This window comes from Pseudomonas sp. E1BtOHC1 (genome assembly GCF_058744285.1).
This window is the reverse complement of the sequence record NZ_CP196023.1, coordinates 674,031-730,226: the sequence shown is the minus strand read 5'-3', so window position 1 is coordinate 730,226 and position 56,196 is coordinate 674,031. Positions and strand designations below refer to the sequence as shown.

The following is a 56,196-nucleotide window of genomic DNA, read 5'->3' as shown; positions in this document are numbered from 1 at the left end:
GTCGCCCTGGGCGCGTTCCATGTTCCAGCTTTCGCTGAACACTTCGCCCTGGTCGAAGCGCGAGGTCTTCGATACACCGCTGAAGGTCAGGGTGGCGATGGTCTTGTCGGCACGGTCATCCACGCCTTCAAGCTGCACTTGCAGGTTGTCGATGTAGGTGGACTGGAAGCCGTCGCCCAGATCGGCACGTTCCTGTTTCAGGAACTGCAGCATCTGCGGGGTGACGAATTCGGCGATCTTGTCCATTTCGTTGGCGTCCCAGTGTTGCTGCAGGGACTGGAAGTGGCTGCGCGCCGCTTCAATGAAGCGCTCTTCGTTGAACCAGGCCGGAGCGTTGATCACAGGACGCGCGGCAGGTGCTGCCGAGCCACCGAAGATCGAACCGCCAGCCGGTTGCTGAGGCTCGAAAGCCTCACGCTGCATTGGCGCGTGGCCCGCTGGAGCGAACTGCTCCTGCTGCTTGCGACGGCGCGCGGCGATGAAGCGGAAGATCACAAAGGCGATGACTGCCATGATCAGGATGTCGAAGATCTGCATGCCCTGGAAGCCGCCGCCCATGAACATGGAGGCCAGCAGGCCACCGGCTGCGATGCCGGCCAGAGGGCCGAGCCAGCGCGAAGCACCACCGGCCTTGGCCGCGGCACCTGCAGCACCGGCTGCACCAGCGGTGGCCGCAGCGGCAGGAGCGCCCGGAGCGGTTGGCGCCGCCTGGCGAGTTTGGTGGGTCGGGGCAGCGCCGGCGCTTTTGCCGCCACCGAAGCGCTTGGCGTTGGCGTCGAGGCTCATCGTCAGGCCGATGCACAGCGCCATGGCGATGCTAAGAAAACGTTTCATAAAGGGGGTTCCCATTTGTGGATGGCACGCGCGCCATATTGCACAGGTGAAGTGTCAGTGGCGAGCGGCATAATGTTTCGGGCTTTTGCCTGACAGGCTTGATTCAGCTCTGCCCGCAATCATGCTCGCCGATAGGGTTTTTGTCTGTAAGGACGCGGCTTTGGTTCAATCCCCAAACCGTTCAGCGACGCAGTGCCAGCAGCACCACGCCAGCGGTGATCAGACCGATTCCGCCCCATTGGCGCAGATCGAGTTTCTCCCCCAGCAATGCCACGCCGATGAGGGCGACGAACACCACGCTGAGCTTGTCCACCGGCGCCACCAGCGAGGCGGGGCCGAGTTTCAGGGCGCGGAAATAGCACAGCCAGGAAGCCCCGGTGGCCAGCCCGGACAGCAGCAGGAACAGGTAGCTCTTGGGGGAAATTGATCCCAGGGACTGATATTGGCCCGTTGCGTACAAAATCAAGGCCAGACTGACCAGGACCACCACGGTGCGCAGCAGGGTGGCGAAGTCTGAATTGAGGTTTTCTATCCCCACTTTGGCGAAGATCGCCGTTAAAGCAGCGAAAACTGCCGACAACAGGGCCCAGAATGTCCACGAGGAAAAAAAGCCTGTGCCCATGTTCGCCCTGCCTTCTCTGCACTGGCCTGTAGGAGCCGGCTGGCCGGCGAAGAGGCCCTTGAGCCGGTCTTCGCCAGTGAGATTCGCTGGCAAGCCAGCTCCTACACACGCCAAGCGTGGGTGGTTAGATGGCTTCCAGCTTGGCGTAGCCGAGCATCAGCCATTTGCTGCCTTCACTGAAGTTGACCTGGACCCGCGCCTGGGCGCCGGCACCTTCGAAGTTGAGGATCACCCCATCGCCGAAGACCGAGTGGCGCACGGCCTGACCCAGGCTCAGGCCGGTGTCCGGAATCTCGCTGCCGCCGAACAGGCTGCTGGTGCTTTGCGACTGGCCGCCACCGAAAGGCCGGCTGACGCTGTTGGACAGGCGCACTTCCTGAATCAGTCCCTTGGGCACTTCACGTACGAAGCGCGACACCTTGTTGTAGGTTTCGCTGCCATATAGACGACGGGTCTCTGCATAGGTCATCACCAGGTTCTGCATGGCCCGGGTAATGCCCACGTACGCCAGGCGGCGTTCTTCCTCAAGCCGACCGGGTTCTTCCAGGCTCATCTTGTGGGGGAACAGGCCTTCTTCCATGCCCACCAGGAACACGTAGGGGAACTCCAGGCCCTTGGCGCTGTGCAGGGTCATCAGTTGCACACTGTCTTCATGTTCGTCGGCCTGGGTATCGCCGGCTTCCAGGGATGCGTGGCCGAGGAAGGCCGCCAGGGGCGTCAGGTCCTCGTCTTCTTCGCTGTTCTCGAAGTTGCGCGCGGCGCTCACCAGTTCCTCAAGGTTTTCCACCCGGGCCTGGCCCTTCTCGCCTTTTTCCGCTTCGTGGTAGGCAATCAGCCCCGACTGCTCGATCACCGTCTGGGTCATCAGGTGCAGGGGCATTTCCAGGGTCTTGGCCGCCAGGTTCTCGATCAGCTCGATGAAGGCGCCGAGGGCGCTGGCCGCACGACCGGTCAGGCCTTTATTGGCCACCAGTTGGCGCATGGCTTCCCACATCGATACATCGCTGTGGCGCGCGTGCTCGCGGATGGCTTCGACGGTCTTTTCGCCGATGCCCCGGGCCGGAACGTTGATCACCCGTTCCAGGGCCGCGTCGTTGCCACGGCCTTCCAGCAAGCGCAGGTAAGCCATGGCGTTCTTGATCTCGGCCCGCTCGAAGAAGCGCTGGCCGCCATAGATGCGGTATGGAATGCGCTCGCGCAGCAGGGCTTCTTCCAGCACCCGGGACTGGGCGTTGGAGCGGTAGAGAATGGCGATGTCGCTGCGGGCCATGCCGGTCTTCAGCGCGCTCTCGATGGTTTCCACGACATAGCGGGCTTCATCGTGCTCGTTGAAGGCGGCGTACAGGTTGATGGCTTCGCCTTCGCCGCCATCGGTCCACAGCTCCTTGCCCAGGCGCCCGGTGTTGTTGGCGATCAGGGCGTTGGCAGCCTTGAGGATACCGGCGGTGGAGCGATAATTCTGCTCCAGGCGGATCACTTCGGTGTCCGGGAAGTCGGCGGAATACTGATGGATGTTCTCGATTTTCGCCCCGCGCCAGCCGTAGATCGACTGGTCGTCGTCGCCTACCACCATCAGGCTGTCACCGCCCTGGGCCAGCAGCCGCAGCCAGGCGTATTGCACGGCGTTGGTGTCCTGGAACTCGTCCACCAGCACGTGGCGGAAACGCTTCTGGTAGTGCGCCAGCAGGCCCGGGTGGTCGCGCCACAGGTCCAGGGCGCGCAGCAGCAGTTCGGAGAAGTCGATGACTCCGGCGCGCTGGCAAGCGGCCTCGTAGGCCTCATAGATGCCGCGCATGGTGGCCAGGAAAAGATCGCCGCTGGCCTGGATATGTTGCGGCCGCAGGCCTTCGTCTTTCTGACCGTTGATGAACCACTGGGCCTGGCGGGCCGGCCAGCGTTGTTCGTCCAGGCCCAACTCGCGGATCACCCGCTTGACCAGGCGTTGCTGGTCGTCGCTGTCGAGAATCTGGAAGGTCTGGCTCAGGCCGGCTTCCTGCCAGTGGGCCCGCAGCAGGCGGTGTGCCAGGCCGTGGAAGGTGCCGACCCACATGCCCGCCGGGTTGATACCCAGCAATTGCTCGATGCGGTGACGCATCTCGGCGGCAGCCTTGTTGGTGAAGGTCACCGACAGGATCGAGTGGGGCGAGGCGTTCTCGACCTGGATCAACCAGGCGATACGGTGCACCAGCACACGGGTTTTGCCGGAGCCAGCACCGGCCAGGACCAACTGACGACCCACGGAGGCAGCTACGGCCTGGCGTTGGGCATCGTTGAGGGAGTTCAACAGGAGGGAGAGATCATCGCGCATCGGGGCATTCTAGGGGGCCGCGTCACCCCGGGCAAACCCGGCATTGCATTAGCCGATAAAACAACGGCCGGGGACGACCGGTTGGTCACAGGCCGCAGCCATTGACGTCTCTCGCCCGCACACTTTCACGGCGGAATACGGCGGGATTTGTTTTATCGATTTTATGATCTGGAGCAGTTTGGCTCGGGCTTGCGCTTGTGTATGCTCCGCCGACGTTTCGGGCTCAACCATTATAAGAATACTGCCTATGACACTTAACCCCGACCCGTCCGGGCCCTTCATGGCGCCGCGGGTCATCCGCCAGCATTACGCCGTCGAGATGGCAGTGGAGCGCACGCGCCTGCTGTATCAGGGCTCGCTGCTGCCGACCCTTTTCATGCTGCTCAACGGCCTGGTGTGCACCTGGTTGCTCTGGAGTCCGGCGCGCTATCTGTTGCTCAGCGTGTGGATGGTCTGGCTACTGGCCCTGGTGGCCTTGCGGGTGATCCAGGTGGCGGCGTTCGACTCGGCGATTCCCAGTCGTCAGGCGCAGCCCATCTGGCAGCGCATGTTTCTTCTGGGGTCGGCAGTCAGTGGCCTGACCCTGGCCTGTGCCGGCATCGCCCTGGTGCCCACCGACAGTTTTTTGCAGCAGGCCTGGGTTTTCGGCCTGATCGGCGCGGCGATTCTTTCCGCTAGCGTGGCTTACGCGGTCAGCCTGCAGGCCTTTCTCTCCTTCACCTTGCCCTGCCTGTTGCCGGCCATCGCCTATCTGTTCTGGGGCGGAGACGATCAGCAGCGAGGCTGGGGCTGGCTCGGGCTGATTCTCCTGGTATCTCTGAGCGTGGTGGCCTGGCAGGTCAACCGCCTGATTCAGCGCGGACTGTTGCGGCGCTTTCAGAATCAGGCGCTGATCGAGCATCTGCAGGACGCCCAGAGCCGCAGCAGTCAGCTCAACCGCGAGCTGGCCCGTGAGATCGAACAGCGCCGACGGGCCGAAGACCAATTGCGTGAAGCCCAGGCCGGGCTGGAGCTCCGGGTGGCCCAGCGCAGCCTGGAGCTGGACGAGGCCAACCAGGCCCTGAGCAAGAGCGAGGCGCGTCTGGCCCTGGCCCTGAACGCCAGCGAGCTGGGGCTCTGGGACTGGAACCTGCAGACCGACGAAATCCATCACACCCAGATCAAGGAGCTGTTCGGCCTGGAGCCCGAAGATGTCACCGCGATGCTCAGTCATCTCAAGCCGCGTCTGCACCCCGAGGATTTGCCGCTGCTCAAACGTGCCCTGGTGGAGCACCTCAAGGGCCGCAGCGAGGATTATCAGGTGGAGTACCGGGTGCGCCATGGCGATGGCCACTGGGTGTGGATCGAGGACCGGGGCAGGGCGGTGGAGCGCAGTCCTGCTGGGAGGGTGTTGCGCATGGTGGGCACGCGGCGGGATATCAGTGCCGACAAGGAAGTGGAAGTGCAGCGCAATCTGGCGGCGACGGTGTTCGAGGCGGCCAGTGAAGGCATCGTCATCCTCGACCCCGAGTACGCCCTGATCGCCGCCAATCAGGCCTTCAGCCAGGTCACGGGCTACCAGATCGAGGACATGCTCGGACGCAATGTGGTGGAGCTGTCCTGCAGCCGCGATGCCCGCCGGCATTACCCATTGATTCATCAGGCTCTGGAGCAGTACGGCAGTTGGCAGGGCGAGTTGGTGGAAACCCGCAAGAACGGCGAACTCTATCCGCAGTGGCTGCAATTGAACGTCGTGCGGGATAAGCGGGGGAAAATCCGGCATATCGTAGGCTTTTTCGCCGATCTATCGGCTCGGCGCGAATCCGAGGAGCGCATGCGCTACCTCACTCACTACGACGAGCTCACCGGGCTGGCCAACCGCTCTCTGTTTCGCGAGCGCCTGGCCGAGGCCCATCAACGGGTGCGCCAGGGCGGCCGCAGCCTGGCCTTGCTGCACATCAATCTGGATCGCTTCAAGTTGCTCAACGACAGCCTCGGCCATGAAGTGGCCGACCAGTTGCTGCAGAAGATGGCCAGACGACTGGTCAATGCCCTGCCGGAAGCCGACACCATCGCCCGGTTGTCCGGGGATGAGTTCGCCGTGCTGTTCGACGCCTACGGCAGCCTGTCGAGCCTGACCCGGGTGGCGACCCGGCTGCTGAGCAAGCTGCGCCTGCCGATCACCGTCGATGGCCATGAACTGGTGGTCAGCGCCTCCATGGGCATCAGCATGCTGCCGGACAGCGCCCGGGAGATTGCCGCCCTGGTCAGTCAGGCGAACATGGCCATGGCCCATGCCAAGCACCTGGGAGGCAACAACTTCCAGTTCTATACCGAGAGCCTGCAGGCCAGCACCCTGGAGCGTCTGCAACTGGAGAACCAACTGCGCAAGGCCATCGAAGAAGGCCAGTTGATGGTGTTCTACCAACCCAAGCTGTGCCTGGCCACGGGCCGGCTGAACGCCGCCGAAGCCCTGGTGCGCTGGGATCACCCGACCATGGGGCGGGTGCCGCCGGGAGACTTTATTGGTCTGGCGGAAGAGACCGGGCTCATCGGCCCCATCGGCGAGTTTGTGTTGCGCCAGGCCTGCCGCCAAGCCTGCGAATGGCAGCGCCAGGGGCTGGAGCCGATTCGGGTGTCGGTCAATCTGTCGGTGTATCAGTTGCGCCAGGGCAAGCTGGTGAGCCTGGTGCGCCAGGTATTGGAAGAAACTGGTCTGGAGCCGCACTTCCTCGAGCTGGAACTGACTGAAAGCCAGCTCCTGGACAGCGTCGAGCACATCATCGCGACCTTCCAGCAACTGCGTGATCTGGGGGTGAAGCTGGCCATCGACGACTTCGGCACGGGGTACTCGTCCCTGAGCTACCTCAAGCGCATCCCGGTGGACTACGTGAAGATCGACCAGGCCTTTATTCGTGGTCTTGCCGACGGTGGCGAGGATGCGGCGATTACCCGGGCAATCATTGCCATGGCTCACGGGCTGTCGCTGAAAGTGGTGGCCGAGGGGGTCGAGGATCCTGCCCAGCTGACCTTCCTGCGGGCCGAACACTGCGATGAAGTTCAGGGCTACCTGATCAGTCGCCCGGTGAATGCCGAGGCGCTCGCGCAGCTGTTGCAAGCCCAGACTCGCTAATGGGCGGCGGCGCCTGCCACAACGGCTACATAAGTCGTACCCGGCTGAAAATGGGGGGCAGGCCGGCAACTTCATGATGCATTGAACAGGCAAAAAGACGATTCCTGTAGTATAACTACAAGCTTGCTACATCCCCGGCGTCAGCCAATAACAATGAGTCCAGCCCTTTGAACCTGTTGCAGCACATCGCCCAGTCACGTCATTTGTTACGCAAATCGGAACTCAAGGTCGCCGATCACGTGCTCCTTGATCCTGCGGCCGTGATGCACAGTTCCATGGCGGACCTGGCCCACAGCGTGGGCATCAGCGAACCGACCATCGTGCGCTTCTGCCGTGCCATCGGTTGCTCCGGCTTTCAGGATCTGAAGCTCAAGTTGGCCCAGAGCCTTGCTGCCGGTGCCAGCTTTGGCCAGTTCGCGATCCATGAAGACGATTCTGTCGCTGACTACAGCCTGAAGATCTTCGACACCACCCTGCACACCCTGATGGAAGTTCGCGAGAAGCTCGATCCGGTGGCCCTGCAGCAGGCGGTGACGGCCATGTCCCAGGCCCAGCGCGTGGAGTTCTACGGCTTTGGCGCGTCGGGCGCGGTGGCGGCGGATGCCCAGCACAAGTTCTTTCGCTTGCTGCTGACCGCGGCGGCCTATTCCGACCCGCACATGCAGGCGATGTCGGCGGTGACCTTGAAGCCTACCGACGTGGCCATCTGCATTTCCCAGTCCGGCCGTTCCAAGGACCTGCTGATCACCGCCAATCTGGTGCGTGAAAGCGGCGCCTCGCTGATCACCCTGTGCCCGAGCCAGACGCCGTTGGCCGAGCTGTCCACGGTCAACCTGGCCATCGACGTGCACGAAGACACCGAAATCTACACCCCGTTGACCTCGCGTATCGCCCACCTGGTGGTGATCGACGTGCTGGCGATGGGCGTGGCCATGGCCCGCGGCCCGAGCCTGGTGAATCACCTCAAGAGCGTCAAGCGCAGCCTTCGCAGCCTGCGTCTGTCGCCCAAGTCGGTGAAAGCTCTGGACGACTGAGTCTTCCTGCTAGGGGCGTTCGGGCGGGGTTGTGCTTGCTGGCGAGGGGGCCTGGGTTGTGCGTTGCCTTGACGGACGCTTTCGCCGGCAAGCCCACCAGCGCCCAGGGCGGTGTTTGCCAGGTGAATGTTCATCGTCCTGTAACCGACCCGCCGCCAAACCGTAACCGCCGACGTCCATCGTGAAGCTCCCGTACTCGCATTGGGAGACTCGAAATGGCCCGGCCTTACGAAGAGAGCAACAGCGCAGTCAAGACCCGTCGTCAGCAGGAAGACCAGCGCCGCATGGAATTTCGTCGTGCGATCGAACACCGCTTCGAGCTGCGTCAGTTGCAACAGCAAATCAACGATTACCCCGAGCTTGAGGCCGTCAATTACTGGCAGGCGGCACCCGTGGCTTCCCGTCGAAGCGTTCAACCAGCCCGCTGATCTGCACGCGTTCGCTGCGGATAAATCCCAGGAACGCATGCGCTACCGGTGACAGGCGTTTGGCTTTGGCTTGCACCAGGCACCAGCTGCGAAGCAATGGCAGCTCTTCGACCGGCAACTCGATCAAGCCGCCGGTCGCCAACTCAAGGTTCAGGGCGTGGCGCGTCAGCAAGGCCACGCCCAGACCCGCCCGCACGCACTCACGCTGAGCTTCCGCCGACGACACTTCGAGGATCTGGGTGAAGTGCACACGCTTCTCCTTGAAGTACTCCTCGCAGGCCAGGCGCGTGCCCGAACCCTGTTCCCGCAGCACCAGGGTGTAGGGCTCCAGATCCTGCAGGCGCAGCGCCCCCATATGGCTCAGTGGGTGGTCCGGCGGCGCCACGGCGACGATGGGGTTGTTGAGGAAGGGCAGGAACTCCAGCTCCATGTCTTGGGGCACCATGGACATGATCACCAGGTCGTCGCGGTTGTCCGAGAGGCGGCGGATCACCTGGGAGCGGTTGACCACGGTCAATTGCAGGTGGACTTCCGGATGCTGGCGCTTGAAGGCGGCGAACAGGTGCGGGACGAAGTACTTGGCGCTGGATTCCACCGCCAGCTTGAGCTGGCCCTGCAGCGAGCCCTGCATGTCGGAGAGCTGCATGTCGAGGTTTTCCAGGCGCCCGAAAATGTCGCGGCTGGCCCGCTGCAGGGCTTCGGCGGCTTCGGTCATGTAGAGCTTCTTGCCCACGTAATCGAACAGTGGCTGGCCGATCAGCTCCTCCAGCTGGCGAATCTGCAGGCTGACGGCGGGCTGGGTGAGATTCATTTCATCGGCAGCGCGGCTGTAGGAGCGTAGATCGCAGACTTCATTGAAAATCTGCAACTGACGTAATGTCAGTCTCATCAAGGACTTACGCATTGTTCGAGTGCTCGCGCCAAGGGCTGGTGGCACGACTATAAGTCTTTACTTATGCCCAACCCAATAATTATTGATTTTTGTTAATCCCTCTGCAGAGCTAGTGTGACGCGGCGACTGACTTGAAACATTTGGTCACGCGCCGACTCGGTCTAGCGGGTCGTTTGTTCCAACGGCTCAAGGGAACCTCCAAGTGATAAAAAAGATCCTGATCGCCAACCGTGGTGAGATTGCCGTACGAATCGTGCGTGCCTGCGCCGAGATGGGCATCCGTTCGGTAGCGATCTTCTCCGACGCCGATCGCCATGCCCTGCATGTAAAGCGCGCGGATGAGGCCCACAGCATTGGCGCCGAGCCGCTGGCCGGCTACCTGAACCCCCGCAAGCTGGTGAACCTGGCGGTGGAAACCGGCTGCGATGCCCTGCATCCCGGCTATGGCTTCCTTTCGGAAAACGCCGAACTGGCAGACATCTGCGCCGAACGTGGAATCAAGTTCATTGGCCCGTCGGCGGAAGTCATCCGTCGTATGGGCGACAAGACCGAAGCCCGTCGCAGCATGATCAAGGCCGGCGTGCCGGTGACCCCGGGCACCGAAGGCAACGTTGCGGATATCCATGAAGCCCTGACTGAAGGCGACCGCATCGGCTACCCGGTGATGCTCAAGGCCACCTCCGGTGGCGGCGGCCGCGGTATCCGTCGCTGCAACAGCCGTGAAGAGCTGGAGCAGGCGTTCCCCCGAGTGATTTCCGAAGCCACCAAGGCCTTCGGTTCGGCGGAAGTGTTCCTGGAAAAATGCATCGTCAATCCCAAGCACATCGAAGCGCAGATCCTCGGTGACAGCTTTGGCAATGTGGTGCACCTGTTCGAGCGCGACTGCTCGATCCAGCGCCGCAACCAGAAACTCATCGAGATCGCCCCGAGCCCGCAGCTGACCCCGGAACAGCGCGCCTACATCGGCGACCTGTCGGTGCGCGCGGCCAAGGCCGTGGGCTACGAGAACGCCGGCACCGTGGAGTTCCTGCTCGCCGAGGGCGAGGTGTACTTCATGGAGATGAACACCCGGGTGCAGGTGGAACACACCATCACCGAGGAAATCACCGGCATCGACATCGTTCGCGAGCAGATCCGCATCGCCTCGGGCCTGCCCCTGTCGGTGAAGCAGGAAGACATCCATCACCGTGGTTTTGCCCTGCAGTTCCGGATCAACGCCGAGGACCCGAAGAACAACTTCCTCCCCAGCTTCGGCAAGATCACCCGTTACTACGCGCCCGGCGGTCCCGGCGTGCGCACCGACACGGCGATCTACACCGGCTACACCATTCCGCCGTTCTACGACTCCATGTGCCTGAAACTGGTGGTCTGGGCGCTGACCTGGGAAGAGGCGATGGACCGTGGCCTGCGCGCCCTGGACGACATGCGTCTGCAAGGGGTCAAGACCACCGCCGCCTACTACCAGGAAATCCTGCGCAACCCGGAATTCCGTAGCGGTCAGTTCAACACCAGCTTCGTTGAGAGCCATCCGGAACTGACCAACTACTCGATCAAGCGCAAACCCGAAGAGCTGGCCCTGGCCATCGCCGCCGCCATCGCCGCCCACGCAGGCCTGTGAGGAATAAAACAATGTCCAAGAAGATTCATGTAACCGACACCATCCTGCGCGACGCCCACCAATCGCTGCTGGCGACCCGCATGCGCACCGAAGACATGCTGCCGATCTGCGACAAGCTCGACAAAGTCGGCTACTGGTCCCTGGAAGTCTGGGGCGGCGCGACCTTCGACGCCTGCGTGCGCTTTCTCAAGGAAGACCCCTGGGAGCGCCTGCGCAAACTGCGCGCCGCGCTGCCCAACACCCGTCTGCAGATGCTCCTGCGTGGCCAGAACCTGCTGGGCTACCGCCACTACAGCGACGACGTGGTCCGGGCGTTCGTGGCCAAGGCGGCGGTCAACGGCATCGACGTGTTCCGCATCTTCGACGCCATGAACGACGTGCGTAACCTGCGGGTGGCCATCGAAGCGGTGAAGGCCGCCGGCAAGCACGCCCAGGGCACCATCGCCTACACCACCAGCCCGGTGCACACCATCGAGGCCTTCGTCGCCCAGGGCAAGCAGATGGAAGCCATGGGTTGCGACTCCATCGCGATCAAGGACATGGCCGGCCTGTTGACCCCTTATGCCACTGGCGAGCTGGTCAAGGCGCTGAAGGCCGAGCTGTCGTTGCCGGTGTTCATCCACTCCCACGACACCGCCGGCCTGGCTGCGATGTGCCAGCTCAAGGCCATCGAGAACGGCGCCGACCATATCGACACCGCCATCTCCAGCTTCGCCTGGGGCACCAGCCACCCGGGCACCGAGTCCATGGTCGCAGCCCTTAAAGGCAGCGAGTTCGACACCGGCCTGGACCTGGAGCTGCTGCAAGAAATCGGCCTGTACTTCTATGCCGTGCGCAAGAAGTACCACCAGTTCGAAAGCGAATTCACCGCGGTCGACACCCGGGTGCAGGTCAACCAGGTGCCGGGCGGGATGATTTCCAACCTGGCCAACCAGTTGAAAGAGCAGGGCGCCCTGAACCGCATGGGCGAAGTGCTGGCGGAGATCCCGCGGGTGCGTCACGACCTCGGTTACCCGCCGCTGGTGACCCCGACCTCGCAGATCGTTGGCACCCAGGCGTTTTTCAACGTCCTGGCCGGCGAGCGCTACAAGACCATCACCAACGAAGTGAAGCTCTATCTGCAAGGCGGCTACGGCAAGGCCCCGGGTCAGGTGGACGAAAACCTGCGGCGCCAGGCCATCGGCAGCGAGGACGTGATCGATGTGCGTCCGGCCGACTTGCTGAAACCGGAAATGACCAAGCTGCGCGGCGAAATCGGTGCCCTGGCGCATTCCGAAGAAGACGTGCTGACCTACGCCATGTTCCCGGACATCGGGCGCAAGTTCCTCGAAGAGCGTGAGGCCGGCACCCTGGTTCCAGAAGTGCTGCTGCCGATCCCCGAAGCCGGTGGCGTCAGCAAGCCGGGCGGCGAAGGCGTGCCCACCGAGTTCGTCATCGACGTGCACGGCGAGACCTACCGCGTCGACATCACTGGCGTCGGGGTCAAGGCCGAAGGCAAGCGTCACTTCTACCTGTCCATCGACGGCATGCCGGAAGAAGTGGTGTTCGAGCCACTCAACGAGTTCGTTGGCGGCGGCACCAGCAAGCGCAAGCAGGCCAGTGCCCCGGGCCATGTCAGCACCACCATGCCGGGCAACATCGTCGATGTGCTGGTCAAGGAAGGCGACGTGGTCAAGGCCGGCCAGGCGGTGCTGATCACCGAAGCCATGAAAATGGAAACCGAAGTCCAGGCCGCGGTGGCCGGCAAGGTGGTGGCGATTCACGTGGCCAAGGGCGACCGGGTCAACCCGGGCGAAATCCTGATCGAGATCGAGGGCTGAGTTCAGGCCCTCATCTGCAACTGTTTACCTCGGGGGAGCTACGGCTCCCCTTTTTTTTTGCTTTTTTGAAGTGTCATTTAATGCATTTTTTGGGTCTGATAGTTTATTGAAATGCATTTAGATGCACTTATTGGTTCAGTGGCTTGGGATAGCTGCAATATAATGCGTGGATTATTGAGGCGGAACCTCTATTGAAGCGCAGCAAATTACAGGTACCCCAATGCTCCGGCTGACGTTGCAGCTCTACGGTGCAGGGGCGTGGGCCGATGCCATGACCCTGAGTTTCGACAACCCTGAAGAGGGCTTTGCCAGCCCTTGCAGCTTTGGTTATGTCCCGCAGTATCTGGTGGACAACCTGGAAGCTGTTGCCAGCCCGCTGAGTCGTTCGGTCAGTGCACAGATACCTTTGGGTTGGCAGCCCTGGCGAGAAGACCGGGCTCCGGCCTTTCTTTATGACCTGGTCGCCACGCCGGCGGCGCGGCGCTTTTTGCTCCGGCAGATCGGCCATGAGCGGCCCGATGGCATGGGCAGCGAGTTGTTCCTCCTGGCCCGAAGCACCGCCGCGCCCATTGGCCATCTGCGGATCAAGGAATCCCTGGCAGGGCTGCACAGGCGTCCGACCCTGGGCTTCACCCGGGAGCAGGTGGCGACCCTGGATAACCGTTTTCTTGAATACGCCCATGAGCAGGCGGCGGCTTTTGGTGGCACGGCGAGCATCGGCGACGAAGCGCCCAAGCTGTTGCTGACAGAAAACCGCGAGGGCTTGTTGTACCCCGATGCGCTGCTCGATGACGCCGCGGCAGTGCGTCACTGGTGGGTCAAGTTCCCCCGTAACCCGGCTTCGCCCAATGACTGCGACATCCTCAGGAGCGAGTTTCATTACTACCGGGCGCTGCAGCAGTTGGGTATCGAGACCTTGCCGGCTCACGGGCTGGCTCTGGAAGAGGGGCGTCGGCCAAGCCTGTGGATGCAGCGTTTTGACCGTCGGCGGACGGCCGCTGGAGTCGAGCGTCTGGCGGTGGAGTCGATCTATTCCCTGGCCGGGCTGGTGGGCCATGGCCAAGGCATGCGCCATACCGAGGTACTGGGGATCCTCGCCGAACTGTGGCGCGCCACCGGCCAGGAGGCGTCTATCCCCGAGTTAGTGGCGGACTACCTGCGGCGCGATCTGCTCAACAGGATCCTCGGCAACACCGACAATCATGGCCGCACGCTTTCGGTGGTTCGCACTGATGCTGGGGTGCATCTGGCCCCGATCCATGACCTGGCGCCCAAGGTCATGGATGACCAGGGGATTGCCCGCACCACCAAGTGGCCCGGGCGCATGGAAGTGGCCGGTGACGTCGACTGGCGCCTGGTGTGCGCCAGTCTCAAGCCGCTGCTCGATCCCGAGTTGGCCTTGACGCGCCTGCGCGCAGATGCCGAACAACTGCGGGCCCTGCCGGACCTGCTGAGTGCCGGCGGCTTGCCCGAAGCCACCTTGAATCATCCGCGTATTCACTTGCGCCACCTGGACCGACGCCTGCAGGAGTGGGGATTGCGATGAACATGACGCTGGAAGAACGCGGGGCCCTGATCGACAACATCCAGCAGGAAATGGCTGGCGGTCGCTTGCCCATTGGCGATGCGGTCAAGCGCCTGCGCACCGAAGTCACGGGGCTGCATCAGAGCCAGTTCGCCAGGATGTGCCGGATTTCCCTGCGCACCCTGATCCATATCGAACACGGTGACGGCAACCCGACCCTCAAGTCACTGAATGCGGTGTTCAAGCCTTTCGGCCTGCAGATGGGGGTGGTGAAAGTGCAGAGAACCAGCCGCGCCCGTTCGCTGCTCGATGAGCTTGAGCGTTCGGAAAGAAGCCCGGGTGCCCCCGGGCCCTCGCTTGAACCTCAACCGCGTTTGGCGTAGCCCTTGCCGTAATGCTTTTCCATCCGTGCCTGGATCAGTTCCAGGCCGATGGACAGCAGCCAGTAGATCAGCGCCGCGGTGCTGAGCATTTCAATGTAGCGGTAGCTGGAGCGGCCGTAGGACTGGGCCAGGAACATCACTTCCCAGACCCCCATCACCGAGATCAGCGACGAGTCCTTGAGCATCGAGATGAACTGGTTGGTGGCCGGCGGGATGATGGTGCGCATGGCCTGGGGCAGAGTCACCTGCCAGAAGATCACGCTGTCGCTCATGCCCAGGGCCAAGGCGGCCTGGCGTTGGCCGTGGGGTACGCCAAGGATACCGGCACGGAAAATCTCGCTGAGGTAGGCGCCGTAGTTCAGCGACAGGGCGATGATCCCGGCGGTAATGGCGCCCGGCACCACCCCCAGTTGCGGCAGGCCGAGGTAGATCAGCAGAATCTGGATCAGCAGCGGCGTGCCGCGAAAGAACGAGGCGTAGAAGCTGGCAATCCCGAAAGCCACGGCGCTTGAAGACAGGCGTGCCAGGGCGGTGATGAAGCCCAGCAGCGACGAAGCGACGATGGAGCAGGCGCAGAGGAACAGGGTCAGCGCCGCGCCCTGGAGAAAGCCGCTGGGGGACAGGTGCAGACCCAGCAGGTTCGGCAACTTGTCGAGGATGATCGAGAACTTCAGGTCGAAGCTCAGGAAGAAGCTGGCGAACAGCACCAGCAGGGTCGCCCAGGTCAGGTACAGGCGGCTGCGAAAACCCAGCAGGCGCTTGAGCAGCGGTTCAGCCACCGATTGGGGTGGCTGAGGCGGTGGCGTGTAGGCAGTCATTGGCTGATATCGGCGCCGATCCATTTCTGCGAGAGCTTGCTCAGGGTGCCGTCCTGCTTCAACTGGGCGAAGACTTCACGCACCTTGGCGTTCCACTGGGCATCGCCTTTCTCGATGGCCACCGAGTTGGGTTCGGCATACAGCGCCTCGCCGGCCAGCTTGAAGCGCGAATCCTGAGTCAGCCGTGGTTGCGCGGTGACCAGGTTGGTGAGAATCGCATCCAGGCGCACGCCCGGGCCCAGACCGAGGTCCTGGAAGGCCACGTTGTCGGTATCGTAGGGGGCGATTTGCACGTTCTCGAAGGGATATTGCAGGTGGGTGTCTTCAGCGCCTTCGATCACCAGATTCTTGTTCAGGTAGCTCTCGTAGCTGGAGGCGGCAGTCAGGCCGACCTTCTTGTCGCTCAAGTCCTTGGCGCCGTGGATACGATCATCCTTGGCGTTGACCACGATCACCGCCGGCGAGGCGTAGTACTGCACCGGGAAGTCGAAGACTTCGGCGCGGGCCTTGCTCGGGGTCATGGAGCAGATGCAGATGTCGTAGCGTCCGCTCCAGCGTCCGGCGGCGATCACGTCCCAGGACGGGGTTTCCAGGCGCAACTTGACGCCCAGCTTGTCGGCCACGGCCTTGGCCACGTCGACGTCGAAGCCGTCCAGCTGGTTCTGGTCATTGAGGAAAGAGAAGGGCGGGTAGCTTTCCATCAGCACCCCCACCAGCTCCTTTTTCTGCTCGATACGCTCCAGGGTGGCGCCGGCGAAGGCTTGGGAAGAGGCGGCGAGAAGGGTCAGGCCGAGGGCCAGCAGCGGTTGGAAATTCATCGGGATCCTGACTGAAAAAGAGTTGTTATTAACCGAATGGTGCGTATTTAATAGTTATAAGAACGACTCCGGTAGTGAGTTATTTTCATAAGCATATGAGTAAAAAGCATATGGGCGCAGGCAATACGGTAATTCTCGATGGCGGTATGGGGCGTGAACTGCAGCGTCGCGGGGCGCCGTTCCGGCAGCCTGAATGGTCGGCCCTGGCCCTGAGCGAGGCGCCCCAGGCAGTGGAGGCGGTGCACGCGGCCTATATCGACAGCGGTGCCAACGTAATCACCAGTAACAGCTACGCGGTGGTGCCGTTTCATATCGGCGAGGAACGTTTTGCCGCTGAAGGCCAAGCCCTGGCGGCTCTGGCCGGTGAGTTGGCGCGCCGCGCGGTAGAAGCCTCCGGCAAGTCGGTGCGGGTGGCGGGTTCGTTGCCGCCGCTATTCGGCTCCTATCGCCCGGATCTGTTCGATGCGTCCCGGGTCGAGGAAGTGCTGAGCCCGCTGGTCAAGGGGCTGGCGCCTTTCGTGGACCTGTGGCTGGCGGAAACCCAGAGTTCGATTGCCGAGGCGCGGGCCATCCACGCCGGCTTGCCCAAGGACGGCAAGCCGTTCTGGCTGTCCTTCACCCTGAAGGATGAAGAAGTCGATGAAGTACCGCGCCTGCGTTCCGGCGAGCCGGTCGCAGAAGCGGCGGCAGTGGCGGCGCAGTTGGGCGTGCAGACCCTGCTGTTCAACTGCAGCCAGCCGGAAGTGATTGGTGCGGCGGTGGATGCGGCCCGTGAAACCTTCGAGCGCCTGGGGGTGCAGATCCATATCGGCGTATACGCCAACGCCTTCCCGCCGCAGCCCGAGGATGCCACCGCCAACGATGGCTTGTGCCCGCTGCGCGAAGACCTGGACCCGCCGGGTTATCTGCACTGGGTGGCGGACTGGCACCAGCGCGGTGCCAGCCATGTGGGCGGTTGCTGCGGCATCGGGCCGGAGCATATTGCGGTGTTGGCGCAGAAGCTCGGTTGAGTCCTTCGCTGGCAAGCCAGCTCCTACACAGGCCTGTAGGAGACGGCTTGCCGGCGAAACCCCCCGCTTAGCCGCGACACTCCGCCAGGGACTTGAGCTGCCCCGAGCCGCTCTGGTTCTCATCGCTGAGCCATTGCTCGAAGCCCTTGGCGATGGCCGGCCATTCCCCATCCAGGATCGAGAACCACGCGGTATCGCGGTTCTGCCCCTTGGCTACCATGTGCTGGCGAAACACCCCCTCGAAGCTGAAACCCAAACGTTCCGCGGCGTAGCGCGAGCGGGCGTTGGCGTTGTTGCACTTCCATTCCAGGCGCCGGTAACCCAGGGCGAAGGCTTCCTTGGCCAGCAGATACACCGCTTCAGTGCTCTTTGGCGAACGTTGCATCGGTGCACCGAAGGTCACGTGGCCGATCTCGATACGACCCTGGGCCGGGACGATGGACATCAGGCTGATGAGGCCCTGGGCCTGGCCGCTGGCGCGGTCGATCACGGTAAAGAAGTACGGGTCGCTGGCGACGGCGTGGTTACCGAGCCAGGCATCGAACGTCGCGCGCTCGGGGAAGGGGCCATAAGGCAGGTAGTTCCACAGTACGGGGTCAGCGCCAGGGCCTTGCAGCACCTGGAACAGATCGTCGCCATGGCGCGCCGGGTCGAGCCTTTCCAAGCGGATGAAGCGCCCTTCAAGCAGGGTGGCCGAAGGGGCGGGAACGCCTTTCCAGTCGGCGAGAGAAATCGACATGCAGTGGCTCCTTGCGGGTTCAGAGGGGTTTGCGGAACTGGATGAAGCCGGGGCGCTCGGCAATGCGCTCATACAGCTGGATGGCCGTGGCATTGGTTTCGTGGGTCAGCCAGTGCACCTTGGCGCAGCCGTCCTGTTTCGCCTGGGCGTAGACGAACTCGATCAGCTGGCGGCCGACGCCGGTACCGCGCTGGTCCTGGGTCACCAGCAGATCCTGCAGGTAGCACGAATTCTCGATGCTCCAGTTGGAGCGGTGGTAGATGAAATGCACCAGGCCCACGGCGCGCTCGCCGTCCCAGGCCAGGGCCGCGTGGGTCGGCTCGCCGGCATCGAGAAAACGCTGCCAGGTACTTTGAGTCACGGCGTCCGGCAGTTCGGTTTCGTAGAAGCGCAGGTAGGTCTGCCACAAAGGCAGCCAGGCGCCATGGTCGGCAGCGGTGACGGGGCGGATCTGGATCTGGCTCATGAAGGCTCCTTTATTGTTCTGTACGCAAAATGTTCTAACCCATCAGCCGGGACAGCTGCTGGTCGCCCAGGTCGGCGCTGGCCGCCAGGCCTTCGCGTACCCCGGCAATATCTTCGGCATTGCGGTTCTGGCTGAGCTTGCGCTTGCCTTCCAGGCGCTGGATCGGCAGGGCAAAACCGACAATCGCCCGCAGCATGCTGTCGAGGTAGTCGGCCGGGGCGTCAGCCACCTTCCACGGCTGGGGCCGGCCGGCTTCGTGACGCTCGGTCAGGCCCTCGACCACCTTCAGCAGCCGCTGCGGGTCGGTGAATACTTCGGGCTGGCCGTAGGCGTGCACCGCCACGTAGTTCCAGGTCGGCACTACTTTGCCGTGTTCGGCCTTGCTCGGATAGAACGACGGGCTGACGTAGGCGTCTTCGCCGGTGAAAATCACCAGGGCCTCGGCGCCGCTGGCCAGCTCGGCGCACTGTGGGTTGGCCTTGGCCAAGTGCCCGTAGAGGGTGCCATTGGGGCCCTGTTCGGGGCTCAGCAACAGTGGCAGGTGACTGGCCTGCAGGCCCAGGGCGCCCCAGGTCACCAGGGTCGCCAGACGGCTGTGCTGCATCAGCCCGTGCAGGCGGGTGAGGTCTTCATCGACGAAAGCGCGAGGTAGGTACATAGAAAAAATCCTTGGCGAGTGGCTGCATCCTAGGCAGGCTAATGGTTCGTTGTAAGAGCCATCTGTGATCTATTTCATAGGTCCAATTCCCTGGGTATACCCTGATGAACAGTGCTTTGCCTCCGCTGTCTTTCAACCCTGCCGGTATCGAACTGGATCGTCGCCAGGGCCTCAGTCGCCAGCTGTACCAGGCCCTGCGCATGCGGGTGCTGGACGGGCGTCTGGCCAGTGGTACGCGCTTGCCGGCCAGCCGTGATCTGGCAGCGGCATTGGGGATTTCCCGCAACAGCGTGGTACGTGCCTATGACCAGCTGTATGCCGAGGGTTTTATCGAAGGCCGGGTCGGCGATGGCACCTATGTGGCCCAATTGCCGGAAACCCGGCTCCCGGTCAAAAAACTATCCACAAAAGTATCCACAGGGTTTTCAACAGGCTTACCCACAGGTTTATCCACAAAATCAGTGGATTTACCTGGGGTTACATCCAGTAAAGTTATCCACAGCAGTGGTTTGCAGCGCTTGCAAAAGCACCATCTGAGCACGCCGCCCAGTGGTCCGCCGCGGGCATTTCGGGTCGGCGTGCCGGCTTTCGATCTGTTCCCGTTCGAGGTCTGGGCCAAGCTGAATGCGGCTTTCTGGCGCAGGCCGGACCTGCGTCAGCTGTGCTACGGCGATTCCGCTGGCGATTCGCGGCTACGCAGCCTGATCGCCGCTTACCTGCGCAGTGCCCGTGGACTGCAATGCAGCGCTGAACAAATTGTGATCACCAGTGGCGCGCAGCAGGGCATCAGCCTTTGTGCACAGTTGCTGGTGGAGCCCGGCGACAACGTGGCTGTGGAAAACCCCGGCTATCGGGCTGCCGGTCACGCCTTCGCCGTGGCTGGGGCACAGTTGCAGGGCGTGGCGGTGGATCAGGAAGGCATCGACTGCCGTCAGCTGGAGCAACTGCACAACTGCCGCCTGGCCTATGTCACCCCGTCCCACCAGTACCCCACCGGGGTGATCATGAGCCTGGCTCGGCGCCTGGAACTGCTGGCCTGGGCCGAGCGCAGCCAGGGCTGGATCGTCGAGGACGACTACGACGGCGAGTACCGCTACAGCGGCGCGCCCCTGGCTCCGCTGGCGGCGCTGGACCGGCAGGGGCGGGTGATCTACGTCGGCACCTTCGGCAAGGTGGCGTTCCCGGCCTTGCGCCTGGGTTATCTGGTGCTGCCGCCGAATCTGGTACAGGCCTTCGCCCAGCGCCGGGCGGTGGATGTGCGCCATTCCGAGGTCAGCACCCAGGCGGTGATGGCCGAGTTCATGGCGGCCGGGCATTTCCAGCGGCATATCCGCCGCATGCGTCGGGCCGCTCTGAGTCGGCGCAACACCTTGCTCGCCGGCTGGCCCCAGACCATTGCAGGGGTCGGGCCATTGCCCACCGTGGCAGCCGGGCTGCACCTGACATTGCGCGTGGACAGCCTGGCCCGCGAGCAGGAACTGGTGGCGCAGGCGGCCAGCGTCGATGTCGAGGTCAACGGCCTGAGCACTTACTGGTTGCCGGAAACCCGGTTGCCCGAGGACCAGCGGGCCGGGCTGGTGCTGGGCTTCGCTGCGGTGCCTGAGGCCGATATCCAGGCAGCCCTGGGCCGCCTGCATCAGGCCTGGCGGGTCTGACGGGGTATACTCGCGGGCCTTTTCCTGCCCGAGAGCCCTCATGAGCCAGACCCTCTCCCTGGCGCCTGAACGCAAGTTCGGCGCTCCGCTGTTCGCCCTGTTGCTCCTGGTGGGCGGTGCCCTATTCCTGCAGACCCAGGTGGGGGCGCGACAGGTGCTGCTGTTGCTGCTGGGCGCCGCCCTGGGGCTGACCCTGTACCACGCCGCCTTCGGTTTCACCTCGGCCTGGCGGGTGTTCATCCGCGATCGGCGCGGCGCCGGCCTGCGGGCACAGATGGTCATGCTGGCCCTGGCGGTGCTGCTGTTTTTCCCGGCGCTGGGGGCGGGCAGCCTGTTCGGTCAGCCGGTGGTGGGGTTGGTGGCGCCGGCCGGGGTTTCGGTGATCTTCGGTGCCTTCATTTTCGGCATCGGCATGCAACTGGGGGGCGGCTGCGCTTCGGGCACCCTGTTCACCGTCGGTGGCGGCAATGCGCGGATGCTGGTGACCCTGGCGTTCTTTATCTGCGGCTCGCTGATTGCCACCCATCATGTGGACTGGTGGTTTGCCTTGCCGTCGCTGCCACCGATCTCCATCGTCCAGAGCTTCGGCGTCGGCCCGGCCCTGGGCTTGAGCCTGTGCCTGTTCGCGCTGATCGCCTTGCTCACCCAGACCCTGGAAAAGCGCCGCTATGGCAGCCTTGAAGCGCCGGTGGCCAGCCAGCACCAGGGCTGGCGTCGACTGTTGCGCGGTCCCTGGCCGCTGGTCTGGGGCGCAGTGGCCCTGGCGTTGCTCAACTTCGCCACCCTGGCCCTGGCGGGGCGGCCATGGGGCATCACCTCGGCCTTTGCCCTGTGGGGCGCGAAAGTCGCCAGCGGGCTGGGTGTGGACGTGAGCAGCTGGGTGTTCTGGCAGGGCGCAGCGAACGCCAAGGCCCTGGCCGCCCCGGTGTGGCAGGACATCACCAGCGTCATGGACATCGGCATCGTCCTGGGCGCCTTGCTGGCAGCGGGACTGGCGGGGCGCTTTGCCCCGAGCCTGAAGATCCCCACCCGCTCCCTGGTGGCGGCGGTGATTGGCGGGCTGTTGCTGGGCTACGGCTCGCGCCTGGCCTACGGCTGCAACATCGGCGCCTACTTCAGCGGCATCGCCTCTGGCAGCCTGCATGGCTGGCTGTGGCTGGTGGCGGCCTTCATCGGCAATGGCGTCGGCGTGCGCCTGCGGCCGTGGTTCTTCACCGAAGAGCGCACCCCCCAAGGCCTCACCGGCTGCTAACTGCCACTGTGTAGGAGCCGGCTTGCCGGCGAACAGCGGCGACGCGGTCCATCATCCACCGCGTCCCGCCGCCCACCCGAATACCGCCCGTGCGCTCCCGGCCAATCAGGTCCCGGACTTGATCTTGGTCCAGGCCCGGGTGCGTGCCCGTTCCGCATCACGAGGCAGCGGCTGCAGGGTATACAGGGTGCTCATCGCCGCTTCTGTCGGATACAAGTTGGGGTTGTTGCGGATCGAAGGGTCCACCAGCTCGGTGGCGTCCTTGTTCGGGTTCGGGTAACCGACAAAGTCGCTGACCGGGGCAATCACCTGAGGTTGCAGCAGGTAGTTGATGAAGGTGTAGGCATCTTCCTGGTCCTTGGCGCCTTTGGGGATCGCCAGCATGTCGAACCAGATCGGCGCGCCTTCCTTGGGCAGGCGCATGTCCACGGTCACGCCGTTCTTGGCTTCCTTGGCGCGGTTGGCGGCCTGGGAGAAGCTTCCCGAATAGCCCACCGCCACGCAGATATCGCCATTGGCGATGTCGGCCATGTACTTGGACGAGTGGAAGTAGGTGATGTACGGCCGGATCTTCATCAGCAGCGCTTCAGCCTTCTCGTAGTCCGCCGGCTTTTTGCTGTTGGGGTCCAGGCCCAGGTGCTGCAGGGCCAGGGGCAGGATTTCCGATGGCGAATCCAGCAGGGCCACGCCGCACTGCTTGAGCTTGCTGATGTTCTCTTCCTTGAAGATCAGGTCCCAGCTGTCCACCGGCGCCTGGTTGCCGAGGGCGGCCTTGACCTTGTCCGGGTTGAAGCCGATCAGGATGGTGCCGTACATGTAGGGCACGGCGAACTGGTTGCCCGGGTCGTTGGCCTCGATCAGCTTCATCAGCTTGGGGTCCAGGTGGTTCCAGTTGGGTAGCTTGCTACGGTCCAGGGGCTGGAACACCCCGGCCTCGATCTGCTTGGCCAGGAACACGTTGGACGGCACCACCACGTCATACCCGGAGTTGCCGGTCAGCAGCTTGGCTTCCAGGGCTTCGTTGGTGTCGAAGATGTCGTAGACCAGCTTCACCTGGCTGTTCTGAGCCTTGAAATCCTCCAGGGCCTTGGGGGTGATGTAGTCGAACCAGTTGTACACCCGTAGCGTGCGTTCTTCGGCGTGGGCGGCGGTACCCAGCAGGCTGGCGCACAGGGCTGGAACGATAAAGCGTTGGAGTCTTTTCATGATGCGAATCCCTCAATGGGCGCTTTGAAAACCTTCGAGAACGTTCACGGCGTTGATGCCGATTTCCTCTACCGCGTAACCGCCTTCCATGACGAACAGCGTTGGCTTGCCGAGGGCGGCGATGCGCTTGCCCATCGCCAGGTAATCCGGGCTGTCGAGTTTGAATTGCGAGATCGGATCGTCCTTGAAGGTGTCCACGCCCAGGGACACCACGATGATGTCGGCGTCATAGCTGTGGATCTCGTTGCAGGCCTGCTCCAGGGCTGCGCTCCACACATCCCAGCCGCTACCGGCGGCCAGCGGGTAGTTGAAGTTGAAGCCTTCCCCGGCGCCTTCGCCGCCTTCGTCGGCATAGCCCAGGAAGAATGGGAACTCGGCTTCCGGGTGGCCGTGGATCGAGGTGAAGAGCACGTCGCTGCGTTCGTAGAAGATCGACTGGGTGCCGTTGCCGTGGTGGTAGTCGACGTCGAGGATCGCGACTTTCCTGTGGCCCTGATCGAGGAACGCCTGGGCGGCGATGGCCGCGTTGTTCAGGTAGCAGTAGCCGCCCATCAGGTCGCCGGCCGCGTGGTGTCCCGGTGGACGGCACAGGGCAAAGGCGCTGCGGGCACCGCGCTGGATCACCGCCTGGGCGGTGAGGGCCACTTGCGCCGCGCTATAGGCCGCCTGCCAGGTGCCGGCGGTGATCGGCGCGCCGCCGTCGAAGCTGTAGTAGCCGAGCTGGCCATGGAGGCTGGTGGGAATCACGCTGCGCAGGGTGCGTGCGGGCCAGGTGTAGGGCAGCAGGTCGCCGTCGATGCCCTGTGCCGCCCAGCGCTCCCAGGCGCCTTTGAAGAAGTCCAGGTAGGCCCGGCTGTGGACGCGCTCGATGGGCCCCAGGCCGAAGTCCTTGGGCGCCTCTACCGGGCCAAGGTTGCGGTATTTCACCCGGTCCAGCACATGGTCGGCCCGGGAAGGCATTTCGAAACAGGGCATCAGTTGCCCGTCGATAAGTTCACAACGGCCGTGGTGCAGGTGGTGATCGTCCGAGTAGATCGTCAGCATTTTCTTGTTCTCCGCAGGCTGATTCGGTGGATCACAGTCTTGCGGGGCGCGGGGTTTGGGAGAACGGCAGGAGCGGCCAAAAGGGGATTTATGCGGCCAAAGTGTTTGACCGAAATTCGCCCCTTAAAGAGGCATGACGCCCCGTTACGGGGCGCCGTCCTGTTCAGCTGGCGGGCGGGGCGGGAACGAAGCGCTGCAGCACCTTGAGCATGTCCTCGCGTTTTTTCCGGGCGATGGCTTCCAGCAATAGCGCGTAGCCCTTTTTCTCGCAGTGCTGGCCGACATTGGGATCGGCACCTTTTTCCAGCAGCAGGCTGAACAACTCCAGGGTGTCCTGCTGGCTGACGTAGGGGGACTTGTCGTCGGCGGAGGTCTTGTCGGCGACCAGGGTCAGCAGGCTCTCGCCGACGGGCTGGTTGTAGCAGGTGCCACGGCCGTAGCTCAGGTTGAGGTTGGCGCCGGCCTCTATCAGCTGCTTCATGGCCACGTAGTTGTTGCCGGAGAAAGCCCGGTACAGCGCGGTTTCGCCATCACTGGTTTTGCGCAGGTCGAGGTTTTGCGGGTACTGCATCAACCAGCTGAAGCCTTGCAGGCTGCGCTTGTTCTCGGCCATCTGCATCAGTGGCGTCTGGCCCTGGCTGTCGGGCTCGTCGATGGCAACCCCGGCCTCGATGAGAAACTTCAAACGCCCGCCCTGGCTCAGGTCGGGGCTGTCGCCCAGGTCGCGGCGCATGGCCAGGGTCGCCAGGGTGGTCCAGTTGTACAGGCCGCTGGTGTGGGCGCCGTGCGCCAGCAGCAACCGGGCGATGTCCAGGCGCGGTGTGTCCAGGGCATGCAACAGGGCGCTGCGGCCATCGTCGGCCATGACCTCGCCGCTGATGCCAGTGGCCAGCAGGCGCTGCACTTCGGCCAGGTTGCCGGCATCCACGGCGTCCACCAGGGGCCAGAAGGCCTGGCAGGCTTGCGGGTTGGCGGTTTTCAGGCCCAGGCGCTGCAGCACCCGGGGCGGGATGCTCATCTGGCGTTGCAGGCGCAGGCCGCAATACACCCGGTAACCCTCGATGGCCCGGCCCTGGTGAATGTTGTCCAGGGTTCGCTGTTGGTAGATCGCCCAGTCCAGGTCGGCCAGGTTGAGGTAGGTCGGCATGCGCCCGGGGTCGCGGCGCAGCACTTCCTTGAGCCAGGGGCGGGCGGTTCTCAGGCGCCCGGCTTCGCTGGTCCAGTAGGCGATGTCGTTGAGCAGGCCGGGGTATTCACGGCGGTCGCTGGCGATGCCGCGAAAGTCATGAGTGACGAAGAAGTCCTCCACCTGGTTGATGCCCGCTTGCTTGTCCTTGGCGGTGCGCAGTTGCTCGTGCAGCGCGCGGAACTGCTTCCAGACGCTGTCCGGGTCCGGAGCCTGCTCTGGTACATGGGGGTTGAGGGTGATCGGCCCAGTGCCGCGGGTGAAGGGCCGGAACCACGGCGGGAATGTCTGCAGCGCCTGTAACCATTGCTGCCCGGTTTCCTCGCTGATGGGTTGCAGCGGGGTGAACTCCAGCTGGCTCAGGTCCAGGCGGTGACTGATCGCCAGCAGCGGGTGCTGCGGGTCGCGCTGGTCGATCAGCAGGTAGCGCTGGCTGAGCTGCCAGTCACTGGGCTCCTTGCAGTTGAAGTCGAGCGAGGTCAGGGTGATGCCGGTGTCCAGGGTATTGGTTGCGGGCCAGTTGTCGGCGACCTGGACCGGATTCTCCGGGGACACGCAGGCCCGCAGCTCGGCGGGGCTGAACAGGGTAATGGGCGGCGATTTGTAGACCCGATGCTGGTACTCCAGGTCCTGATAGGCGTTGAGATAGAACAGCCCGCGGTACTGGGTCAGGATGATCCGCGCTGGCACCTTCGCCAGGCCCGGCAAGGGGAATGGCTTGATCTGCAGGGCGGCGGTTTCCGGATAGTCGATGACGAAGTGGCGAGCCATTCCCGACCATTTGATCGCGCCCAGGTCCAGGTCGAAGGCTTGGGCGGCGGGTGCGCCCGCCAGGAGCACCAGCGCCAGGCCAAGCCCGCGAATGCCGATGCGCCGGGCGTTGGCGCCTGAGAATAGGTTCAACGTTGCAGTCCCTTGCCGGTAGAAAGGTCGGCAATGTAATGCAATCGGCGGCTTTCTGCCGGGCTTTGTCTCAGGCTCGGCGCCACGCCTCAAAGACGAAACGCCGTCGCCGGCGGTGGCGGCGCAAAACCTTGCAGCACCTTGAGCATGTCGTCGCGCTTGCGCCGGGCCATGATCTCCAGCAGCCAGGTGTAGCCGTTGTTCTTGCAGTAGCGGCCGACATTGGGGTCGGCGCCACGTTGTAGCAGCAGGGTGAACATGTCCAGGCTCTCTTGCTGGCTGACCCAGGGCTTGATGACCTCGGGCGAACCCTGTTCGGCCACGATCATCAGCAGGCTTTCGCGAATCGGCTGCTGTGCGCAGATATCGCGGCCGTAGCTCAGGTTGAGGTTGGCACCGGCCTCTATCAGTGGCCTGGCAGCGGCGTAGTTGCCGCCCTTGAGCGCCAGGAACAGCGCGGTCACGCCGTCTGGCCCGCTGCGCTTGTCGAGGTCCTGGGGGTGTTGCAGCAGCCAGTTGAAGCGCTCGATGTCCTCGCGGTTTTTCGCCATTTCCTGCAGCGCGGTGCCGCCCTGTGCATCCTGTTCATCGATGGCGGCGCCGGCCTGCAGGAGGAAGTTCAGGCGCTTGGCCTGGCTCAGGTCGGGGTTGTCCTTGAGGTCGCGGCGCATGGCCAGGAACACCTGGGTGCGGCCGTTGTACTGACCCTGGGGGCGGGCGCCATGGGCCAGCAACAGCCGGGCGATGTCGAGGTCGGGTTTATCCAGGGCGTGCAACAGCGCCGGGCGCCCATCGGTGGCGATGACGTCGCCGCTCAGGCCGTTCTCCAGCAGCCGCCGGACTTCGCCCGCGTCACCCTGGTCCACCGCCGTCACCAGCGGCCAGGCGCTTTGGCAGGCCGATTCGCTGGGTGCCTCAAGGCCCAGGCGCTGGGTGACCCTGGCGGGGACCCCCAGCTGGCGTTGCAGGCGCAGCCCGCAGTACAGCCGATAGTTCTCCATAGCCCGGCCCCGGTGCCGGGTGTCCGCGGGCTGCTGTTGGTACAGGCGCCAATCCAGGTCCGCCAGATTGAGGTAGGTCGGCATGCGCCCCGGGTCGCGACGCAGCACGTACGCCAGCCACGGCCGGGCGCTCTGCAACTGGCCGGCCTCGGTGGCCCAATAGGCGATGTCGTTGAGCAGGCCCGGGTAGGTGCTGCGCTCGGGGGCGATCGCGCGAAAGTCATGACGGGTGAAGAAGGCCTCCACCCGGACGATGCCCGGAGCCTTGTCTTTGGCATCGCGCAATTGCGCGTGCAACTGGCGAAACTCTGTCCAGACCTGCTCCGCGCTGGGTTGCGGCGCATAGGGCTTGACGCGCAGCTGGCCGCTGCTGGCGTCAAAGGGCTCCAGCAACTTCGGGTATTTGTGCAGGGCCTGTTGCCATTGCTGCTGCAGTTCGGGGCTGATCGGTTGCTGCGGGGTGAAGTCGATCTGTGCCTCGCTCTGGCGCTGACCGATGGCCAGCAATGGCCGTTGGGGATCGCGGCTGTCCACCAGGAGATAGCGATTGCTCAACTCCCAGCCTGGGCTCTGGCAGTCGAAACTCAGTTTGGTCAGGCTCAGGGCGGATTCCAGCTGCTTGCTCGACGGCCAGTTGTCCGTGGCCCCAACGGGTTGCTGCTCGGGCACGCAGGCCTGTAGTTCCTGGGCGTTGAACAGCGGCATGGGCGGCGACTTGTAGACCCGCTGCCGGTACTGCCCATCCGCATAGCCGTTGAGATAGAACAGGCCGTGGTATTGGCTGAGGATCACTCGGGCCGGCGCCTGGGCCAGCCCGGGCAGGGGAAAGGGTTCGAGTTGCAGCGTGGCGGTTTCCGGATCGTCCAGGAGGATGCCACTCTGCATTTCCCACCAGCGGATTTTGGACAGCTCGAAGGCCTGGGCGAGGGGGATGCCGGCTAGCAGCACCAGCGCCAGGCACCCCCCGCGAATACCGATGCGCCGGGCGATGGCGCCTGTGATTAGGTTCAAGCTTGCAGTCCCTTGCTGGTGTCAAAGGTCGGCAATGTAATGCAATCGGCGGCTTTATGCCGGGGTTTGTCTCAGGGCCGGAACTGGCTCGGCGCCACACCGCTCCAGCGGATGAAGGCATGGCGAAAACTCGCGGTTTCACTGAAGCCCAGGGCTTCGGCAATCCGGTAGATGGGCATCTGGTCTTCGCAGAGCATCTGTTTGGCCCGCTCGAAACGCAGCTCGTCCAGCAGTTCCTGATAACTGCAACCCAGGTCCCGCAGGTGGCGGCGCAAGGTCCGGGCCGAGCAGTTCATCTGTTCCGCCAGCCCCTCCAGCCCCGGCGCGGCATCCAGCTGCGCTGCCAGCAGCTGGCGGATGCGTCCGAGCCAGGCCTGGCGCCCGGTGAACTCGGTGTTCTGCTTGCGGCAGCGCTCGGCCATGGCCTGGTGGGTGATTGCATCCGCCAGGGGCAGCGGCTGGTCGAGCCAGTGCCGGTCGAAGGCGAAGGCATTGCGATCGGCGTCGAATTGCAGTGGGCAGTTGAAGGACTCGCGGTAGCGCCGTTGATAGTCCGGCGCCGGATAGTCGAAGCGCGCGCCCAGCAAGGGCAAGGCGTGGCCCAGCAAGTCGTCGCAGATGACCTTCATCGACACCAGGCAGAACTCGGTGTTGAACGCGGCCAGGGCCGGGCATTCGCGATAGTCGGCGGCAGTCAGCCAGATGCGCGAGCCGTCGGTTTCCAGGCTGAGTTCGAAAAGTGTTCCCATCAGCGCCGGATAACGCAGCGCCAGGCGCAAAGCGTCACCTAAGGTGGCACTGGTGAGCAGCGCATAGCCGAGCATGCCGTAAGAGGAAACGTGCATGCGCCGGCCCAGCTCCAGGCCGATATCCCGCTGCAGGGCCACGGCGTTGGCACACACCAGCATCTCTTGGCTGGTGGTGATGCGGGTGTCGGCGCGGCTCAGGTCGGCGGCGTTTATACCGCTGCCGGCCAGTAGCGCGTCGCTGTCCTGGCCCTGCTCCTTGAAGGTGTTGAGGACCAGTGAAACTGCATTGAGGGTGGTGAGGTGCGAGTGCAGCATGCGCAGATTCCAGCCTGGGAAAGACCGGGAACAGGAGCAATTTGCATGCCGCCCGCGATCAGACCGCGGTTTACCGGCCGGTGGCATGTGGCATTCCGGGCGTTGTGTAGCTAGTGACTTGGCGCTTTGATTGGTGCAACCTGCCTGCCATTCACCGCCTGAGTTGGCGGTGTAGCAACCCCGATAAAGGACTATGTATGACCCTTACTCCTGCGCGTTCCCTGCTTCTGGTGTCCGGCTTGCTCCTGAGTTCGCTGTGCCTGGCCGAGGCTGAGCCAAGCAGCGAAAGCACCATCAAGGACTCTGCCAAGTCCGCCGTCTCGTCAGCCATTTCGGCAGGCAAGAACCTCTTGGGCGGCGTCAGCGAAGGCGTGCTCGATGGTCGCCAATCGGCGCAAGGCGTCGACGGTGCCTCGATCATTTCCTCCCGTGAGCAAATGAAAGGCCGCGTCGAGGTCCAGGTGTTGAAGACCGAAGCCGCCGGCGACAGTTTCAACGTCACCCTGGGCTTCAAGAACAGCAGCGACAGCCAGTTGCGGCTGATCAACCTCAAGCAGACCGGCGCCCTGCTGGCGATCGACCAGGACGGTTACGCCAACAACCTGACTGTCAGCCTCGACAACCCGGACGAAGTCACCATCCCGGCCAAGGCGGCAGTGCGGCAGAAGTTCGTGTTTGAAGGACCGATCGAGAGTTCGAGTTCGGTGCGGGTCTGGGGCCAGGATTACTCGGTCAAAAAGTAACCTGACAGCCACCCTCTGCTCGTCGTCGAGCCGGCAGCTACCGCAGTAGCCACCGGCTCCCGAGCGCGAGCTTTAGCTCAACTCGCCACACAGATCGAGTTCCACCAGGCGCCGCACTTCGGCGCTTTCCAGCCCGGCACCGAGCAGCGCATTGAGCTTGCCGAACGCCGCCTCCCGGGTCATGCCGCCACCGGACAGCACGCCCACGCCGCGCAGGCGGCTGCCGGCTTCGTAGATATCCAGCTCGACGCCGCCTTCATGGCACTGGGTCACCGCCACTACGACGATGCCTTGCTCCTGTGCGCGCTTGAGGCTGGCCAGAAACGCCGGGTTGTCGCTGGGCCCGGTGCCGCTGCCGAAACACTCCAGCACCAGGGCCTGGATGCCGCTGTCGAGCACGCCGTCCAGCAGCTCGGCGCCGATGCCGGGGAACAGCGGCAGCACGCCGACCTTGGCCAGTTGCTTGGCCTGGCGGTAATCCAGCGCTGACGGAATCGCTTCGGCCTTGGCGCCGCCGCCATTGCGTTGCAGGGCGGCGAACGGATGGCGGCCGAAGCTGCGGATCTTCGCGCAGCGGGTCGGTGCCAGCAGTTCGCCGTGGAAGTACAGGTGCACCCCCGGTGCCAGGCCCTGGCCCAGGGCCAACAGGGCGCCACTGAGGTTTTCCCAGGCGTCGCTGTCGGGCACGCCGGCCGGCAGCATCGAACCGGTGAACACCACAGGCGCGCGCAGGCCCAGCAATTGGAAGCTCATGGCGGCGGCGCTGTAGGCCAGGGTGTCGGTGCCGTGGAGGATCAGCACGCTGTCGCAGCCCTGCACCTCAACGGCTTCGACCACCGCTTCACGCAGGCGCTGCCAGTAGTCGGGGGTCATGTTGGCGCTGTCGATCAGTGGCGCCATCTCGCGAAAGCGCCAGGCCGGCACCACCAGCTCGGGCTGGCTGTCGAGGTAGGCGCGCATCCGCACGTCGAAGCCGGAGGCCGGGGCCAAGCCGTCGGCGCTGGCCTGCATGCCGATGGTGCCACCGGTGTAGAGCACCATGACGTGCTGGGCGGCAGGGTAGGTCGAAGGGTTCATGGGATTCTCCGAAACGGTGAGTTCCTGTGGGAGCGGGCAAGCCCGCTCCGACATTTATCGCACTGTAACCGACGGGTGCAGAGGATGCGCCCGTCGTTCACCCGTCAGCGTTGCGCTGCGGGCACGCCTTGCGGCTCGGCCTGGGCGGGGGCCGAAGGTTCGGCGGGCCAGGCCTTCAGGTCCAGGTCCAGATCGGCGAATTTGCGCGAGTCGAACACTGGCTGGTCGACGCCGGCGCGGCGCTGCTCGTCGTAGTCGCGCATCACGCGCAGGCCGACCTTGAACAGCATGGCCAGGGCCACCAGGTTGACGAAGGCCAGGCAGGTCATGGTGATGTCGGCGAAGGCGAACACGGTCGAAAGGTCCTGCATCGAACCCCATACCACCAGCGCCAGCACCAGGCCGCGGAATAGCATCAGCACGGTGCGGTTGCGGGTGAGGAACTGCAGGCTGTTCTCGCCCAGGTAGTAGTTGTAGAGGATGCAGGTGAAGACGAACAGCGACAGCGCGACGCTGACGAACAGGCGACCCCAGTCACCGACCACGGCGGCCAGCGAGTTCTGGGTCAGGACGATGCCGTCGCCTTCGAAGCCCGGGGTGTAGAAGCCCGACAGCAGGATCAGCAGCGCGGTGCAGGTGCAGATCACGAAGGTGTCGAGGAACACGCTGAAAGCCTGGACCACGCCCTGGGCGCCCGGATGCTTCACGGAGGCCACGGCGGCGACGTTCGGTGCACTGCCCAGGCCCGCTTCGTTGGCGAACACGCCACGCTTCACGCCCATGACGATGGCGCTGCCGAGCAGGCCGCCGAAGGCCGGGTCGAGACCGAAGGCGCTCTTGATGATGGTCTCCAGCATGGCCGGCACTTGTTCGATCTGGGTGCCGATCACGTACAGGGTCACGGCGATGTAGGCCAGGGTCTTGATCGGGACCAACAGGTCGGACACTGCGGCGATGCGCTTGATGCCGCCGATGAAGGTAATGGCCAGCAGCACCGCCAGGACGATGCCGGTGTGGCTTGGGTCGAAGGCAAAGGCGTCCTGCAGCGAGTGCGTCACGGTGTAGGACTGCAGGCCGATGAAGGCGAAGCCGTAGGTGACCAGCAGCAGGATGGAGAACACCACCGCCATGCCTTTGCGCTTCAGGCCGTGCTGGATGTAGTAGGCCGGGCCGCCGCGGTACAGGCCGTCGCCGTCGGCGCGCTTGTAGACCTGGGCCAGGGTGCACTCGAAGAAGCTGCTGGACATTCCGACCAGTGCGGTCACCCACATCCAGAACACCGCGCCAGGGCCGCCCAGGGTCACGGCGATACCGACACCGGCGATGTTGCCTGCGCCCACCCGGCCGGCGAGGCTGAGCATCAGCGCCTGGAACGAGCTGAGCTGACCGCCGCTGCTTTTCAGGCTGTCGCGGAACACCGCGAACATGTGGAGGAAGTGGCGCAATTGAACGAAACGCGAGCGGATCGTGAAGTAGCTGCCGAGCCCGACAATGAGCACGATCAGCACTTTCCCTGAGAGGAAGTCGTTGATGACTTCGAGCATGGATTATTCCTCGCTGTTTTTTGTGTAGGCAAAAGCAGAGCGGACGGAAACATTCTGTTACACCGCTGATTGCACGCACGGCAAAGCGGTGGGGCGATTGTTCGTCCCGGTTCTCTATTCGCGGGTTGTTATTAGTTCGGGTTTCCCGTGGGTTTGAGCCTTGTTACCGACGGCTGTCCACGTGAAGAGGGGGCGCACTATACCGGTGCGCGGGCTCGCCGTCTGCATGTAGCGCGTCGAGCCGAGGAACGGCAGGCGGGGCGGGAGGCTGAATCGGTTCTTGTCACGCCCCGCAAAACCCCGCGAACAGGGGCCCCAAGGGGCCCGCATAACCCCCGCGATACTGCTGCCCGCCGTAGGCGCTGGCTTGCCAGCGAATGGGCCCGTTTGAACGGCACCGGTCTTGAGGTCTGGTTCGCCGGCAAGCTGGCTCCTACGGGATTACAGCCAGAATTCCTCTCGGCGTTCTTGGAAGTTGTTCAGTTCACCTTGTTCCAGTAATTGGCGAATCCACGGCCCCAGCAGATCCAGCGAGCTGTCCAGTGGGGTGGGCCGCTGCCAGCGCAGCGGCACCTGGGCAAAGCGATGCTGGTTGGCGCTGACTTTTTCCAGGATCTGCCGGTCCTGTTTCAGGATCACCTTGAACAAGGGCTGCAGCACAGCGCGCTTGAGCCAGCCCGGCAGGCGGCCGCGGGCCGTGGCGATGCGGGCGAACAGGCGCAGTTCGCCCTCGGCGGCCGGGCTCAGCCAGGCGCTCACCAGCAGGTTGAGCCGGCCCTGACGGTCGCGGTATTCGATTTCCGCCAGCCCCGGCAGGCGAAAGCGGCCCATGCTGAGGCCGCGCTCGCCTTCGAACAGTCGGGAGATCAGTCCGGATTGGGTGCCTTCCTCGCTGTACTGCGCTTCGACCCCGTCTTCCAGACGATGCACCCAGGCGCGAATGCGCTGGCGCTGGCGGTCGTGGCGAATCCATCCGGCGTGTACGAAGTGGGTGTGGAAGCCGTCGAGGAAGTTCTCCGCGGCGTCCTGCAAGCTGCACTGCACCCGGTCGCTGATCCAGAACACATCCAGGGCCTGGGCCTGCTCGGCGGCGGCCACCGGGGGCTGATTCGGCCGCTCGCTGGCGAGGCTGGCCCACACCAGCCCCTGGGTTTCGCAGCTGTGCAGGGGTTGCAGCAAGGGTTGGCTGCAACGCTGCTGCTCTTGGCCGGGCAACTGAGTGCAACGGCCCTGGGGATCGAAACGCCAGCCGTGGTAGGGGCACTGGATCTGCCCGTCGCGCACCCGGCCGGCGCTCAGCGGCGCGAAGCGATGAGGGCAACGGTCCGGCAGCACGGCGGCGGCGCCGTCGGCGTCGCGAAACAGCACCAGCGGTACGCCGTGCAGGGTGCAGGCCAGGGGTTTACGTTGCAGCTGCCGGCTCTGGGCGACGGGCCACCAGCCCGAGTGACTGTTCACAATTTGAGCTTCCTCATCAGCGGTACACCGATCCGTTGCAGCAGCAGGCCCATCAGTTGCCACACCAGGCGCCGCGACCAGGGCAGGTGGGCGACGTGGATCAGGCTGTATTCGATTTCGGGCTGGCCGCCGCGCAGGCGCTTGAAGGCCGCCGCGCCGGAGCTGAAGTTGAGCACCTGACGACGGTTCGCCGCCTCTTGCAGGCACAGCCTTGTCAGTTGCCGGTACAGGCCGGTGCGCTGGGGCAGGGCGGTGTCGTAGCCGACGATGGGGGTGCTGATCAGGGCGCTGTTGGCGAACCAGCCCAGGGCGCCGTCGATGCGCCCTTCGGCGTTGCGCAGGGCACGCACTTGCAGCCAGCCCTCGGCCTGCCCGCGTTGTAGCCATTGGGCGCTGTAGTGGGGGTTCAGGCGGCTGTATTTGTCCAGGTAGAGCAGGTTGTACAGCTGCTCGATGCGCTGGAAGTCGGCCTCGCTCAGTTCGCTGCCGGGCACCACCATATACGGGCTGCGGCGCAGCAGGGTGGCGTCCAGGCGGGTGTTGTGGTGGCGCAGGAAGGCTGAATCCTCGCCGTCGCGGCCGTCGAACAGGTACACCTGACGGCTGGGAATGGCCAGGTAGCCTAGGGCTTGCAGGCGCTTTCGCAGTTCGAGGTTGCTGAAGTCGTTGAGCGAGCGGAAGCCGAAGCCGTGGTCGGGAAATTCCCGGCGCAGCAGTTCGGTGATCGCCGGGAGCTCGGCGCCATCCCAGTCGGCCGGGTAGAGGTTGGTCGACAGCAGCCAGTTGTTGACCTGCACCAAACGGTCGACCTTGGCCGCGCTCAGCAGCCGGTCCACGCCCTGGGTCAGCAGCTTCAGCGGCCAGGCCAGCCAGGGCCGTTGCAGACGCTGCAGTTCTTCCCGGGCGTAGCCGCTGTAGGCGGTTTGCGGCGACACCACGTAGCAGTTATCCACAGGGTCGTGGCCGTGGTTGATGCTCACCGGGAACTGCTGGCGGCCGGTATCCAGCAGAGCCAGGGCGGTGCTGACGTTGCCGATCAGCGCGCCGCCGGCGCAGGTGCGCACGTACTGCCGGGCGTGGCTTTCGCCGGTGCTCGGGGGCTCAAGGGCCAGTTGCTCGGGCATCAACAATTTCATGGGCGCGGCGCCCCCAGAGGCTGGCCGTTCCACTCGATGTCGGCGGTGGAGGCGGCCAGCAGCCCGCAGCGCCGGGTCAGGGCGCGGCCGATGATTTCCGTCAGGCTCAGCAGCTGGGCGGTCAGTGGGCCGCGATCGCCGTCCTGGACGATCACGTCCCGAGCTTGTCGGTAGTCGCGCCAGAACTCCCGGCTCAAGGCCCGTTGCGGCGCGGCCAGAAGCAGCATGGCCAGGGCGATCATCCGTGGTTCCAGGGTGGCCTGCAGTGCTGCGTCGGCCTGGCTGCCGAGTGCCGCTACCAGTTGCACGCGCTGATCGTCGAACAGGTGCACGCCACTGGTGGCCCTGGGGTTGCACTCCAGGACATGGAAGCGGCCCTGTGGGTCCTCGATGAAGTCAAAACCCACTTGCCCGGTGTAGCCGGTGGCCTGGCCGAACTGTTCCAGGAACGCACGGATCGGCGCCGGGGCGCAGCTGTGGAAGTAGATCCCCGAGCCGCGCCCGACCCGGTAGCGCGGCTGGTAGCTGCTGTGGGCGCGCAACTGGCCGTCCACCAGCACGCTGAAGCTGCAGTATTCCTGACCGGGGACAAAGCGCTGGGCCACCCAGGGCGCATCGCTACTGGGCCGGACTTTCGCCAGTTGCGCCGGGCTCGGGCGGATCAGGGTCTGGGAGGCGAAGCGCGAATAGGCCGGCTTGAACACCAGGGCATCGTGCTCTGCCGCCAGTGCTTGCAACGCGGCCGGGTCATGCAGCACCTGAGTCGGCGGCGCGGCTACGTCCCAGCCCTGGGTCATGGCAGCAAAATCGCCCTTGTGATGCAGGCGGTGCAGCAGGTCGAAATCGCTGGTGAACACCCGGCACAGCGGGCGCAGGCGCTCCAGGCCGTGGGCCAGGTAGAACACCTCTTCGCAGGTGGGCAGCAGCAGGTCGATGGCCTGTTGGCGGATGACCGCGGCCAGGGCCTCGATCCAGGCTTCGGGGTTGTGGCGCGGTTCCGGCAGGCGCACGAAGTGCTCGGCGGCGCGGCTGAAACGGCTCAGGGGCTGGGCCAGGGAATCGGCCACGGTCACCGTCCAGCCGGCTTGGCTGAAGGCCCGGGCCCACTCCAGGCAGGCCGGGGCCCGGGCGCCGAGAATCAATACACGCATGGCAGTCCCTCGGGAAGTTGCAGCATCAGCAGGCGGCGTCTTTTCGTCTGTGGCGGCGGCGCCTGCCAGTGGCCGAAGCTCAGCTCCGGCATCTGCAGACCTTGTTGCGCGCAGAGCTCGGCGAGGGCCTCGCTCAAGCGCTGGCACAGCCCGTGGTAGTCGCCGCGGGTGTGCAGGTTGATCTGCCAGAGCAGCCCGCGCTGGTGGATTTGGTATTCCTCAAGCGCCGCCCCAAGCATCAGCAGGGTCCGGCGCAATACGTCGGGGTAGAGCGGTGCCAACTGCTGGCCGTCGAGCCGCGGCAGCCAGAGGATTTCGTCGGCGCGGCCTTCCACGGCGGCGATGGCCCGCTCCGCACGGCCACAGGGGCAGGGCGCGCTGGCCACCCGCAGAATGTCGTTGAGGCGATAACGCACGATCAGCTGCGTACGCCGGGAAAAGTCGGTGATGATCGGCTGGAAGCGCGTGTGCTCAGGGTCCAGCCATTGCGGCTCGATGTGCAGGTGGCTTTCATTCAGGTGCAGGGTGCCGGCCTCGCAGGTGTAGCCGAGGAAGCCTTCGCTGGCCTGATAGATCTGCTGCGGCTTGCGCCCGAAGGCTTGCTGCACCCGCTCGGCGTCAGTGCTTTCCAGCACTTCGGCCACCGACAGGATGTGCCGTGGGCGGATCGTCAGCTGCCCGGCCAGGGCCGCCTGGGCCAGCCCCCGCAGCACTGTGGCCGGGGCCACCAGCACGTCCGGGTTCTGTTGGTTGAGGCGTTCCAGGGAGGCGGCCAGGCCCAGGGTCAGGTCATGAAAGGCGAAGTCGATGCGGCGGCTGGCCAGGGTGGTGTACAGGCGGCTGTTGGCCCGCAGGAAAAAGGCGATCCGCAGTGGCGCCAGCCAGGGGCACAGCAGCTGTGGCAGCAGGGCCCGGGGCAGGGTGCGCGCCAGCAGGATGCCGGCCCAGCGTTGGCGTTCCACGCTGCTGACCAGGAACACCCCCTGGGCCCCCGAGGTGCCGCTGGACAGGCCCACGGTGATGTCCCCCAGGGTCGGGCTGAAGTCCCGGGAACGTTCCGCCTGCAGGGCCACCGGCAACACTTGTTCCAGGCTCAGGGCGCGGGTGTTGAAGCCGGCGAAGTCGCTCATCAGCGCTGTCTTGTCCATGATCGGCAGGCGGTGCAGGTCGTCGTGGGTCAGCCCCTTGAAGCGCTGGCCACGGGGCATGACCCGGGCCATGAAGTGCCGCAGGCGCCGGGCCTGCCAGGCTTCCAGCCGCTCGCGACGGCGAAAGCGCAGGGCGTAGCGGCTGAACACGAAGGCGCCGATGCTGCGCAGGGTGCCCACAAGACGCTCACTGTTCATTGCTGAACGCCTCCCAGGCCTGGGTGCAATGGGACGGCAGCACCGCCACCGCCGGTTCGCGGCGGATCAGTTGGCCCAGGCCGCTGTAGGTGCGTACGTATTGCTGGCGGTCGGCGCTGGCAAACCACAGTGCCGGTGCAGCCGGCAGGCGCTCGGCGCGGCAAGCCGGCACCGACCAGCAAGCATCGGCCACCAGGAACACCGGCCGGCCCTGGGCGTCGGGGATGAACAGGCCCAACTGGCCTTCGCTGTGCCCGGGCAGCGGCACGCCGATCAGGCTGCCATCGCCGAACAGGTCCAGGCCCTGCTCGAAGGGCGCCATCCAGCCCGGCAGCGCACAGCTGGGGCTGGCTTCAGCCAGGCGTAGACGGGCGCTGAAGTCGTCCGGCAGCAAGCCCGGCAGATGGCCGCCAAGGGTGGCGCGCCAACGCTGACCGCGCAGGCTGTCGATATGTCGGTAATCGGCCTCCAGGGCGATAAAGCGCGCATTGGCAAAATCCCGCAGGCCGGCGATATGGTCGGCGTGGAAGTGGGAAATGATCACGTAGCGGATATCCCCCGGGCCGATGCCCAGCTCATGCAACTGCGCGCCCAACTGCTCGACCACCGGCAACTGCACCGGCACCGCGCTGCGGTACAGGCGCTCGGGCAGGGCGCGGGTGGCCTGGAAGAAGTGCTCGGCGTAGCCGGTGTCGTACAGAATCCAGCCGTGGTCCGGGTGCTGGATCAGCCCGCACAGCGCCGGAAACTGCACCGGCGCCAGGCGCCCGCCGCGGTCGGCCATGCATTCCAGGTGCTGGCACCAGCCGGCCCGCAGGATCTTCAAGCTCACGCGGCGGCTCATGGTCTTTGCCTCTGTTGGGCCAGCCACCATTGGGCGTGCTGGGCGATGCCCTGTTCCTGGCTGATCACCGGGCGGTAGCCCAGCTCGCGCTGGATGGCGCTGATGTCCAAGGTCTGGCTGAAGGCCAGGACGCCTGCGCCGTAGCGGGTAATCAAGGGTTCGGCGCCGTTGCCCAGGCGCGCCTTGAGCTCCAGCAGGCGCGCCACGCCATGCACCAGAGGCCAGGGCAGGCGACGGGTGCGCAGGGGCAGGCGGAAGTGCTCGGCCATCTGTTGCAGCAGGTCCTTGAAGGCCAGGGGCGTGCCGTTGCTCAGGTTGTAGACGCACAGCGGGCGCGGCAGGGGCCGAGTCAGCGCCAGCCACACGGCGTGCACCAGATTGTCGACGCAGGTCAGGTCCAGCTGTGCCTGGCCGCCGCGCATCAGCGGAATCGCCCCGCGCTGCATCACCCGCAGCAGGCGCGGCATCAGGGTCGCGTCCCAGGGGCCGAACACCGCCCGGGGCCGCAGGATCACGCATTCGGGCAACTTGGCGTTTGCCAGCAGGGTTTCGGCCTGGGCCTTGCTGCGGGCGTAGTCGTTCACCGGGGCTGGCAGCGGCTGGTCTTCGCGGATACCCAAGCGGTCGCTGAAGTTGAAGTACAGGCTCGGGGTGGAGATATGCACCAGCCGCGCAATGCGGTTCTTGCTGCAGGCGTGGATCACCTCGGCGGTGGAGTCGAGGTTGGCCCGGGCAAACGCCTGGGGCGAACCCCAGGGCGAAGACAGCGCAGCGCAATGGACGATGGCGTCATGCTCGCGGCTGGCATCGGCCAGCAGGCGTTTGGCCAACGGGCTGCCGTGCTCCAGGGGTAGCCAGCGCACGGGCGCCGGGCTGTGGGCAATGACTTGCGCCGCTGCCTCGGGGTTGCGCCCACTGAACTGCACCTCGCAGCCTTCGGCGGCTAGCTTCCAGACCAGATGCCGTCCGATAAAACCGGTGCCGCCGGTGACCAGGATCTTCATCAAAACTCCAGGATCATGCCGCCGAGGGACAGGCCCGCGCCGGTGCCGATCAGCATCAGGGTTTGCCCGCGTTGAATGCGCCCGTCGCGCACTGCGATGTCCAGAGCGGTGGGCAGGGACGCCGCCACCTGATTGCCATGCTGGGCAAAGATATCGATGACCTTCTCCGGCCCCAGGCTCAGGCGCTTGGCCGCGTGCTGCATGGCTTGCTGGCTGGCTTGATGGGGGATGATCCAGTCGATCTGCGCAAGGGGCAGTGCGGCTTGCTGCAGCAAATCGTCCATCAGTTCGGGCAGGTACTTGGCCGCGAGGCGGAACACGCCTTTGCCCTGCATGGCGAAGCTGGTCAGGGGCTCGAACGGCACCTGGATGCGCCGCGGATGAAAGCGCGAACCGCCGGCGGGGATCTGGCACAGCGCGGCGCCTTCGGCGTAGGTCTTGAGGCGCGAGGCGAGGATCTTCGGGCCGCCGTCGCCCGCTTCCAGCACCACCGCTGCCGCACCGTCGCCGAAGATGCCGCAGACTTCCACCTGCTGCCAGTCCAGGCCACAGGAGGCGATGTCGGCGCACACCAGCAGTACGCGCCGGTAATGCCCGGCCTGGATCGGCCAGGACAGGGTGTCCAGGGCGGCAATAAAGCCCAGGCAACTGGCGTTGATGTCCATGGCCGGAATGCCCGACTGCCCCAGGCCCAGCTCTCGTTGCAGCAGCGCCGCATTGCAGGGCATGCCCTGGTCCATGGTGCCGCTGGCGCAGACGATCAGGTCCAGCTGATCCAGCTCCAGGCCCGCCGCGTGCAGGGCCTGGAGCGCGGCGCTGGCGCCGAGGCTGGCGGCAGTGTCCGCGGGGCCGGCGACGTGGCGCTGCTGCACTCCGCTGATGCGCGCTACGCTGCCGGTTTCCAGGCCGAGCTGGCTGTCCAGTTCAATACTGGTGACCACCTGCTGCGGCAGGGCGTGGCCAGTGCCGAGGATGGCCAGCGCGCGGGCAGGGCGGGGGGAGGACGCTGATGTGTGCATGCAAATTCCGTTTGTGGGGCGTCGAGGGGGCGTTGCGAGGTGTGCTCAGTGGGCTGACGGCGCCACTGGGCATTTGCTCAGAAACCCCTGCAGCTTTTGCTGGTATTCCTCGACCGGCATCAGGTCACTGTGTTTGGCGATGAAACAGGCCATGCCCTCGCGGGCCATATCGGCGTCAGCCACGAGGTAGAAATCCGTTATTTCCTGCACATGCACAATCTGCTTCCAGGCCAGGCTGCTCTGACCTCCGCGGGCGTTGAGCAGGGTGAAGCCCTGATCGTCGAAATTCAGGTAATAGGTGCCTTCGACGGCCCGCAACCGGGTTTCGATCAGGCGCTGACTCAACCCGCGCAACGGCGCTTGGGGTTTGATCGGGGTGGCGGCAATACGGGCTTGCAGGTGCTTGATCCAGCGCCCGGAAAAGCGCCACCACAGGGGGATGAAGATCAACGCGAAGGCCACCATGGCGATGACCTTCTCCGGGGTGAAGTTGCGCTCGGGGAAGTAGATCGACAGGCAGCCGCCGACCAGGCACAGGGTGAACATCACGGGACCGATAAAGCGGCTTTGCCACCGGGCAAATGTGGTCATGGCCCGGACATGCTGCTGATCATCCTTGAGCAGTTCCTGCTTCAGCGGTTCGGCAATCCAGGCGTCGGTGTGGGCGGGGGTGATGCTGTAGTGCAATTCCATGGGGGCTGAATCCGAGGTCCGTGTTCGGTGAGGGCGGCAGTCTACCGGCTTCTGGGGTGTGACGAGGAGTGGCGTGAGCGGCGACCGTGCCGCTCAGGCGGGAAATGCTTGCTGATGCAGTACCACCCACTCCAACAGACGCTCGTCGAGCTGGGATCGATGTTGGCGGTAGCTGTCCTGGCAACGGTTGAAGAGCGGGTCCTGATTGACCCGAGCCGCCAGCTCGGTGGCGCTGTCGCTTGCGCCCTGCGCGGACCGCAACTGTTGCTGGCGTTGATCGGCCTGTTCCAGGGTGTCTGCCAGGGCGTCCAGTTGCAGGAGCCTGAACTGAGCGATCGCCTGGGGCAGGTGAAAGTGCAGGGCGCTGTCGAAACCCTCCCAGTCCTCGAAGGCCAGCCACTCGTGGAGCACCATGAAGCAACGCGGTGCCGGGGGCAGTTGTTCCAGACGTTCGAAATCCAGCCAGTACTGGCGCGGCAGTTGCTCGGCGGTTTCGATGGCCTGAGCGATCAGGTCCAGGGCCTGGCCTTTGTCTCGGTGATGCTTGCGCAGGATGCGCTGGGTCAGGGTGAAGCGCGCTTCTTCTATAGCGTGCAGGGCGCGGTTCAGGTCGTAGCCGGCGTTGAGCAGGTATTCCCGGGCTTGTTCGGGGGGCAAGCCGGATTTGTCTACCAGCACCTGCAACAGCTCGGCTTTGTAGAGCTCGGCGGCTTGCTGCGGATCGCCTGCGCAGCGTTCCAGCAGGGCCTGGGCGTGGCGCAGGCCGATGGGGATCAGCTTGCGTAGCTGTTGCAGGGCTTGGGTGTGCGTCGGGTCCATCGACTGCGGTGCCTCGGGGATGGCGGATGTTTGGGAGGGGCGATTATCCACCTTGGGCGATGGATTGTGCTGGTTTAAAACAAGGGCCCCACGATGTTCGCAAGACCTGTAGGAGCCGGCTTGCCGGCGAAAGCGTCAGCCGGAATGCCGCTGAAGGCAGGGCGGGCCTCTTCGCTGGCAAGCCAGCTCCTACGGGGCGGTGTTTTAGGCGGGGCCGGGGCGGGCGCCGTCGAGCAGGGCGTCCACCACGGCGCGGGCCATTTCAACCGAGTGCACCATGGACCAGATCAGTCCGCGTTCGATGCCGCTGGCCCGTTCGGTGATTTCATCGGACACCTCTTCGGCGCATTTGAGCAGCAGGGAGACGTGCATCAGGGCGTCTTCGGCATTCACCTGGGGTTGCACGGCGAACAGCGGGTGGCCTTGGCCATCGCGCAGGCCGAAGGGGCGATGACGGGTGCCGTGCAAGGCGGCCAGCAGGTTGGCGTTGGCGCGGTCCAGCTCCGGGTCACGGCGTGGATGATCGGTAGACAAGGGTGGATCGGGGACGAGCTTTTTCATGACGGTCACTCACTCAGTAGTTAACGGACTGCCGAGCTCACTTCCACATGAGGGGTGGCAGTTGTGCGAGGGTGTGGAAGACCGGGACTGAGTAACCCAGCACACCCGAAGGTGTCCCGCGCACAACCGCCATAAAGCGATGCCGACGACAATGCGTCGAGCATGCTCATAAGCGCTCATGCTTACCCAGGTCCGAACTTCCACATCCGGGCCGCTGATTTGGCAGCGGCACCGGGAGACTGCCTGATCGTTCGAAGGGGTACAAGGCGCTCAAAGGCGTGGGGGATTCTCTCGGATTTGCCCTACAAAACAAAGCGAATCTGCTTCGATGCTGGACGGCATCCCCTTACAAACTCTGCTTTTCTCCAGGCAAAAAAAAGGGCCTGGAGACGAAGCTCCAAGCCCTCAAAAGGTGAGAGGTGTCTAGTCCCTCAACCTGGTGAGCGGTGTTGCATGTTTCGGTGTCGCGGCGGTTACGCTTTCAGCGGAACCAGGCGCGGGGCAATCATGTTTTCCGGACGCAGGATGTCGTCGAGCATGGCGTCGTCCAGCAGGCCTTCTTCGCGCACCAGTTCCAGTACGCCACGGCCACTTTCCAGGGCGATGCGGGCGATACGGGTGGCGTTTTCATAGCCGATGTACGGGTTCAGCGCGGTGACCAGGCCGATGGAGTGTTCCACCAGTTCGCGGCAACGGGTTTCGTTGGCGGTGATGCCGGTGATGCAGTGCTCGCGCAGCATGTCCATGGCGCGTTGCAGCAGGCGGATCGAGTCGAAGATCTTGAAGGCGATCAGCGGCTCCATCACGTTCAGTTGCAGCTGGCCGCCTTCGGCCGCCATGGTCAGGGCCAGGTCGTTGCCGATAACTTGGAACGCTACCTGGTTCACGGCTTCCGGGATCACCGGGTTGACCTTGCCGGGCATGATCGAGCTGCCTGGCTGGCGCGCTGGCAGGTTGATTTCGTTGATGCCGGTGCGTGGGCCGCTGGACAGCAGGCGCAGGTCGTTGCAGATCTTCGACAGCTTCACGGCGGTACGCTTGAGCATGCCGGAGAACAGCACGAAGGCGCCCATGTCGGAAGTGGCTTCGATCAGGTCGGCAGCTGGAACAACCGGCTGGCCGCTGATGACGGCCAGGCGTTGCACGGCCAGGGCCTGGTAACGCGGGTCGGCGTTGATGCCGGTGCCGATGGCGGTGCCGCCCAGGTTGACTTCGGTCAGCAGCTCGGGGGCCAGGGTCTTCAGGCGCGCCAGGTCTTCACCCAGAGTGGTGGCGAAGGCGCGGAATTCCTGGCCGAGGGTCATCGGCACGGCGTCTTGCAGCTGGGTACGGCCCATCTTCAAGACGTGGCTGAACTCGACGCCTTTGGCGGCGAACGACTGGATCAGGCTGTCGAGGCTGGCCAGCAGGGCGTCGTGACCCAGCAGCAGACCCAGGCGGATCGCGGTCGGGTAGGCGTCGTTGGTGGACTGCGCCATGTTCACGTCGTTGTTCGGGTGCAGGTACTGGTATTCGCCCTTGCTGTGGCCCATGGCCTCCAGCGCGATGTTGGCGATGACTTCGTTGGCATTCATGTTGGTTGAAGTGCCAGCGCCGCCTTGAATCATGTCCACCACGAACTCATCGTGGAAATCGCCGCGGATCAGACGGGCACAAGCTTCGCTGATGGCGGCGTGCTTGGCTTCGCTGAGCTGACCCAGCTCGCGGTTGGCGTCAGCAGCTGCCTGCTTGACCATTGCCAGGCCGACCACCAATTTCGGGTAATGCGAAATCGGAACACCGGAGAGGCGGAAGTTGTTCACCGCTCGCAGGGTCTGGATGCCGTAATACGCTTGAGCGGGTACTTCGAGTACGCCAAGCAGGTCTTTTTCGGTGCGGAATGATGCAGCGGAGGACATGACGAAGATCATCTCGGTAGGGACCCGGTCTGTGCCGGGAACGCTGCGAATCCTAGGCCGAAGGGAATTTTTGGGCCAATGCTGTTAAACACTGGGCTATGCATATTCGGCATAATGGCGGTGTGACGCCGGGTTGTCGGCGAGCGTGTGACCTAAAATGGTGCGTGTCCGGGAGGACGTGATGAATCTGGAAAGCAAATGGCTCGAGGACTTCAGTGCCCTGGCCGCCACCCGCAGCTTTTCCCAGGCTGCCGAGCGACGTTTCGTGACCCAGCCGGCGTTCAGTCGGCGCATCCGCAGCCTGGAAGCGGCCCTGGGCCTGACCCTGGTCAACCGCTCGCGCACGCCGGTGGAACTGACGGCGGCGGGGCAGTTGTTCCTGGTCACCGCGCGCACCGTGGTCGAACAGCTCGGCGAGGTGGTACGCCACCTGCACCATCTGGAAGGCGGGCAGGGTGAGGTGATGCAGGTGGCGGCGGCCCACTCCCTGGCGCTGGGCTTCTTCCCGCGCTGGATTGCCCAGTTGCGCAATGAAGGACTGAATATCGCCACGCGGCTGGTGGCCACCAACGTCGGCGATGCGGTGCACGCCCTGCGCGAAGGCGGCTGCGACCTGATGCTGGCCTTCTACGACCCGGACGCCGCCTTGCAGATGGATTCGGAAATCTTCCCCTCGCTGCACCTGGGGCACACCGAGATGCTCCCGGTGTGTGCCGCCGACCCCCAGGGCAAGCCGCTGTTCGACCTGGAAGGCGAGGCCAGCGTGCCGCTGCTGGCGTACAGCGCCGGGGCCTTTCTCGGGCGTTCGGTGAATCTGCTGCTGCGCCAGCGCAACCTGCGTTTCACCACGGTTTATGAGACCGCCATGGCCGACAGCCTCAAGAGCATGGCATTGGAAGGGCTGGGCATCGCCTGGGTGCCGCAGTTGAGCGTGCGTGCCGAACTGGCCCGAGGTGAACTGGTGGTTTGCGGCGGCGCGCAATGGCATGTGCCGCTGGAGATCCGCCTGTACCGCTGCGCCCTGGTGCGCAAGGCCAACGTGCGCTTGCTCTGGCGCAAGCTGGAAGGCGCCGCCGCACAAGCTGCGGCCACCTAGGAGCCGGCTTGCCGGCGAAGGCGTCGGCCGGGAGGGTGGTGATCGCAGGGTGGGTCTCTTCGCTGGCAAGCCAGCGCCTGCGAGGGGGACGGGATTGACCTGGGAGTCAATAAAACCGGGGTTTTGCGCCGGAAATACTTTGTTCGACAGATGGTCGGCGAAAGTGCGTTTAGCGCGGCTTTTTCGGTATACTGCGCGGCCTTCGGCCGGTTCGTCCGGCCATAATTCGTACAGTCAAGCCACGCATTTTCGCGTGGCTTGTTGTTTTTGACGCGCCTGCGGGCGCCCAGAGAGAAGAGGCACGACGATGAGTGCACTGGTTGGCGTGATCATGGGCTCCAAGTCCGATTGGTCCACCCTTAGCCACACCGCCGATATGCTGGAAAAGCTCGGCATCCCTTACGAGGTGAAGGTGGTTTCCGCACACCGCACCCCGGACCTGCTGTTCCAGTACGCCGATGAGGCTGAGGCGCGTGGCATCGAGGTGATCATCGCCGGTGCCGGCGGCGCGGCGCACTTGCCGGGCATGTGTGCGGCCAAGACCCACCTGCCGGTGCTGGGCGTGCCAGTGCAGTCGTCGATGCTCTCGGGCGTGGATTCGCTGCTGTCCATCGTGCAGATGCCGGCCGGCATCCCCGTGGCCACCCTGGCCATCGGCAAGGCTGGCGCGATCAACGCGGCCCTGCTCTCGGCGAGCATCCTGGGCGCCAAGCACCCGCAGTTCCACGCGGTGCTGAAAAAATTCCGTGCTGAACAGACAGACAGCGTCCTGGACAATCCAGACCCGCGCGTCGCCTGAGGTTGTTGACGATGAAGATCGGTGTAATCGGTGGCGGCCAGTTGGGCCGCATGTTGGCCCTGGCGGGGACTCCGCTGGGAATGAACTTCGCTTTCCTCGACCCGGCGCCGGATGCTTGCGCCGCTGCCCTGGGCGAACACCTGCGGGCCGACTACGGCGACCAGGATCACCTGCGCCAGCTGGCCGATGAAGTGGATCTGGTGACCTTCGAATTCGAGAGCGTGCCGGCGGAAACCGTGGCCTTCCTCTCGCAGTTCGTGCCGGTCTACCCGAGCGCCGAAGCCCTGCGCATCGCCCGCGATCGCTGGTTCGAGAAGAGCATGTTCAAGGACCTGGGGATTCCTACCCCGGAGTTCGCCGACATCCAGTCCCAGGCGGATCTCGACGCTGCCGTGGCGCGCATCGGCCTGCCTGCCGTGCTCAAGACCCGCACCCTGGGTTACGACGGCAAGGGCCAGAAGGTCCTGCGCAGCGCCGCCGACGTCGCAGGTACTTTTGCCGAACTGGGCAGCGTGCCTTGCCTGCTGGAAGGCTTCGTGCCGTTCACCGGCGAAGTCTCGCTGATCGCCGTGCGTGCCCGTGACGGTGAAACCCGTTTCTACCCGCTGGTGCACAACACCCACGACAGCGGCATCCTGCGCCTGTCGGTAGCCAGCAGCGATCACCCGTTGCAGGCCCTGGCCGAGGACTACTCCAGTCGCGTGCTCAAGCAGCTGGATTACGTCGGCGTCATGGCCTTCGAATTCTTCGAAGTGGACGGTGGCCTCAAGGCCAACGAGATTGCGCCGCGGGTGCACAACTCCGGGCACTGGACCACCGAAGGCGCCGAGTGCAGCCAGTTCGAAAACCACCTGCGGGCGGTGGCCGGCCTGCCCCTGGGCTCCACCGCCAAAGTCGGCGAGAGCGCCATGATCAACTTCATCGGTGAAGTGCCGCCGGTGGACAAAGTCATCGCCATTGACGACTGCCATTTGCATCACTACGGCAAGGCCTTCAAGGTCGGGCGCAAGGTCGGCCACGCCAACCTGCGCTGCGCCGATCAGGCGACCCTGCAAGCGCAGATCCTCAAGGTGCAAGCGCTGATCGCCGAGTAACAAATCCTCCGGCTGGCGGGAACCTTCGTTTCCCGCCGTTCTCTGATAGCAGGATGCCAAAGTGCTGACTAGGCTTTGGCTTGATCCCCCCTACAGAGGAACAGCCATGGGCATTATTGGAACCATTTTCATCGGCTTGATCGTTGGTCTGCTGGCGCGTTTCCTCAAACCGGGAGACGACAGCATGGGCTGGATCATGACCATCCTGCTGGGCGTTGCCGGCTCCTTTGCAGCCACTTATGGTGGCCGTGCTCTGGGTCTCTATGAGGTTGGCCAAGGTGCCGGTTTCATCGGTGCGCTGGTGGGCGCGATTGTCCTGCTGGTGATCTACAGCTTTATCAAAAAAAGCTGATCCAGCCTGCAAGCCCCCTCTGCCGCTCGTGCGGAGGGGAGCCCTTTTCTTCATCTGAAACTTCAACGCAGCCGACGGTTTGGGCACTAGAATGCCCGGGTTTTCACGTCCTTCCTTTTTGACCGAGCCACCCTCTCATGCGCCGTCTTCTATTGACCTTTGTTCTGCTGGGCTGTGGCCTGGCCCAAGCTGGCGAACTGCCGGAAACCGACTGGCTGGAGCTGATGCCCAAGTCGGACCAGAAGGCCCTGGAGCAGATGCCGGAAATCGACCACAACTCCCCCGAAGCCAACGGCACCTTCACCGACAAGGGTGGCCTAAAGCAAAGCAAGGGCTTGCCGGCGGTGATGTATTCCACCAAGACCGTGCCGGCGATGAATGACAAGCAGATCCGCCTTGGCGGCTATCCGGTGCCGCTGGAAGCCGATGCCAAGGGACGCAGCACGCTGTTTTTCCTGGTGCCGTATCCGGGCGCCTGCATCCACGTGCCGCCACCGCCGCCCAACCAGCTGGTGCTGGTGCGCTTTCCCAAGGGCGTGAAGCTGGATGACATTTACACGCCGCTGTGGGTGACGGGCACCTTGAAGATCGAGAAGGTCAGCAATGACCTGGCCGACGCGGCCTACGCCCTGGATGCGGCGAAGGTGCGGGTGGTTCAGGAATCGGATCTCTGAAGCGGCGCATTTGAACGCCGCTGAGCGGTAGGAGCCGGCTTGCCGGCGAAAGCGGCCTCAAGAACGCCGATGGTCTTGAGGGCCTCTTCGCTGGCAAGCCAGCTCCTACGGGACTGCTGAGGTCAGAGTGGGGCGCTAGTGATGCTCACGCTCAGGGTGTGAGTGGCGCCTGGTGCCAGGGTGACGATGTCGTCCATCACGTTGGCGGTCTCGATGCACAGCATGCGCTGCCAGCCGTCGTTGGCCATGTCGCTGAATTGCGCGGCGCGGTCGATCCAGGGATTCCAGATCACTGCGGTGCGCGAGCCTTCGCTGTTCAGGCGAATCCGTCGTTGCCAGTCCGGGTCGACGATATCCAGCTGTGCCGGGACGTTCAGGTAGATACGGTCGGTCTCGCCGCTAAACTGCAGGGCGCCGCTCTGGACCTTGGTGGTCCAGTCTTCCAGGGTTTCGATGTAGTTCAGTCCGTCCAGGCCTTCGACCTGCACCTTGCGCACATCGCTGACCGCGAAGTAGCTGTGCAGTGCCTGGCTGATGCTCACGCTTTCAGTGCCCAGGTTATGGCTGCTAAGGCTGATGTGCAGTTGCTCGTCGAGGCGGATGCTCAGGCTCGGTTCCACTTGATGGGGCCAGCCGGGGAAGCCGCCTGCGGGGCAGGGCAGGCGCAGATGCACCAGCAAGCTGTCGCCTTCACTCTCGATGCCTTGCAGTTCCCAGTCGCAGGCCCGCACCAGACCGTGGGCAGGCGCCGGCTCAGCACTTTGGCGCATGGCCTGCACGCTTTGCGGGTTGCGCGCAAAGTTGCCGAACCAGGGCCAGCACACCGGAACCCCGGCGCGGATGCTTTTGCCAGTCTTGAACTGCGCCTCGTCGTTGAGCCAGATCAGCGGCTGTTGCCCGGCCACTTGATAACTGAGGATGTGCGCGCCTTGCTGGGCCACCAACAGTTCGGCGTCACCGTGGCGAATGCGCCAGCAGTTCAGTTCATCCAGTTTCACCGTTTCAACGTGGGGCGTAGGCATGCTGCTGATCTCGTTCGCAAGGTTTGGGCTGTTATGGACCGCATAACAGCCTCCAGGTTTAGCGCGCGCGGGGCGGGACCGAACGGGTGCGGCCGCTGCCGTCGATGGCGACGAATACGAACACCGCTTCGGTGACCTTGCGCCATTCGCTGGACAGGGGATCGTCGCTCCACACTTCCACCATCATCTGGATCGAGCTGCGGCCGATCTCCAGGGTCTGGGTATAGAAGGACAGCTGCGCGCCCACTGCCACTGGCACCAGGAACGCCATGCGATCGATGGCCACGGTGGCCACCCTGCCACCAGCAACGCGACTGGCCATGGCGGTGCCCGCCAGGTCCATCTGCGCCACTAGCCAGCCGCCGAAAATATCGCCAAAGCCGTTGGTTTCACGGGGCAAAGCGGTGATTTGCAGGGCCAGGTCGCCTTGCGGGATTGGATCTTCTTGTTCGAGCTCTATCATGCCGGGGGGCCTCTGACCCGTGACGCTTCATGGGTACTTCAGGTGAATAGCCGTCTTCAGGAAAAACGATTCAGCCCGAACATACTACGTTCGTCACGTTCTTTCTAAGGCGTGCTAAAGAGAAACTCTGCGAAATCGACTGGCACTGTCCATGGACTGGGGCGCGCAGCAGCGCTTTCGCACAGCAACCCTTGCCAGAAGCGGCTTTGCGCTTCGAGGTTTGCGAGTATATCGGTCGATAGACTCCGCGACGACCCACTCAGTTCGCAAATTTGTGAGTCATTTGTGCGCCGCTGTGTACGCATTCGAACAATTTGCTATCGTGCCGAACCTGCCAGGCCCCAACCAGCGCTGTTGCGGCTTCCAGAACCGACTAATAAGAGAAGCCCTTGCCATGACCACTGTGCCCTCGAGCGCCGCGCAGCCAGCGCAGCCCGCCCGTCCCTTGACCCGAAGTGACTACAAGACCCTGTCGCTGTCTGCCTTGGGCGGTGCGCTGGAGTTCTACGACTTCATCATCTTCGTGTTCTTCGCCACCGTGGTCGGCAAGCTGTTCTTCCCGGCGGACATGCCTGAGTGGCTGCGCCTGATGCAGACTTTTGGCATCTTCGCCGCCGGTTACCTGGCGCGGCCCCTGGGCGGGATTGTCATGGCCCACTTCGGCGACCTGCTGGGGCGCAAGAAGATGTTCACCCTGAGCATCTTCATGATGGCGGTGCCGACTCTGATCATGGGCCTGCTGCCGACCTACGCGCAGATCGGCCTGTGGGCGCCGATCCTGTTGCTGTTGATGCGGGTGATCCAGGGCGCGGCCATCGGCGGTGAAGTGCCCGGCGCCTGGGTATTCGTTTCCGAACACGTGCCCCAGCGGCATATCGGCTATGCCTGCGGCACCCTGACCTCGGGCCTGACCGCCGGGATTCTCCTGGGCTCGCTGGTGGCCACCGCGATCAACAGCATCTATACCCCGGTGGAAGTGGCGGACTACGCCTGGCGTATTCCGTTCCTGCTGGGCGGGGTGTTCGGTCTGTTCTCGGTGTACCTGCGCCGTCTGCTGCACGAAACCCCGGTGTTCGCCGAACTGCAACTGCGCAAGGCCCTGGCCGAAGAGCTGCCGCTGCGGGCGGTGCTGCGCGACCACCGTGGCGCCATCGTCATTTCCATGCTGCTGACCTGGCTGCTGTCCGCCGGGATCATCGTGGTGATCCTGATGACTCCTACGGTGCTGCAGACCGTCTATAAATTCCCGGCCATCACTGCCTTGGAAGCCAACAGCCTGGCGATCGTGTTCCTGAGTCTGGGTTGCGTCGCCTCCGGAGCCCTGGCGGACCGTTTCGGTGCCGGCAAGGTCTTCGTCTTCGGCAGCGCCTTGTTGCTGGCCACCTCCTGGACCTTCTATCACGGCCTGCTGGACAACCCGCAGTGGCTGTTCCCGCTGTATGCCCTGACCGGCCTGTTCGTCGGCACCATCGGCGCGGTGCCTTATGTAATGGTCAAGGCGTTCCCGGCAGCGGTGCGCTTCAGCGGCCTGTCGTTTTCCTACAACCTGGCCTACGCGATCTTCGGTGGCCTGACGCCGATGGTGGTGACCTGGCTGCTCAAGGAGAGCCCGATGGGCCCGGCCTACTATGTGGCAATCATTTGCGGCATTGGCCTGCTGGTGGGGCTGTACCTGTGGAAGAAGGGCCGCTGACAGGCTTGATGCCCATTTAGATGGGTTCGCCGGCCAACCGGCTCCTACCGACACAATAAGCAAAGGCCAGCTTCCGTTGAGGAATGCTGGCCTTTCATCTAATTGTCATATTCCGGACATAGAGTGTTCACACGGCCTACAGATACTTGGCCCCGACTTAACACACCCTATCTGCTAGGAGTAAGGCATGAAACTGAAGCGTTTGATGGCGGCAATGACCTTTGTCGCCGCTGGCGTTGCGACTGCCCACGCGGTTGCCGCTGTTGACCCTGCTATCCCGAGCTACACCAAGACCACTGGTGTGTCGGGCAACCTGTCCAGCGTCGGTTCCGATACCTTGGCGAACCTGATGACCCTGTGGGCCGAGAACTACAAAAAAGAATACCCGAACGTCAACATTCAGATTCAGGCCGCAGGCTCCGCCACCGCGCCACCCGCGCTGACCGAAGGCACCTCCAACCTGGGCCCTATGAGCCGCAAGATGAAGGACACGGAACTCGCGGCCTTCGAGCAGAAGTATGGCTACAAGCCAACCGCTATCCCGGTGGCCGTGGACGCCCTGGCGGTGTTCGTGCACAAGGACAACCCGATCCAGCACCTGACCATGGAACAGGTCGACGCGATCTTCTCCTCGACTCGTCTGTGCGGCGCTAAAGAAGAAGTGAAGACCTGGGGCGACCTGGGCGTGAAGGGCGACCTGGCCAACAAGCCGGTTCAGCTGTTCGGTCGCAACTCGGTATCCGGCACCTACGGCTACTTCAAGGAAGAAGCCCTGTGCAAAGGCGACTACAAGCCTAACGTCAACGAGCAACCCGGTTCGGCGTCGGTGGTGCAGTCCATCAGCTCCTCGCTGAACGGCATCGGCTACTCGGGCATCGGCTACAAGACCGCCAGCGTGAAGACCGTGGCCCTGGCCAAGAAAGGCAGCAGCGACTTCATCGAAGACACCGAAGAAAACGCCCTGAACGGCAAGTACCCGCTGTCGCGCTTCCTCTACGTCTACGTCAACAAGGCCCCGAACAAGCCTCTGGCCCCGCTGGAAGCCGAGTTCGTGAAACTGGTCCTGTCCAAACAGGGTCAGGAAGTGGTCGTGAAAGACGGCTACATCCCACTGCCAGCCAAGGTGGCCGCCAAGGCCCTGGCTGACCTGGGTCTGAAAGAAGGCGCATAAGCCGCCGCAGAAGGTCCGGGCTCCCCGGACCTTCTGGTTTTCGTAGGAGCTGGCCGGGCGGCGTTCCGCTTGCCAGCGAAAGCGCCCTTCAGGGCGACTAGCGCTCAAGGCTCTGTTCGCCGGTGAGTCGGCTCCTGCAACCTCATTTTTCTGTCCGCTGCAGGCTCTGCCACGCGGCGGATTTGTTGCGTCACTGCATTGTCATCTTTCTGTCATACAGGATCGCTAGGGTGTGCGCATGAATGATCTGGCCAACTCCCCCATGACTACGACTTCTCCCCCCAAGCGCATTGACTTCAATACGCCTGAACTGCAACGCAAGCGCCGCATCCGCGCGCTCAAAGATCGTCTGACTCGCTGGTACGTCCTTGTCGGCGGCCTGGCGGTGCTGGGTGCGATCACCCTGATCTTCTTCTTCCTCGCCTACGTCGTCGCGCCGCTGTTCCAAGGGGCCGAGCTGACCGCCAAGGACCCTCTGACGCCTGCCTGGATGCAGGACGCCGGCAAGCCGCTGATGTTCTCTCTGGAAGAGCAGAATCAGGTCGGCATGCGCGTTTCCGACAAGGGCCAGGCGCTGTTTTTCGACATCGACAGCGGTGCCGAGCTGCGCAAGGTCGACCTGCCGATCCCGGCGGGCGCCAGCGTCACCTCCATCGGCAAGGACCAGCCCGGCAATCCGCTGGTGGTGGTCGGCCTGTCCAACGGCCAGGCCCTGGTGTTCCGTCACACCTACAAGGTCAGCTACCCGGACGGCAAGAAGACCATCTCGCCGGCCATCGAGTACCCCTACGGCGACACCCCGATCACCCTGAACGAGCAGGGCGGCGCGCTGGAACACGTCAACCTCAACGCCACCGACTCGTCGCTGATCATCGCCGGTTCCACCGGTTCGCAACTGCATGTGCTGAAGCTGACCCGCGAAGAAAACATGATGACCGGCGAAGTCACCAGCGAGCAGAGCCGCATCGAGCTGCCGCAGATGACCGAGGCGGTGAAGGCGATGTACATCGATCCGCGCCAGCAATGGCTGTATGTGATCAATGGACGGGCCCAGGCCGACGTGTTCAGCCTGCGCGACAAGAGTCTCAACGGTCGCTACAAGCTGCTGGAAGATGCCAACACCGAAGTCACGGCCAGCACCCAGCTGGTGGGCGGCATCTCGCTGATCATCGGCACCTCCAAGGGCGGCCTGGCTCAGTGGTTCATGGCCCGCGACCCGGATGGCGAACTGCGCCTGAAACAGATCCGCACCTTCCAGATGGGCACCGCGCCTATCCTTGAAATCACCGCCGAAGAGCGTCGCAAGGGCTTCGTTGCCCTGGACGCCGCCGGCAAGCTCGGGGTGTTCCACAGCACTGCCCACCGCACCCTGCTGGTGGATCAGGTGGTGGACGGCCAGGGCCTGTTCGGCCTGTCGCCACGGGCCAACCGGGTGATCGTCGAGGCCGGCGGCAAGCTGCAACCGCTGCTGCTGGACAACCCGCACCCGGAAGTGTCCTGGAGCGCGCTGTGGAGCAAGGTCTGGTACGAGAACTACGACGAGCCTAAATACGTCTGGCAATCCACCGCGGCCAACACCGATTTCGAACCCAAGCTGAGCCTCTCGCCCCTGACCTTCGGCACCCTGAAGGCGGCGTTCTACGCCATGTTGCTGGCGGCTCCGCTGGCGGTGGCTGCGGCGATCTACACCGCCTACTTCATGGCCCCGGGCATGCGCCGCAAGGTCAAGCCGGTGATCGAACTGATGGAAGCGATGCCGACGGTGATCCTCGGCTTCTTCGCCGGGCTGTTCCTCGCGCCTTATGTCGAGGGCCACTTGCCGGGCATCTTCAGCCTGCTGCTCCTGCTGCCGATCGGCATCCTGGTGGCGGGTTTCGCCTGGAGCCGTTTGCCCGAATCCCTGCGCCTGAAAGTGCCGGAAGGCTGGGAAAGCGCGATTCTGATCCCGGTGATCATCTTCGTCGGCTTCCTCTCGCTGTACATGAGCCCGTTCATGGAGAACTGGTTCTTCGGCGGCGACATGCGCATGTGGATCTCCCATGACTTAGGCATTACCTACGACCAGCGCAACGCCCTGGTCGTCGGTCTGGCCATGGGTTTCGCGGTGATTCCGAACATCTACTCCATCGCCGAAGACGCCGTGTTCAGCGTACCCCGCGGCCTGACCCTGGGCTCCCTGGCCCTGGGTGCCACGCCGTGGCAGACCATGACTCGCGTGGTGATCCTCACCGCCAGCCCGGGGATTTTCTCGGCGCTGATGATCGGCATGGGCCGCGCCGTGGGCGAGACCATGATCGTGCTGATGGCCACCGGCAACACCCCGGTCATGGAAATGAACCTGTTCGAAGGCCTGCGCACCCTGGCCGCCAACGTCGCGGTGGAAATGCCCGAATCGGAAGTCGGCGGCAGCCACTACCGCGTGCTGTTCCTCTCGGCGCTGGTGCTGCTGTTGTTCACCTTCGTCATGAACACCCTCGCAGAACTGATTCGTCAGCGTCTGCGCAAGAAATACTCGTCGCTTTAAGAAAGGTAGAAGTCTGTGAAACAGAACTCCCTAAAAGACTGGTTCAAGAGCGGCGCCCCGGGCGTCTGGATCAGCGGTGGCGCGGTGTCCATCGCGGTCATCATGACCATCGGTTTGCTGGCGGTGATCGCCGTGCGCGGCCTCGGCCACTTCTGGCCGGCGGACCTGGTGCACGCTCACTACGACGTGCCGGGCCAGGCCAACCATCTGGTCATCGGTGAAGTGGTACAGAAGGAAGAAGTGCCCCGGGCGCGCCTCAAGAGTGCCGGCCTGCCGGTGCCCGACCAGGGCCCGGAGTTCATGACCCGCGAGCTGATCAAGGTCGGCAACCGTGACCTGAACGGCAACGACTTCACCTGGATCGTCGGCGAGTGGCTGACCAACCAGAGCTATCCGAAAGAGCTGATGGCCATCGAGCGCCGTGAGTGGGGCAACTTCTACGGCTATCTGGTCAACGTCAAGGAAAGCGGCAAGGTGATTGCCGAAGGCGAAGCCGCCTGGCCCGAGCTGCAAGCGCGGATCGACCGGGTGAACAAGCTGGCGGCCCAGCTCAAGAGTCTGGAGAAATCCGATATCGGCGCGATCAACGCCGGTCTGGAGCGCATCCG

The 56,196-nt window shown here is 64.1% G+C and carries 48 protein-coding genes and 1 pseudogene (2 of these 49 running past the window's edge); 20 read left to right on the top strand and 29 right to left on the bottom strand.

All coding sequences use genetic code 11. The features are described 5' to 3' along the window. The 3 genes from ACSSVC_RS03400 to uvrD form a co-directional block, all read right to left on the bottom strand. Positions 1–834, bottom strand: the 5' portion of a protein-coding gene (locus ACSSVC_RS03400; protein ID WP_346634749.1) for a Tim44 domain-containing protein. 42 nt of this gene lie to the left of the window's left edge; the window shows 834 of its 876 coding nt (coding positions 1–834); the start codon lies at positions 832–834; the stop codon falls past the left edge of the window. 181 nt (positions 835–1,015) lie between these two features. Continuing rightward, a complete protein-coding gene (locus ACSSVC_RS03395; RefSeq protein WP_446439418.1) occupies positions 1,016–1,456 on the bottom strand; it encodes an EamA family transporter in 441 nt (146 codons plus the stop codon). A gap of 124 nt (positions 1,457–1,580) precedes the next feature. Continuing rightward, positions 1,581–3,764: a DNA helicase II gene (uvrD, locus tag ACSSVC_RS03390; protein WP_346634751.1), complete on the bottom strand. Its 2,184-nt coding sequence runs from the start codon at positions 3,762–3,764 to the stop codon at positions 1,581–1,583. A 247-nt stretch (positions 3,765–4,011) separates the two neighbouring features. Here uvrD and ACSSVC_RS03385 point away from each other — a divergent pair, with 247 nt between their 5' ends. The 3 genes from ACSSVC_RS03385 (at position 4,012) to ACSSVC_RS03375 (ending at position 8,338) form a co-directional block, all read left to right on the top strand. After that, positions 4,012–6,876 (top strand): EAL domain-containing protein, encoded by a 2,865-nt coding sequence (locus tag ACSSVC_RS03385; RefSeq protein ID WP_346634752.1) that lies wholly within the window; start codon positions 4,012–4,014, stop codon positions 6,874–6,876. A gap of 167 nt (positions 6,877–7,043) precedes the next feature. After that, positions 7,044–7,910 (top strand): transcriptional regulator HexR, encoded by an 867-nt coding sequence (gene hexR / locus ACSSVC_RS03380; RefSeq protein ID WP_011064325.1) that lies wholly within the window; start codon positions 7,044–7,046, stop codon positions 7,908–7,910. 215 nt (positions 7,911–8,125) lie between these two features. After that, positions 8,126–8,338: a PA3496 family putative envelope integrity protein gene (locus ACSSVC_RS03375; RefSeq protein ID WP_346634753.1), complete on the top strand. Its 213-nt coding sequence runs from the start codon at positions 8,126–8,128 to the stop codon at positions 8,336–8,338. On the opposite strand, the gene ACSSVC_RS03370 is transcribed toward ACSSVC_RS03375, so the two are convergent. Continuing rightward, positions 8,280–9,242 carry a LysR family transcriptional regulator gene (locus tag ACSSVC_RS03370; protein ID WP_346634754.1) on the bottom strand — a complete coding sequence of 321 codons (963 nt, stop codon included), beginning with the start codon at positions 9,240–9,242 and terminating at the stop codon, positions 8,280–8,282. The two genes, ACSSVC_RS03375 and ACSSVC_RS03370, sit on opposite strands and share 59 nt — an antisense overlap. A gap of 190 nt (positions 9,243–9,432) precedes the next feature. Here ACSSVC_RS03370 and ACSSVC_RS03365 point away from each other — a divergent pair, with 190 nt between their 5' ends. The 4 genes and pseudogenes from ACSSVC_RS03365 to ACSSVC_RS03350 form a co-directional block, all read left to right on the top strand. Beyond that, complete coding sequence (locus tag ACSSVC_RS03365) at positions 9,433–10,848, top strand: acetyl-CoA carboxylase biotin carboxylase subunit (RefSeq protein ID WP_025131542.1); 1,416 nt, start codon at positions 9,433–9,435, stop codon at positions 10,846–10,848. 11 nt (positions 10,849–10,859) lie between these two features. After that, the gene (gene oadA, locus ACSSVC_RS03360; RefSeq protein WP_053154693.1) at positions 10,860–12,668 is read left to right on the top strand and encodes a sodium-extruding oxaloacetate decarboxylase subunit alpha; all 1,809 of its coding nucleotides are present in this window, start codon (positions 10,860–10,862) and stop codon (positions 12,666–12,668) included. Between the two features lie 271 nt (positions 12,669–12,939). Next, positions 12,940–14,214 (top strand): type II toxin-antitoxin system HipA family toxin, encoded by a 1,275-nt coding sequence (locus ACSSVC_RS03355; protein ID WP_492612551.1) that lies wholly within the window; start codon positions 12,940–12,942, stop codon positions 14,212–14,214. Further along, positions 14,211–14,477 (top strand): annotated as a pseudogene (locus ACSSVC_RS03350) (helix-turn-helix domain-containing protein); the annotation flags it as partial. The gene ACSSVC_RS03355 and the pseudogene ACSSVC_RS03350, both read left to right, overlap by 4 nt. A gap of 80 nt (positions 14,478–14,557) precedes the next feature. Here ACSSVC_RS03350 and ACSSVC_RS03345 read toward each other — a convergent pair. Both ACSSVC_RS03345 and ACSSVC_RS03340 read right to left on the bottom strand, forming a co-directional pair. Further along, on the bottom strand, positions 14,558–15,394 hold the full coding sequence (locus ACSSVC_RS03345; protein ID WP_346634755.1) for an amino acid ABC transporter permease: 837 nt from the start codon (positions 15,392–15,394) through the stop codon (positions 14,558–14,560). Continuing rightward, on the bottom strand, positions 15,391–16,212 hold the full coding sequence (locus ACSSVC_RS03340; protein WP_346634756.1) for an ABC transporter substrate-binding protein: 822 nt from the start codon (positions 16,210–16,212) through the stop codon (positions 15,391–15,393). The genes ACSSVC_RS03345 and ACSSVC_RS03340 overlap by 4 nt, the downstream gene beginning before the upstream one ends. 110 nt (positions 16,213–16,322) lie before the next feature. Here ACSSVC_RS03340 and ACSSVC_RS03335 point away from each other — a divergent pair, with 110 nt between their 5' ends. Next, positions 16,323–17,222, top strand: coding sequence for a homocysteine S-methyltransferase family protein (locus tag ACSSVC_RS03335; RefSeq protein WP_346634757.1), 900 nt, complete (start codon positions 16,323–16,325; stop codon positions 17,220–17,222). A gap of 67 nt (positions 17,223–17,289) precedes the next feature. Here ACSSVC_RS03335 and ACSSVC_RS03330 read toward each other — a convergent pair whose 3' ends face one another. The 3 genes from ACSSVC_RS03330 to ACSSVC_RS03320 are packed head-to-tail and all read right to left on the bottom strand — an operon-like array spanning position 17,290 to position 19,085. After that, positions 17,290–17,961 carry a GNAT family N-acetyltransferase gene (locus ACSSVC_RS03330; RefSeq protein ID WP_346634758.1) on the bottom strand — a complete coding sequence of 224 codons (672 nt, stop codon included), beginning with the start codon at positions 17,959–17,961 and terminating at the stop codon, positions 17,290–17,292. A 19-nt stretch (positions 17,962–17,980) separates the two neighbouring features. Next, on the bottom strand, positions 17,981–18,427 hold the full coding sequence (locus ACSSVC_RS03325; protein WP_346634759.1) for a GNAT family N-acetyltransferase: 447 nt from the start codon (positions 18,425–18,427) through the stop codon (positions 17,981–17,983). Between the two features lie 34 nt (positions 18,428–18,461). Beyond that, positions 18,462–19,085, bottom strand: a complete 624-nt coding sequence (locus ACSSVC_RS03320) for an FMN-binding negative transcriptional regulator (protein ID WP_492611989.1) — start codon at positions 19,083–19,085, stop codon at positions 18,462–18,464. 104 nt (positions 19,086–19,189) lie between these two features. Here ACSSVC_RS03320 and pdxR point away from each other — a divergent pair, with 104 nt between their 5' ends. Together pdxR and ACSSVC_RS03310 are read left to right on the top strand one after the other, a co-directional pair. After that, positions 19,190–20,740 (top strand): MocR-like pyridoxine biosynthesis transcription factor PdxR, encoded by a 1,551-nt coding sequence (pdxR, locus tag ACSSVC_RS03315; protein ID WP_492611988.1) that lies wholly within the window; start codon positions 19,190–19,192, stop codon positions 20,738–20,740. Positions 20,741–20,780: 40 nt separating this feature from the next. After that, positions 20,781–21,992 carry a YeeE/YedE family protein gene (locus ACSSVC_RS03310; protein WP_346634762.1) on the top strand — a complete coding sequence of 404 codons (1,212 nt, stop codon included), beginning with the start codon at positions 20,781–20,783 and terminating at the stop codon, positions 21,990–21,992. 105 nt (positions 21,993–22,097) lie between these two features. Here ACSSVC_RS03310 and ACSSVC_RS03305 read toward each other — a convergent pair whose 3' ends face one another. The 5 genes from ACSSVC_RS03305 to ACSSVC_RS03285 form a co-directional block, all read right to left on the bottom strand. Next, positions 22,098–23,198: a polyamine ABC transporter substrate-binding protein gene (locus ACSSVC_RS03305; protein ID WP_446439412.1), complete on the bottom strand. Its 1,101-nt coding sequence runs from the start codon at positions 23,196–23,198 to the stop codon at positions 22,098–22,100. Positions 23,199–23,210: 12 nt separating this feature from the next. Further along, the gene (locus ACSSVC_RS03300) at positions 23,211–24,242 is read right to left on the bottom strand and encodes a histone deacetylase family protein (protein WP_446439411.1); all 1,032 of its coding nucleotides are present in this window, start codon (positions 24,240–24,242) and stop codon (positions 23,211–23,213) included. A gap of 163 nt (positions 24,243–24,405) precedes the next feature. Then, positions 24,406–26,331 (bottom strand): ankyrin repeat domain-containing protein, encoded by a 1,926-nt coding sequence (locus tag ACSSVC_RS03295; protein ID WP_492611987.1) that lies wholly within the window; start codon positions 26,329–26,331, stop codon positions 24,406–24,408. Between the two features lie 89 nt (positions 26,332–26,420). Then, complete coding sequence (locus ACSSVC_RS03290) at positions 26,421–28,343, bottom strand: ankyrin repeat domain-containing protein (protein WP_430962735.1); 1,923 nt, start codon at positions 28,341–28,343, stop codon at positions 26,421–26,423. A gap of 71 nt (positions 28,344–28,414) precedes the next feature. Continuing rightward, a complete protein-coding gene (locus tag ACSSVC_RS03285) occupies positions 28,415–29,407 on the bottom strand; it encodes an AraC family transcriptional regulator (RefSeq protein ID WP_210672039.1) in 993 nt (330 codons plus the stop codon). A 197-nt stretch (positions 29,408–29,604) separates the two neighbouring features. On the opposite strand from ACSSVC_RS03285, the gene ACSSVC_RS03280 reads away from it, so the two are divergent. Beyond that, positions 29,605–30,150, top strand: coding sequence for a hypothetical protein (locus ACSSVC_RS03280; protein ID WP_210457850.1), 546 nt, complete (start codon positions 29,605–29,607; stop codon positions 30,148–30,150). Positions 30,151–30,222: 72 nt separating this feature from the next. Here the strand turns inward: ACSSVC_RS03280 and ACSSVC_RS03275 are convergent, their stop codons facing one another. The 13 genes from ACSSVC_RS03275 to aspA form a co-directional block, all read right to left on the bottom strand. After that, entirely contained in the window at positions 30,223–31,227 is a 1,005-nt protein-coding gene (locus ACSSVC_RS03275; protein WP_346634766.1) for an asparaginase, read from the bottom strand. Positions 31,228–31,331: 104 nt separating this feature from the next. After that, positions 31,332–32,771, bottom strand: coding sequence for an alanine/glycine:cation symporter family protein (locus ACSSVC_RS03270; RefSeq protein WP_346634767.1), 1,440 nt, complete (start codon positions 32,769–32,771; stop codon positions 31,332–31,334). A 441-nt stretch (positions 32,772–33,212) separates the two neighbouring features. Beyond that, entirely contained in the window at positions 33,213–34,229 is a 1,017-nt protein-coding gene (locus tag ACSSVC_RS03265) for a Rieske 2Fe-2S domain-containing protein (RefSeq protein WP_492611986.1), read from the bottom strand. Continuing rightward, a complete protein-coding gene (locus ACSSVC_RS03260) occupies positions 34,226–35,365 on the bottom strand; it encodes a hypothetical protein (RefSeq protein ID WP_492611985.1) in 1,140 nt (379 codons plus the stop codon). The genes ACSSVC_RS03265 and ACSSVC_RS03260 overlap by 4 nt, the downstream gene beginning before the upstream one ends. Further along, the gene (locus ACSSVC_RS03255) at positions 35,362–36,516 is read right to left on the bottom strand and encodes an ATP-grasp domain-containing protein (protein WP_492611984.1); all 1,155 of its coding nucleotides are present in this window, start codon (positions 36,514–36,516) and stop codon (positions 35,362–35,364) included. Before ACSSVC_RS03255 ends, ACSSVC_RS03260 begins: the two co-directional genes overlap by 4 nt. Continuing rightward, positions 36,504–37,862 carry a F390 synthetase-related protein gene (locus ACSSVC_RS03250; protein WP_492611983.1) on the bottom strand — a complete coding sequence of 453 codons (1,359 nt, stop codon included), beginning with the start codon at positions 37,860–37,862 and terminating at the stop codon, positions 36,504–36,506. The genes ACSSVC_RS03255 and ACSSVC_RS03250 overlap by 13 nt, the downstream gene beginning before the upstream one ends. After that, positions 37,852–38,706: an MBL fold metallo-hydrolase gene (locus tag ACSSVC_RS03245; protein WP_320335334.1), complete on the bottom strand. Its 855-nt coding sequence runs from the start codon at positions 38,704–38,706 to the stop codon at positions 37,852–37,854. Before ACSSVC_RS03245 ends, ACSSVC_RS03250 begins: the two co-directional genes overlap by 11 nt. Further along, positions 38,703–39,710 (bottom strand): NAD-dependent epimerase/dehydratase family protein, encoded by a 1,008-nt coding sequence (locus ACSSVC_RS03240; RefSeq protein ID WP_492611982.1) that lies wholly within the window; start codon positions 39,708–39,710, stop codon positions 38,703–38,705. The genes ACSSVC_RS03245 and ACSSVC_RS03240 overlap by 4 nt, the downstream gene beginning before the upstream one ends. Next, a complete protein-coding gene (locus ACSSVC_RS03235; protein ID WP_346634773.1) occupies positions 39,710–40,729 on the bottom strand; it encodes a beta-ketoacyl-ACP synthase 3 in 1,020 nt (339 codons plus the stop codon). The genes ACSSVC_RS03240 and ACSSVC_RS03235 overlap by 1 nt, the downstream gene beginning before the upstream one ends. Before the next feature lie 45 nt (positions 40,730–40,774). Further along, entirely contained in the window at positions 40,775–41,422 is a 648-nt protein-coding gene (locus ACSSVC_RS03230) for a hypothetical protein (protein ID WP_346634774.1), read from the bottom strand. Between the two features lie 93 nt (positions 41,423–41,515). Next, positions 41,516–42,241 (bottom strand): hypothetical protein, encoded by a 726-nt coding sequence (locus tag ACSSVC_RS03225; RefSeq protein ID WP_492611981.1) that lies wholly within the window; start codon positions 42,239–42,241, stop codon positions 41,516–41,518. Positions 42,242–42,445: 204 nt separating this feature from the next. Next, on the bottom strand, positions 42,446–42,802 hold the full coding sequence (locus ACSSVC_RS03220) for a DUF6124 family protein (protein ID WP_346634776.1): 357 nt from the start codon (positions 42,800–42,802) through the stop codon (positions 42,446–42,448). Between the two features lie 473 nt (positions 42,803–43,275). Beyond that, a complete protein-coding gene (gene aspA / locus ACSSVC_RS03215) occupies positions 43,276–44,700 on the bottom strand; it encodes an aspartate ammonia-lyase (protein WP_025131510.1) in 1,425 nt (474 codons plus the stop codon). A 181-nt stretch (positions 44,701–44,881) separates the two neighbouring features. On the opposite strand from aspA, the gene ACSSVC_RS03210 reads away from it, so the two are divergent. The 5 genes from ACSSVC_RS03210 to ACSSVC_RS03190 all read left to right on the top strand — a co-directional run bounded on the left by ACSSVC_RS03210 (position 44,882) and on the right by ACSSVC_RS03190 (position 48,715). Next, the gene (locus ACSSVC_RS03210) at positions 44,882–45,796 is read left to right on the top strand and encodes a LysR substrate-binding domain-containing protein (protein ID WP_253128993.1); all 915 of its coding nucleotides are present in this window, start codon (positions 44,882–44,884) and stop codon (positions 45,794–45,796) included. 307 nt (positions 45,797–46,103) lie between these two features. Further along, positions 46,104–46,595: a 5-(carboxyamino)imidazole ribonucleotide mutase gene (gene purE, locus ACSSVC_RS03205; protein ID WP_011064291.1), complete on the top strand. Its 492-nt coding sequence runs from the start codon at positions 46,104–46,106 to the stop codon at positions 46,593–46,595. A gap of 11 nt (positions 46,596–46,606) precedes the next feature. Continuing rightward, positions 46,607–47,689 carry a 5-(carboxyamino)imidazole ribonucleotide synthase gene (locus ACSSVC_RS03200; protein ID WP_123472606.1) on the top strand — a complete coding sequence of 361 codons (1,083 nt, stop codon included), beginning with the start codon at positions 46,607–46,609 and terminating at the stop codon, positions 47,687–47,689. Positions 47,690–47,795: 106 nt separating this feature from the next. After that, positions 47,796–48,041 (top strand): GlsB/YeaQ/YmgE family stress response membrane protein, encoded by a 246-nt coding sequence (locus tag ACSSVC_RS03195; RefSeq protein ID WP_346634777.1) that lies wholly within the window; start codon positions 47,796–47,798, stop codon positions 48,039–48,041. A gap of 137 nt (positions 48,042–48,178) precedes the next feature. Next, entirely contained in the window at positions 48,179–48,715 is a 537-nt protein-coding gene (locus ACSSVC_RS03190) for a DUF3299 domain-containing protein (RefSeq protein ID WP_346634778.1), read from the top strand. 122 nt (positions 48,716–48,837) lie between these two features. On the opposite strand, the gene ACSSVC_RS03185 is transcribed toward ACSSVC_RS03190, so the two are convergent. Beyond that, positions 48,838–49,737 carry a D-hexose-6-phosphate mutarotase gene (locus tag ACSSVC_RS03185; RefSeq protein WP_492611980.1) on the bottom strand — a complete coding sequence of 300 codons (900 nt, stop codon included), beginning with the start codon at positions 49,735–49,737 and terminating at the stop codon, positions 48,838–48,840. 58 nt (positions 49,738–49,795) lie between these two features. Beyond that, on the bottom strand, positions 49,796–50,200 hold the full coding sequence (locus tag ACSSVC_RS03180; RefSeq protein ID WP_003229628.1) for an acyl-CoA thioesterase: 405 nt from the start codon (positions 50,198–50,200) through the stop codon (positions 49,796–49,798). 394 nt (positions 50,201–50,594) lie between these two features. Here ACSSVC_RS03180 and ACSSVC_RS03175 point away from each other — a divergent pair, with 394 nt between their 5' ends. The 4 genes from ACSSVC_RS03175 to pstA form a co-directional block, all read left to right on the top strand. Further along, complete coding sequence (locus ACSSVC_RS03175; RefSeq protein ID WP_015637502.1) at positions 50,595–51,893, top strand: MFS transporter; 1,299 nt, start codon at positions 50,595–50,597, stop codon at positions 51,891–51,893. A gap of 187 nt (positions 51,894–52,080) precedes the next feature. Further along, entirely contained in the window at positions 52,081–53,064 is a 984-nt protein-coding gene (locus ACSSVC_RS03170; protein WP_016964962.1) for a phosphate ABC transporter substrate-binding protein PstS, read from the top strand. 490 nt (positions 53,065–53,554) lie between these two features. Beyond that, entirely contained in the window at positions 53,555–55,588 is a 2,034-nt protein-coding gene (locus ACSSVC_RS03165) for an ABC transporter permease subunit (RefSeq protein ID WP_404940122.1), read from the top strand. 15 nt (positions 55,589–55,603) lie between these two features. Beyond that, a protein-coding gene (gene pstA, locus ACSSVC_RS03160) for a phosphate ABC transporter permease PstA (RefSeq protein WP_346634780.1) crosses the window boundary here: on the top strand, positions 55,604–56,196 show its beginning. The gene runs 1,078 nt beyond the window's last position; 593 of the gene's 1,671 nt are visible here — the first part of the coding sequence; its start codon is at positions 55,604–55,606; its stop codon lies off the right edge, out of view.

What these genes read in the sequence shown, in the direction of transcription:
- ACSSVC_RS03285 (WP_210672039.1), bottom strand. Translation starts at nt 29,407, where the DNA reads ATGCTGCACTCGCACCTCACCACCCTCAATGCAGTTTCACTGGTCCTC.
- ACSSVC_RS03235 (WP_346634773.1), bottom strand. Translation starts at nt 40,729, where the DNA reads ATGCACACATCAGCGTCCTCCCCCCGCCCTGCCCGCGCGCTGGCCATC.
- ACSSVC_RS03175 (WP_015637502.1), top strand. Translation starts at nt 50,595, where the DNA reads ATGACCACTGTGCCCTCGAGCGCCGCGCAGCCAGCGCAGCCCGCCCGT.
- ACSSVC_RS03225 (WP_492611981.1), bottom strand. Translation starts at nt 42,241, where the DNA reads ATGGACCCGACGCACACCCAAGCCCTGCAACAGCTACGCAAGCTGATC.
- ACSSVC_RS03190 (WP_346634778.1), top strand. Translation starts at nt 48,179, where the DNA reads ATGCGCCGTCTTCTATTGACCTTTGTTCTGCTGGGCTGTGGCCTGGCC.
- ACSSVC_RS03370 (WP_346634754.1), bottom strand. Translation starts at nt 9,242, where the DNA reads ATGCGTAAGTCCTTGATGAGACTGACATTACGTCAGTTGCAGATTTTC.
- ACSSVC_RS03250 (WP_492611983.1), bottom strand. Translation starts at nt 37,862, where the DNA reads ATGAACAGTGAGCGTCTTGTGGGCACCCTGCGCAGCATCGGCGCCTTC.
- uvrD (WP_346634751.1), bottom strand. Translation starts at nt 3,764, where the DNA reads ATGCGCGATGATCTCTCCCTCCTGTTGAACTCCCTCAACGATGCCCAA.
- ACSSVC_RS03200 (WP_123472606.1), top strand. Translation starts at nt 46,607, where the DNA reads ATGAAGATCGGTGTAATCGGTGGCGGCCAGTTGGGCCGCATGTTGGCC.
- ACSSVC_RS03165 (WP_404940122.1), top strand. Translation starts at nt 53,555, where the DNA reads ATGCAGGACGCCGGCAAGCCGCTGATGTTCTCTCTGGAAGAGCAGAAT.
- ACSSVC_RS03270 (WP_346634767.1), bottom strand. Translation starts at nt 32,771, where the DNA reads ATGCTCGAAGTCATCAACGACTTCCTCTCAGGGAAAGTGCTGATCGTG.
- ACSSVC_RS03310 (WP_346634762.1), top strand. Translation starts at nt 20,781, where the DNA reads ATGAGCCAGACCCTCTCCCTGGCGCCTGAACGCAAGTTCGGCGCTCCG.
- ACSSVC_RS03325 (WP_346634759.1), bottom strand. Translation starts at nt 18,427, where the DNA reads ATGAGCCAGATCCAGATCCGCCCCGTCACCGCTGCCGACCATGGCGCC.
- ACSSVC_RS03260 (WP_492611985.1), bottom strand. Translation starts at nt 35,365, where the DNA reads ATGAAATTGTTGATGCCCGAGCAACTGGCCCTTGAGCCCCCGAGCACC.
- ACSSVC_RS03335 (WP_346634757.1), top strand. Translation starts at nt 16,323, where the DNA reads ATGGGCGCAGGCAATACGGTAATTCTCGATGGCGGTATGGGGCGTGAA.
- ACSSVC_RS03300 (WP_446439411.1), bottom strand. Translation starts at nt 24,242, where the DNA reads ATGCTGACGATCTACTCGGACGATCACCACCTGCACCACGGCCGTTGT.
- ACSSVC_RS03345 (WP_346634755.1), bottom strand. Translation starts at nt 15,394, where the DNA reads ATGACTGCCTACACGCCACCGCCTCAGCCACCCCAATCGGTGGCTGAA.
- ACSSVC_RS03245 (WP_320335334.1), bottom strand. Translation starts at nt 38,706, where the DNA reads ATGAGCCGCCGCGTGAGCTTGAAGATCCTGCGGGCCGGCTGGTGCCAG.
- ACSSVC_RS03170 (WP_016964962.1), top strand. Translation starts at nt 52,081, where the DNA reads ATGAAACTGAAGCGTTTGATGGCGGCAATGACCTTTGTCGCCGCTGGC.
- ACSSVC_RS03375 (WP_346634753.1), top strand. Translation starts at nt 8,126, where the DNA reads ATGGCCCGGCCTTACGAAGAGAGCAACAGCGCAGTCAAGACCCGTCGT.
- ACSSVC_RS03320 (WP_492611989.1), bottom strand. Translation starts at nt 19,085, where the DNA reads ATGTACCTACCTCGCGCTTTCGTCGATGAAGACCTCACCCGCCTGCAC.
- ACSSVC_RS03385 (WP_346634752.1), top strand. Translation starts at nt 4,012, where the DNA reads ATGACACTTAACCCCGACCCGTCCGGGCCCTTCATGGCGCCGCGGGTC.
- purE (WP_011064291.1), top strand. Translation starts at nt 46,104, where the DNA reads ATGAGTGCACTGGTTGGCGTGATCATGGGCTCCAAGTCCGATTGGTCC.
- ACSSVC_RS03395 (WP_446439418.1), bottom strand. Translation starts at nt 1,456, where the DNA reads ATGGGCACAGGCTTTTTTTCCTCGTGGACATTCTGGGCCCTGTTGTCG.
- ACSSVC_RS03185 (WP_492611980.1), bottom strand. Translation starts at nt 49,737, where the DNA reads ATGCCTACGCCCCACGTTGAAACGGTGAAACTGGATGAACTGAACTGC.
- ACSSVC_RS03275 (WP_346634766.1), bottom strand. Translation starts at nt 31,227, where the DNA reads ATGAACCCTTCGACCTACCCTGCCGCCCAGCACGTCATGGTGCTCTAC.
- ACSSVC_RS03210 (WP_253128993.1), top strand. Translation starts at nt 44,882, where the DNA reads ATGAATCTGGAAAGCAAATGGCTCGAGGACTTCAGTGCCCTGGCCGCC.
- ACSSVC_RS03355 (WP_492612551.1), top strand. Translation starts at nt 12,940, where the DNA reads ATGACCCTGAGTTTCGACAACCCTGAAGAGGGCTTTGCCAGCCCTTGC.
- aspA (WP_025131510.1), bottom strand. Translation starts at nt 44,700, where the DNA reads ATGTCCTCCGCTGCATCATTCCGCACCGAAAAAGACCTGCTTGGCGTA.
- ACSSVC_RS03195 (WP_346634777.1), top strand. Translation starts at nt 47,796, where the DNA reads ATGGGCATTATTGGAACCATTTTCATCGGCTTGATCGTTGGTCTGCTG.
- ACSSVC_RS03230 (WP_346634774.1), bottom strand. Translation starts at nt 41,422, where the DNA reads ATGGAATTGCACTACAGCATCACCCCCGCCCACACCGACGCCTGGATT.
- oadA (WP_053154693.1), top strand. Translation starts at nt 10,860, where the DNA reads ATGTCCAAGAAGATTCATGTAACCGACACCATCCTGCGCGACGCCCAC.
- ACSSVC_RS03330 (WP_346634758.1), bottom strand. Translation starts at nt 17,961, where the DNA reads ATGTCGATTTCTCTCGCCGACTGGAAAGGCGTTCCCGCCCCTTCGGCC.
- ACSSVC_RS03220 (WP_346634776.1), bottom strand. Translation starts at nt 42,802, where the DNA reads ATGAAAAAGCTCGTCCCCGATCCACCCTTGTCTACCGATCATCCACGC.
- ACSSVC_RS03180 (WP_003229628.1), bottom strand. Translation starts at nt 50,200, where the DNA reads ATGATAGAGCTCGAACAAGAAGATCCAATCCCGCAAGGCGACCTGGCC.
- ACSSVC_RS03280 (WP_210457850.1), top strand. Translation starts at nt 29,605, where the DNA reads ATGACCCTTACTCCTGCGCGTTCCCTGCTTCTGGTGTCCGGCTTGCTC.
- ACSSVC_RS03255 (WP_492611984.1), bottom strand. Translation starts at nt 36,516, where the DNA reads ATGCGTGTATTGATTCTCGGCGCCCGGGCCCCGGCCTGCCTGGAGTGG.
- ACSSVC_RS03240 (WP_492611982.1), bottom strand. Translation starts at nt 39,710, where the DNA reads ATGAAGATCCTGGTCACCGGCGGCACCGGTTTTATCGGACGGCATCTG.
- ACSSVC_RS03305 (WP_446439412.1), bottom strand. Translation starts at nt 23,198, where the DNA reads ATGAAAAGACTCCAACGCTTTATCGTTCCAGCCCTGTGCGCCAGCCTG.
- ACSSVC_RS03340 (WP_346634756.1), bottom strand. Translation starts at nt 16,212, where the DNA reads ATGAATTTCCAACCGCTGCTGGCCCTCGGCCTGACCCTTCTCGCCGCC.
- pdxR (WP_492611988.1), top strand. Translation starts at nt 19,190, where the DNA reads ATGAACAGTGCTTTGCCTCCGCTGTCTTTCAACCCTGCCGGTATCGAA.